At 72.0% G+C, this 50,422-nt stretch carries 43 protein-coding genes and 1 tRNA gene; 26 read left to right on the forward strand and 18 right to left on the reverse strand.

Features of this window, described 5'->3' with window-relative positions; translation table 11 throughout:
• The first annotated feature begins 213 nt into the window (after nt 1-213).
• Genes murI through rdgB form a run of 3 tightly spaced genes read left to right on the forward strand, consistent with a single transcriptional unit; the run spans nt 214 to nt 2,383 of the window.
• The gene (gene murI / locus JSX79_RS13960) at nt 214-1,059 is read left to right on the forward strand and encodes a glutamate racemase (RefSeq protein WP_070419170.1); all 846 of its coding nucleotides are present in this window, start codon (nt 214-216) and stop codon (nt 1,057-1,059) included.
• A complete protein-coding gene (rph, locus tag JSX79_RS13965; RefSeq protein ID WP_070416667.1) occupies nt 1,056-1,793 on the forward strand; it encodes a ribonuclease PH in 738 nt (245 codons plus the stop codon). Before murI ends, rph begins: the two co-directional genes overlap by 4 nt.
• Nucleotides 1,790-2,383 carry an RdgB/HAM1 family non-canonical purine NTP pyrophosphatase gene (gene rdgB, locus JSX79_RS13970; protein WP_070416666.1) on the forward strand — a complete coding sequence of 198 codons (594 nt, stop codon included), beginning with the start codon at nt 1,790-1,792 and terminating at the stop codon, nt 2,381-2,383. The genes rph and rdgB overlap by 4 nt, the downstream gene beginning before the upstream one ends.
• A gap of 477 nt (nt 2,384-2,860) precedes the next feature.
• Here rdgB and JSX79_RS13975 read toward each other — a convergent pair whose 3' ends face one another.
• From JSX79_RS13975 to JSX79_RS13985, 3 genes are all read right to left on the reverse strand, one after another.
• Nucleotides 2,861-3,559: a DedA family protein gene (locus JSX79_RS13975; RefSeq protein ID WP_070416665.1), complete on the reverse strand. Its 699-nt coding sequence runs from the start codon at nt 3,557-3,559 to the stop codon at nt 2,861-2,863.
• Between the two features lie 115 nt (nt 3,560-3,674).
• A tRNA-Leu gene (locus JSX79_RS13980) sits at nt 3,675-3,758 on the reverse strand.
• An 87-nt stretch (nt 3,759-3,845) separates the two neighbouring features.
• The gene (locus tag JSX79_RS13985) at nt 3,846-5,153 is read right to left on the reverse strand and encodes an MFS transporter (protein WP_092384158.1); all 1,308 of its coding nucleotides are present in this window, start codon (nt 5,151-5,153) and stop codon (nt 3,846-3,848) included.
• A 56-nt stretch (nt 5,154-5,209) separates the two neighbouring features.
• Between JSX79_RS13985 and mnmA the strand changes: the two genes are divergently transcribed.
• The 11 genes from mnmA to gap all read left to right on the forward strand — a co-directional run bounded on the left by mnmA (nt 5,210) and on the right by gap (nt 20,150).
• Nucleotides 5,210-6,316, forward strand: a complete 1,107-nt coding sequence (gene mnmA, locus JSX79_RS13990) for a tRNA 2-thiouridine(34) synthase MnmA (RefSeq protein ID WP_229086726.1) — start codon at nt 5,210-5,212, stop codon at nt 6,314-6,316.
• A 68-nt stretch (nt 6,317-6,384) separates the two neighbouring features.
• The gene (ligA, locus tag JSX79_RS13995) at nt 6,385-8,724 is read left to right on the forward strand and encodes an NAD-dependent DNA ligase LigA (protein WP_229086727.1); all 2,340 of its coding nucleotides are present in this window, start codon (nt 6,385-6,387) and stop codon (nt 8,722-8,724) included.
• 329 nt (nt 8,725-9,053) lie between these two features.
• Entirely contained in the window at nt 9,054-10,298 is a 1,245-nt protein-coding gene (locus JSX79_RS14000) for an alpha/beta hydrolase (protein ID WP_229086728.1), read from the forward strand.
• Between the two features lie 85 nt (nt 10,299-10,383).
• Nucleotides 10,384-12,657: a transglycosylase domain-containing protein gene (locus JSX79_RS14005; RefSeq protein ID WP_229086729.1), complete on the forward strand. Its 2,274-nt coding sequence runs from the start codon at nt 10,384-10,386 to the stop codon at nt 12,655-12,657.
• Nucleotides 12,658-12,705: 48 nt separating this feature from the next.
• A complete protein-coding gene (gene gatC, locus JSX79_RS14010; protein WP_229086730.1) occupies nt 12,706-13,005 on the forward strand; it encodes an Asp-tRNA(Asn)/Glu-tRNA(Gln) amidotransferase subunit GatC in 300 nt (99 codons plus the stop codon).
• Nucleotides 13,002-14,546: an Asp-tRNA(Asn)/Glu-tRNA(Gln) amidotransferase subunit GatA gene (gene gatA / locus JSX79_RS14015; protein WP_070416659.1), complete on the forward strand. Its 1,545-nt coding sequence runs from the start codon at nt 13,002-13,004 to the stop codon at nt 14,544-14,546. The genes gatC and gatA overlap by 4 nt, the downstream gene beginning before the upstream one ends.
• Nucleotides 14,546-16,051: an Asp-tRNA(Asn)/Glu-tRNA(Gln) amidotransferase subunit GatB gene (gene gatB, locus JSX79_RS14020; protein ID WP_071295008.1), complete on the forward strand. Its 1,506-nt coding sequence runs from the start codon at nt 14,546-14,548 to the stop codon at nt 16,049-16,051. Before gatA ends, gatB begins: the two co-directional genes overlap by 1 nt.
• Nucleotides 16,052-16,148: 97 nt before the next feature.
• Nucleotides 16,149-17,339: a type III polyketide synthase gene (locus tag JSX79_RS14025; protein ID WP_229086731.1), complete on the forward strand. Its 1,191-nt coding sequence runs from the start codon at nt 16,149-16,151 to the stop codon at nt 17,337-17,339.
• A complete protein-coding gene (locus tag JSX79_RS14030; protein WP_229086732.1) occupies nt 17,336-18,058 on the forward strand; it encodes a methyltransferase domain-containing protein in 723 nt (240 codons plus the stop codon). Before JSX79_RS14025 ends, JSX79_RS14030 begins: the two co-directional genes overlap by 4 nt.
• A gap of 28 nt (nt 18,059-18,086) precedes the next feature.
• Nucleotides 18,087-19,037 carry a GlxA family transcriptional regulator gene (locus tag JSX79_RS14035; RefSeq protein WP_071302956.1) on the forward strand — a complete coding sequence of 317 codons (951 nt, stop codon included), beginning with the start codon at nt 18,087-18,089 and terminating at the stop codon, nt 19,035-19,037.
• A 108-nt stretch (nt 19,038-19,145) separates the two neighbouring features.
• Nucleotides 19,146-20,150, forward strand: a complete 1,005-nt coding sequence (gap, locus tag JSX79_RS14040; RefSeq protein WP_229086733.1) for a type I glyceraldehyde-3-phosphate dehydrogenase — start codon at nt 19,146-19,148, stop codon at nt 20,148-20,150.
• A gap of 284 nt (nt 20,151-20,434) precedes the next feature.
• Here gap and JSX79_RS14045 read toward each other — a convergent pair whose 3' ends face one another.
• From JSX79_RS14045 to JSX79_RS14075, 7 genes are all read right to left on the reverse strand, one after another.
• A complete protein-coding gene (locus JSX79_RS14045) occupies nt 20,435-21,535 on the reverse strand; it encodes a BadF/BadG/BcrA/BcrD ATPase family protein (protein WP_229086734.1) in 1,101 nt (366 codons plus the stop codon).
• Nucleotides 21,523-22,827, reverse strand: coding sequence for a 6-phospho-beta-glucosidase (locus tag JSX79_RS18730; protein ID WP_229086735.1), 1,305 nt, complete (start codon nt 22,825-22,827; stop codon nt 21,523-21,525). Before JSX79_RS18730 ends, JSX79_RS14045 begins: the two co-directional genes overlap by 13 nt.
• Before the next feature lie 7 nt (nt 22,828-22,834).
• Nucleotides 22,835-23,704, reverse strand: coding sequence for a carbohydrate ABC transporter permease (locus JSX79_RS14055; RefSeq protein WP_229086736.1), 870 nt, complete (start codon nt 23,702-23,704; stop codon nt 22,835-22,837).
• Nucleotides 23,704-24,750, reverse strand: a complete 1,047-nt coding sequence (locus JSX79_RS14060) for a carbohydrate ABC transporter permease (protein ID WP_217637349.1) — start codon at nt 24,748-24,750, stop codon at nt 23,704-23,706. The genes JSX79_RS14055 and JSX79_RS14060 overlap by 1 nt, the downstream gene beginning before the upstream one ends.
• A 2-nt stretch (nt 24,751-24,752) precedes the next feature.
• Complete coding sequence (locus JSX79_RS14065; RefSeq protein WP_229086737.1) at nt 24,753-26,111, reverse strand: extracellular solute-binding protein; 1,359 nt, start codon at nt 26,109-26,111, stop codon at nt 24,753-24,755.
• A 158-nt stretch (nt 26,112-26,269) separates the two neighbouring features.
• The gene (locus JSX79_RS14070; RefSeq protein ID WP_071295013.1) at nt 26,270-27,511 is read right to left on the reverse strand and encodes an ROK family transcriptional regulator; all 1,242 of its coding nucleotides are present in this window, start codon (nt 27,509-27,511) and stop codon (nt 26,270-26,272) included.
• Between the two features lie 139 nt (nt 27,512-27,650).
• Nucleotides 27,651-28,700, reverse strand: coding sequence for a zinc-binding dehydrogenase (locus tag JSX79_RS14075; RefSeq protein WP_229086738.1), 1,050 nt, complete (start codon nt 28,698-28,700; stop codon nt 27,651-27,653).
• An 80-nt stretch (nt 28,701-28,780) separates the two neighbouring features.
• Here JSX79_RS14075 and JSX79_RS14080 point away from each other — a divergent pair, with 80 nt between their 5' ends.
• Nucleotides 28,781-29,695 carry a DUF3097 domain-containing protein gene (locus JSX79_RS14080; RefSeq protein WP_229086739.1) on the forward strand — a complete coding sequence of 305 codons (915 nt, stop codon included), beginning with the start codon at nt 28,781-28,783 and terminating at the stop codon, nt 29,693-29,695.
• 71 nt (nt 29,696-29,766) lie between these two features.
• The gene (locus JSX79_RS14085; protein WP_229086740.1) at nt 29,767-30,438 is read left to right on the forward strand and encodes a spermidine/putrescine ABC transporter substrate-binding protein; all 672 of its coding nucleotides are present in this window, start codon (nt 29,767-29,769) and stop codon (nt 30,436-30,438) included.
• Nucleotides 30,439-30,471: 33 nt separating this feature from the next.
• Here JSX79_RS14085 and JSX79_RS14090 read toward each other — a convergent pair whose 3' ends face one another.
• Nucleotides 30,472-30,894, reverse strand: a complete 423-nt coding sequence (locus tag JSX79_RS14090) for a DUF3054 domain-containing protein (protein WP_229086741.1) — start codon at nt 30,892-30,894, stop codon at nt 30,472-30,474.
• 170 nt (nt 30,895-31,064) lie between these two features.
• Between JSX79_RS14090 and JSX79_RS14095 the strand changes: the two genes are divergently transcribed.
• The 5 genes from JSX79_RS14095 (at nt 31,065) to JSX79_RS14115 (ending at nt 36,677) form a co-directional block, all read left to right on the forward strand.
• A complete protein-coding gene (locus JSX79_RS14095) occupies nt 31,065-31,967 on the forward strand; it encodes a hypothetical protein (protein ID WP_229086742.1) in 903 nt (300 codons plus the stop codon).
• A 179-nt stretch (nt 31,968-32,146) separates the two neighbouring features.
• Nucleotides 32,147-33,739 (forward strand): inositol monophosphatase family protein, encoded by a 1,593-nt coding sequence (locus JSX79_RS14100; RefSeq protein WP_229086743.1) that lies wholly within the window; start codon nt 32,147-32,149, stop codon nt 33,737-33,739.
• Nucleotides 33,740-33,955: 216 nt separating this feature from the next.
• Nucleotides 33,956-34,768: a hypothetical protein gene (locus tag JSX79_RS14105; RefSeq protein ID WP_229086744.1), complete on the forward strand. Its 813-nt coding sequence runs from the start codon at nt 33,956-33,958 to the stop codon at nt 34,766-34,768.
• A gap of 56 nt (nt 34,769-34,824) precedes the next feature.
• Nucleotides 34,825-35,826, forward strand: a complete 1,002-nt coding sequence (locus JSX79_RS14110; RefSeq protein ID WP_229086745.1) for an ATP-binding cassette domain-containing protein — start codon at nt 34,825-34,827, stop codon at nt 35,824-35,826.
• Entirely contained in the window at nt 35,823-36,677 is an 855-nt protein-coding gene (locus tag JSX79_RS14115) for an ABC transporter permease (protein WP_070416645.1), read from the forward strand. The genes JSX79_RS14110 and JSX79_RS14115 overlap by 4 nt, the downstream gene beginning before the upstream one ends.
• Before the next feature lie 3 nt (nt 36,678-36,680).
• Here JSX79_RS14115 and JSX79_RS14120 read toward each other — a convergent pair whose 3' ends face one another.
• Together JSX79_RS14120 and JSX79_RS14125 are read right to left on the reverse strand one after the other, a co-directional pair.
• Complete coding sequence (locus JSX79_RS14120; RefSeq protein ID WP_070416644.1) at nt 36,681-37,364, reverse strand: response regulator transcription factor; 684 nt, start codon at nt 37,362-37,364, stop codon at nt 36,681-36,683.
• On the reverse strand, nt 37,361-38,590 hold the full coding sequence (locus JSX79_RS14125; protein ID WP_229086746.1) for an ATP-binding protein: 1,230 nt from the start codon (nt 38,588-38,590) through the stop codon (nt 37,361-37,363). The genes JSX79_RS14120 and JSX79_RS14125 overlap by 4 nt, the downstream gene beginning before the upstream one ends.
• A gap of 114 nt (nt 38,591-38,704) precedes the next feature.
• Here JSX79_RS14125 and JSX79_RS14130 point away from each other — a divergent pair, with 114 nt between their 5' ends.
• From JSX79_RS14130 to JSX79_RS18735, 4 genes are all read left to right on the forward strand, one after another.
• Nucleotides 38,705-40,129 (forward strand): PspC domain-containing protein, encoded by a 1,425-nt coding sequence (locus JSX79_RS14130; RefSeq protein WP_229086747.1) that lies wholly within the window; start codon nt 38,705-38,707, stop codon nt 40,127-40,129.
• Nucleotides 40,130-40,140: 11 nt separating this feature from the next.
• A complete protein-coding gene (locus JSX79_RS14135) occupies nt 40,141-40,452 on the forward strand; it encodes a hypothetical protein (protein ID WP_229086748.1) in 312 nt (103 codons plus the stop codon).
• A gap of 104 nt (nt 40,453-40,556) precedes the next feature.
• Entirely contained in the window at nt 40,557-42,458 is a 1,902-nt protein-coding gene (locus JSX79_RS14140; protein ID WP_374115171.1) for an amino acid transporter, read from the forward strand.
• Nucleotides 42,455-43,513: an EamA family transporter gene (locus tag JSX79_RS18735; protein WP_229086749.1), complete on the forward strand. Its 1,059-nt coding sequence runs from the start codon at nt 42,455-42,457 to the stop codon at nt 43,511-43,513. The genes JSX79_RS14140 and JSX79_RS18735 overlap by 4 nt, the downstream gene beginning before the upstream one ends.
• Nucleotides 43,514-43,557: 44 nt before the next feature.
• Here the strand turns inward: JSX79_RS18735 and JSX79_RS14150 are convergent, their stop codons facing one another.
• Complete coding sequence (locus JSX79_RS14150) at nt 43,558-45,243, reverse strand: long-chain-fatty-acid--CoA ligase (protein WP_229086750.1); 1,686 nt, start codon at nt 45,241-45,243, stop codon at nt 43,558-43,560.
• Between the two features lie 60 nt (nt 45,244-45,303).
• Between JSX79_RS14150 and JSX79_RS14155 the strand changes: the two genes are divergently transcribed.
• Complete coding sequence (locus JSX79_RS14155; protein ID WP_229086751.1) at nt 45,304-46,236, forward strand: oxygenase MpaB family protein; 933 nt, start codon at nt 45,304-45,306, stop codon at nt 46,234-46,236.
• 57 nt (nt 46,237-46,293) lie between these two features.
• On the opposite strand, the gene JSX79_RS14160 is transcribed toward JSX79_RS14155, so the two are convergent.
• The 4 genes from JSX79_RS14160 to JSX79_RS14175 form a co-directional block, all read right to left on the reverse strand.
• A complete protein-coding gene (locus tag JSX79_RS14160; protein ID WP_229086753.1) occupies nt 46,294-47,220 on the reverse strand; it encodes an aldo/keto reductase in 927 nt (308 codons plus the stop codon).
• Nucleotides 47,221-47,330: 110 nt separating this feature from the next.
• Entirely contained in the window at nt 47,331-47,897 is a 567-nt protein-coding gene (locus JSX79_RS14165) for a TIGR03086 family metal-binding protein (RefSeq protein WP_070416636.1), read from the reverse strand.
• A 579-nt stretch (nt 47,898-48,476) separates the two neighbouring features.
• A complete protein-coding gene (locus JSX79_RS14170) occupies nt 48,477-49,037 on the reverse strand; it encodes a YceI family protein (RefSeq protein WP_070416635.1) in 561 nt (186 codons plus the stop codon).
• 129 nt (nt 49,038-49,166) lie between these two features.
• Nucleotides 49,167-50,111 (reverse strand): hypothetical protein, encoded by a 945-nt coding sequence (locus JSX79_RS14175; protein WP_229086752.1) that lies wholly within the window; start codon nt 50,109-50,111, stop codon nt 49,167-49,169.
• Nucleotides 50,112-50,422: the final 311 nt, after the last annotated feature.

The raw sequence follows: 50,422 nt of genomic DNA on the forward strand, positions 1-50,422 counted from the left end.
GTCGCCCACCCCGCGAGCGGGCGGTGCGTGTTCCGCCCGCTCGCGGGGTGGGCGACCGCCTGGAGGCGCGGGGCGGCCTGGCGGGGGCGGGGCGCGCCTCCTGGACGGCCGGCTTCCGCGAGCGGGCGGTATGTGCCGCGTCGGCGCGGTGAGCGGTGCGTGTTCCGCCCGCTCGCGGGGCGGGCGGGCTCGCACGCTCGGTACGCTGGTGTCGTGACGGATGCACCGATCGGAGTCTTCGACAGCGGGGTCGGCGGACTCACGGTGGCCCGCGCCATCATCGACCAGCTGCCGCGCGAGAGCATCCGGTACGTGGGCGACACCGTGCACTCGCCGTACGGCCCGAAGCCCATCGCGGACGTCCGTCGCTACGCGCTCGAGGTGATGGACGACCTCGTCGAACAGGGTGTGAAGGCCCTCGTGATCGCGTGCAACACCGCTTCGTCCGCGGTGCTCCGCGACGCCCGCGAACGGTACGAGCAGGCGTACGGCATCCCCGTCGTCGAGGTCATCCAGCCCGCTGCACGCGCCGCCGTCAAGCAGACCCGCACCGGACGCATCGGCGTGATCGGCACGGTCGGCACCATCGCGTCGCGCTCCTACGAAGACGCCTTCGCGGTCGCGTCGGACATCAGTCTGAGCCTCGCGGCATGCCCGCGCTTCGTCGAGTTCGTCGAGGCGGGGGACACCTCCTCCCCAGCGCTCCGCGAGGTCGCTGCGGGCTACCTCGCACCGATCCGCGCAGCCGACGTCGACACGCTCGTCCTCGGGTGCACCCACTACCCGCTCATGTCCGCCGCGATCCAGTACGTGATGGGTCCGGACGTGACGCTCGTCTCCAGCGCCGAGGAGACCGCCAACGACGTGTACCGACGACTCGTCGAGCACGGGCTCGAACGCACTGCCACCGAGCCGCCGACCTACTCGTTCGAGGCGACCGGCGACGACAAGAACGGCTTCATCCGACTCGCCCGACGCTTCCTCGGCCCCGAGGTCTCCAGCGTCGGCCACCTCCAGACCGGGGCCATCACGCTGCCCCGCATCGAAAGGACCCCATGAGCGACACGCTCCGCATCGACGGCCGCACCGCGACCGACCACCGTCCCGTCACGATCGAGCGGGGGTGGAGCACGCAGGCCGAGGGCAGCGCGCTCATCTCGTTCGGCAACACCAGGGTGCTCTGCACCGCGTCCTTCACGAACGGCGTCCCGCGGTGGCTCGCCGGCAAGGGCACCGGCTGGGTCACCGCCGAGTACTCGATGCTGCCCCGATCGACGAACGAGCGCATGCAGCGCGAGTCGATCAAGGGCAAGGTCGGCGGGCGCACGCACGAGATCTCCCGCCTGATCGGCCGATCGCTCCGCGCGGTCGTCGACACGAAGGGTCTCGGCGAGAACACGCTCGTCATCGACTGCGACGTGCTCCAGGCCGACGGCGGCACCCGCACGGCGTCGATCACGGGCGCGTACGTCGCGATGGTGGACGCGATCGAGTGGGGGCGCGACCGCGGGTTCGTGGCGAAGAAGGCGACCCCGCTGCTCGACAGCGTGCAGGCCATCTCCGTCGGGATCGTCAAGGGCGAGCCGATGCTCGACCTCGCGTACACCGAGGACTCCGCCGCCGACACCGACATGAACATCGTCACGACCGGGTCGGGCAAGTTCATCGAGGTGCAGGGGACCGCCGAGCACGCACCCTTCGACCGCGACGAGCTCAACGTGCTGCTGGATCTCGGGCTCGCGGGCAACCAGTCCCTCGCGGCGATCCAGAAGTCCGTGCTGGGGCTCGCGTGACCTCCCGCACGGTGGTCCTGGCGACGCACAACCAGGGCAAGGTCGTCGAGCTGCGCGAGATCCTCGGGTCGGCGCTGGGCGACGGCGTCGAGCTCGTCGGGTACGACGGCCCGGAGCCCGTCGAGGACGGGGACACCTACGCCGCGAACGCCCTCATCAAGGCCCGGGCGGCGGTCGCGCACACGGGGCTCCCGGCGCTCGCCGACGACTCGGGCATCGCCGTGGACGCGTTGGACGGTGCTCCCGGCATCCACTCGGCGCGGTACGCCGGCACGCGGGTCGACGCGGACAACATCGCGCTGCTGCTGCGGAACCTCGACGGGGTCGTCGAGCGCACGGCGGCGTTCGTGTGCGCCGCGGCGTTCGTCACGCCGGACGGCACCGAGCACGTGGTCGAGGCGGTCTGGAACGGCGAGGTCACGACCGAGCCCATCGGCGACGGTGGGCACGGGTACGACCCGGTCTTCCGGCCGGACGACGCCGACCGGACGTCGGCGGAGTTGACGCGCGAGGAGAAGAACGCGTTGTCGCACCGGAGCAAGGCGTTCCGCGGGATCGCGCCGGTGGTGCGGGAGTACTTCGGCGTCTGACGCGCGGGCAGGCGGCTGCGCGTCCGCACAACCAAAGACAACCCGAGCCACGTCGCGACGTGGCTCGGGTCGTCTTCGGTTGTGCGAGGGCCCGGCGCAGCCGCGGGCCCGCGGCGAGCGGGCGGAATGTGCCGCCGGGAGCCGCCGACGGGGACGTCTTTCGCCCGCTCGGCGGAGCGGGCGGCGGCTCGGCGCAGCGGGCGTGCGGCGAGCGGGCGGAATGTGCCGCCAGGAGGCGCCGAGCGGGACGTATTTCGCCCGCTCGGCGGAGCGGGCGGCGGCTCGGCGCGGCGGGTGTGCGGCGAGCGGGCGGAATGTGCCGCGCGGGGGCGCCGAGGGGGACGTATTTCGCCCGCTCGGCGACGCGAGCGGACCGAGCGGAGCGGGCGGCGGCCCGGCCCGGGCCGGCACGGCCCGCGACGGACGGGAGGCGCGGTGCCAGCCGGCACCGCGCCTCCTGTCCGGCAGGACGGACCGTCAGCGCTGCGGCTCGGTCCCCGCCTCGGCCGCGGCCTCGTCGCGCTTCGCCTTGCGCGCGTTCCGGAAGTACGTCAGCGCCATCGGCACGACCGTCACGACGACGGCCGCGAGCAGGATGATGTCGATGTACTCGCGGACGATGTGCGCGACGAACGGGATGTGCCCGATGAAGTACCCGAGGAACGTCACCCCGACGCCCCACACGACGGCGCCGATCGCGTTGTACAGCGAGTACTTCTTGTAGTTCATCCGGCCCACACCGGCGGCGATCGGCAGGAACGTCCGCACGACGGGGACGAACCGGGCGAGGATCACCGCGAGGGGTCCGAACCGGTGGAAGAACGCGTTGGTGCGGTCGACGTTCGCCTTGGAGAACAGCCCGCTCTCCTTGCGCTCGAAGATGGGCGGGCCGGCCTTCTTGCCGATGTAGTAGCCGAGCTCGCCCCCGAGGAACGCGGACGCGGCGATCATGAGCGCGGCGATCCAGACGGGGATGCCGCCGATCTCGCCACCGCGGTCGAACGCGAAGAGGCCGGTGATCACGAGCAGGCTGTCGCCCGGGAAGATGAAGCCGACGAGCAGCCCGGTCTCGGCGAAGATGATGGCGCACACCACGAACACGGCGATGGCCCCGAAGTTGTCGAGGATGTACTGCGGATCCAGCCAGGGGATCAGGGCGAGTGCGACGGAGTGCATGGTTCTTCCGGTCGTGGAGGCGGGGACACGGGGAGGCGTCCCGCAGGACGAGGGTACCGTCCGCCGATGACGGCAACGTCCCTCGGTGGTATGAGATGCGTGAGGACGCAACTTCTGGTGCGGAAGGAGGGACTCGAACCCTCACGCCAGGGGCACAGGAACCTAAATCCTGCGTGTCTACCGATTCCACCACTCCCGCGAGCAGCGGCAGTCTACCGAGCGCCGCCCGCGCGCCGGACGTGATCCGCGCCTCCTGGGCCGCCCCGACCGGCCGTTCGGCGGACGGTCAGCGCAGCTTCCGCGGGAGGTACCGCGGCACGTACCGCAACAGGATGCCCGCGCCGACCAGGCCGAGCACCCCCATCACGCCGCTCGCGACGGCGATCGACGCGACGGCGGTCACACCGGAGATGAGGAGCGGTGCAGCGGCTTGCCCGAAGTCGCCGGTGAACCTCCAGGCACCCAGGAACGGCGCCGGGTGGTCCCGCGGCGCGAGGTCCGCGCCGAGCGTCATGAGGATGCCCGACCCGACCCCGTTCGCGAGCGACATCCCCATCGCGATCGCGACGAACCAGCCCACCCGGGCGTCGAGGTGTCCGGACCACGCGAGCAGGAAGTAGCTGATGCTGAGCCCGACCATGCAGGGGAGTGCGCTCGCCAGGCGGCCCCACCGGTCCATGATCTGCCCGCTCGTGTAGAAGAGCGCGAAGTCGACCGCACCGGCGATGCCGATGACGAGCGCTGCGGTCGAGTCGTCGAGCCCGACGCTGACCGCCCAGAGCGGCAGGATGACCTGGCGGCCGGCGCGGAGCGCGCCGATCAGGCCGGCACCGCTGCCGAGCCGGAGGAGCACGGCCCGGTTCGCGCGGATGGTGCGGAAGAGGCCGTGCGCTTCCTCTTGGACGAACTGCGCACCGGTGTCGGTGGGCGGCTCCGTGGTGGTCGCGTCGGTCTTGTCCCTCGCGTCGTCCGTCGTGGGCCGGGAGGCGCGGCTCGGCCTGCGGAAGCCGCGTGCGCCCGTCGCGGGGTCGCGCAGGACGAGGAGCGTCACGGCCGCCAGGAGGCAGCAGACGATGTGGATCCAGAACGCGCTCTGCGTGGTGCCCGTCAGGTGCACGACACCGGCGGCGATGAACGGTCCGACGAAGTAGCCGAAGCGGAACACGCCACCGAGGCTCGACAGCGCCCGTGCCCGGATGTGGAGGGGGATCGCGGTCGTCATGTACGCGTGCCGGGCGAGCGCGAAGACGGCGGTGGAGACACCGACGAGGAACACCCCGAGCGCGAGGACCCAGGCGTTCGGGGCGGCCGTGCACACCAGGAGCCCGACGACGGAGACGACCGCCGCGCCGATCATCGCGTTGCGCTCCCCGATGCGGGCGACCACCACCCCGGACGGCACGTCCCCGATGAGCTCGCCCACGAGGATGAGCGCCGCGACGAAGCCCGCGAACGCCAGGCTCGCGCCGAGGGAGCTCGCCGCGATCGGGATGATCGGGATGATCGCGCCCTCGCCGATCGCGAAGAGCGCTGCGGGCAGGAACCCGGACAGCAGGACCGACCGGAAGTCGAAGGCAGGGGTCTCGGAGGTCATCGCTCGGACAACGGTACGCCCGCGGTACCGCTTCGTCGGCGGGTTACCCTGGAGCCATGCGAGTTCTGGCGGCGATGAGCGGTGGGGTCGACTCGGCGGTGGCCGCAGCCCGGGCGGTCGACGCCGGGCACGACGTGGTCGGTGTGCACCTGGCGCTGAGCCGCATGCCCGGGACCCTGCGCACCGGCAGCCGAGGCTGCTGCACGATCGAGGACTCGATGGACGCCCAGCGCGCCGCGTCCGCGCTCGGCATCCCGTACTACGTGTGGGACTTCTCGGCCCGGTTCAAGGAGGACGTCGTCGACGACTTCGTGGCCGAGTACCAGGCCGGCCGCACGCCGAACCCCTGCATGCGCTGCAACGAGCGGATCAAGTTCGCGGCGCTGCTCGAGAAGGCGCTCGCCCTCGGGTTCGACGCCGTCTGCACCGGGCACTACGCCTCGATCGTCACCGGTCCGGACGGGGCGCGCGAGCTGCACCGCTCGGCGGCGTGGGCGAAGGACCAGTCGTACGTCCTCGGCGTCCTGACCGCCGAGCAGCTCCAGCACGCGATGTTCCCGCTCGGAGCGACGCCCTCGAAGGACGAGGTCCGGGCCGAGGCGGCAGCGCGGGGCCTCACCGTGGCGCAGAAGCCCGACTCCTACGACATCTGCTTCATCCCGGACGGCGACACCCGGGGCTGGCTGGCGGACCGCGTCGGCACGGCCCCCGGCGACGTCGTCGAGCGGGACGGCACGGTCGTCGGTGCGCACGACGGGGCGACCGGGTACACGGTCGGACAGCGGCGCGGGCTGCACCTCGGTCGACCGGCACCGGACGGCAAGCCGCGGTTCGTGCTCGAGATCCGCCCGAAGGAGAACACCGTCGTGGTCGGCCCGAAGGAGGCGCTCGACGTGACCTCGATGTCCGGGTCGCGCTTCACCTGGGCCGGCACCGCGCCGGCCGACCCGTCCACGCCGTTCGCCTGCGACGTGCAGATCCGGGCGCACGCCGACCCGGTGCCCGCGACCGCACGGGTGACCGACGGCCAGCTGGTCATCGACGTCGACGAGCCGCTCTCGGGCGTCGCGCCGGGGCAGACCGCGGTCGTGTACGTCGGCACCCGGGTGCTCGGGCAGTGCACGATCGACGCGACGGTGTCGGCGGTGCCCGCCTCCGTCTGACCGCGCGGCGCTCCCGGGTTGCCCGTCGGCTGCGCGTCCGGTCGGTGGTTGCCGGTAGAACTGAGGGCATGAGCGACACGACGCCCGCGGACTCGACGTTCGAGACGATCGACCCCGCCGCACTCGACGCGGCGCAGGCGCAGCGTGAGGTCGACCGGCTCCGGTCCAGCATCAACGAGCTCCGGCACGCGTACTACGACGAGAACGGGTCGACGGTCGCGGACGGCGAGTACGACGGTCTCGTCCACCGCCTCGACGCGATCGAGCAGCGCTTCCCGGAACTCCTCACCGAGGACAGCCCGACCCAGACCGTGGGCGGCCAGGCGCAGACCGTGCAGTTCGCGCCGGTCGAGCACGCCGAGCGGATGCTCAGCCTCGACAACGTCTTCAGCCCGGACGAACTCGTCGACTGGGCGGTCAAGGTGCAGCGGGACGCCGGTGCCGAGCGCGTCCGGTTCCTCACCGAGCTGAAGATCGACGGGCTCGCGATCAACCTCCGGTACGAGAACGGTCGGCTCGTGTCGGCCGCGACGCGCGGTGACGGCGTCGTCGGCGAGGACGTCACCGGCAACGTCCGCACGATGGGCACGATCCCGGACCGCCTGTCCGGTTCCGGGCACCCGCCCCTCGTCGAGGTCCGTGGCGAGATCTTCTTCCCGGTCGAGCAGTTCGACGAACTGAACGCCAAGCAGCGCGACGCGGGGGAGCGGGTCTTCGCGAACCCGCGCAACGCGGCAGCCGGATCCCTCCGCCAGAAGGAGGAGGGCAAGTCCGAGGCGAAGCGCGAGCTCATGGTGGACCGGCTCCGTCGGCTGCGCATGCTCGTGCACGGCATCGGCGCGTGGCCCGTCCGCGAACTCGAACGCGACACCGACGTCCGCGCGCAGTCCGAGGTGTACGAGCTCCTGCAGACGTGGGGCCTGCCGACGAGTTCGCACTACCGGGTCTTCGACTCCATCGACGAGGTGCTGACCTTCGTCAAGGACTACGGCGAGCGACGGGCGTCGGTCGAGCACCAGATCGACGGCATCGTGATCAAGGTCGACGACCTCGCCCTGCACGAGGAACTCGGGTCGACGTCGCGCGCCCCGCGGTGGGCGATCGCGTACAAGTACCCGCCGGAAGAGGTCCACACGACGCTCCTCGACGTGGTCGTCAGCGTCGGTCGGACCGGTCGCGCCACGCCCTTCGCGGTGATGGCCCCGGCCGAGGTCGCCGGGTCGGTCGTGCGGCAGGCGACCCTGCACAACCAGCAGGTCGTCAAGGCGAAGGGCGTCCTCATCGGGGACACCGTGGTGCTCCGGAAGGCGGGCGACGTCATCCCCGAAGTGCTCGGTCCGGTCGTCGAACTCCGCGACGGCAGCGAGCGCGAGTTCGTCATGCCGACGAACTGCCCCGAGTGCGGCACGCCCCTCGCCCCCGCGAAGGAAGGCGACATCGACCTCCGCTGCCCGAACGCGAAGAGCTGCCCGGCGCAGGTGCGCGGCCGGGTCGAGCACATCGCCTCCCGTGGCTCGCTCGACATCGAGGGGCTGGGCGAGGTCGCTGCGGCGGCCCTGACGCAGCCGCTCCACCCCGAGCAGCCCCCGCTCGAGACCGAGGCCGGCCTGTTCGACCTGACGATGGAGGACATCGTCCCGATCGAGGTCATCGTCCGTGACGCCGAGACCGGCATGGAGAAGACCACCGACGACGGTGCGCCGAAGCGGGTGACGCCGTTCAGCCGGGCGCGCAAGAAGACCGACCCGCCGTTCGACCCCGACGCACGGGGAGCGGACTACACGGGCGAACCGAGCCGGTACCCGTCGAAGAACGCGTTCGAGATGCTGGCGAACATCGACGCCGCCAAGACGAAGCCGCTCTGGCGGATCATGGTCGGCCTGAGCATCCGGCACGTCGGGCCGGTGGCAGCCCGCGCGCTCGCGAACCACTTCGGGTCTCTCGACGCCATCCGGGCCGCCTCGCGCGAGGAACTCGCCGCGGTGGACGGTGTCGGCGGGATCATCGCCGACGCCCTGCTCGACTGGTTCGAGGTCGACTGGCACCGCGACATCATCGACCGCTGGACGGCGGCGGGCGTGCAGTTCACCACGCCCGGGCACCCCGGACCGGGCGCCGCGGACGTAGAAGGCGGCGTGCTCAGCGGGCTGACCGTCGTGGCGACCGGCTCCCTCGAGGGGTACAGCCGCGAGGGTGCGCAGGAGGCGATCATCGCCGCGGGCGGCAAGGCGGCCTCGAGCGTGAGCAAGAAGACGGACTTCGTCGCGGCCGGTCCCGGTGCCGGTTCGAAGCTCACCAAGGCCGAACAGCTCGGGGTCCGGATCATCGACGCCGAGCAGTTCCGCCTGCTGGTGACCGAGGGACCGGCGGCGCTCGGCGACGCGGCCGGGGACGAAATCGAGGACTGAGTCTGACTCAGGAGCACGTCCGGCGTCGGTCGGTGCGGTACGGCGCGCCTGTGTGTCCACCCAGTTCGGGGGACAAGTTGCAACGCGCACGTCCTCGGGAAGGCTATTCTCCTTACACTCGATAGAGCATCACCCGTCGTCTGCAGGGAGTCGACGGGACGGCCTTCCCGGGGGAGACCCGATTGCTGCTCATCGCCGCGGCTCTGCTCACCGCCTCGATGCACTCGCTCGGAGTGGTCGAGGCCCCAGTCGCGCCCGCCACCCCCTCCGTGGCCGTCGTGCACGCGATCGCGCGGGTCCCTGAGGGTGCCTCAGTACCCCGACCGGTCATGACCGGGGTACACCTGACCGCGTCGGTGTCCGTGTCCGGGCCGTCGGCGGCGGGTGGGGTCACCGTCGAGCACGGGCGGGCGTTCCTCACCGACCTGTCGTCGCTCAGCGGCGCGGACCTCCTCCGTGCCGGGCAGGACCGTCACGTGCTCGCGACCGCCGAGGACGACCCGCCGACCGCCGCCGAGGTCACCGCCTGGTGGTCCGGACTCACGGACGACGAGCGCGACACCCTGACGACCCTCGCGCCGTCCGTCGTCGGGAACCTCGAGGGCGTGCCCTACGCGGTCCGCGACCGTGCGAACCGGGCGGTCCTCGCCACGGGTCTCGCCGACCACTCGGCCGCGGCCGCCGTGACCGCGATGCTCGGCCAGGTCCGCGACGCGCTCGTGCACGAGGTCGGTGCACCGGACCGGTACCTCATCACGCTCGACACGCGAGGGGCCGGGCGCGCGGCCATCGCCGTCGGGGACCTGGACACCGCCGCCGACGTCACGGTCGTCGTCCCCGGCATGTTCTTCACCGTGACCGGCCAGATGGCGGACTTCACGAACACCGCGAACGACCTCTACACCGAGCAGGCGACCGTGGCCGGTCTGGCCGCGCCCGGCTCGGGCAACGGCGTCGCCGTCGTGGCGTGGATGGGCTACCGCACGCCGGACCTGTCGAACATCATGTCGCTCGGCATGGCCAAGACGGGCGGGGAGCGCCTCGCCCGGACGGTCGGCGGGCTCCGGGAGATCCGCGACGGCGAAGAACCGCGGGTGAACATCGTCGCCCACTCGTACGGGTCGACCGCGGCGCTCATGGCACTGGCCTCGGGGGAGATGAGCGCGGACACCCTGACGGTCCTGGGCTCGCCGGGGAGCGACGTGCGCACCTCGGCCGACCTGGCCGTCAGTGCCGGGCAGGTGTTCGTCGGGGACGCGCACAGCGACCCGATCGCCGGCTCCGGGTACTTCGGCACCGATCCCGGTTCGGCGGGGTTCGGCTCGACCGTGCTCGACCTGACCGGCGGCGTCGACGTGCAGGAGGCCGGCGAGGTGTTCCGCCGACCGGTCGGGCACAACGACTACCTCAAGCCGGGGACGGCGTCGCTGCACGACGTGGCGCTCATCGCCGTCGGCCGCGGGGATCTCGTCCGCGAGCAGGTCCGGCGCGGTGAGCGCGGTGGCGACGGGCTGCCGCAGGCGTCGCCGGACATGTACCTCGTCCGACCGCAGGACCTCCAGCCCCGCGACTGATCCTGGGTGGGAACCTGAGCGGCGGTGCAGCGTGGACTCGTTCCACGGCAGAACCAGTCCAGATCGTGACCGTACGGTGCCCTGCATGCGTGTGGTGCGATGGCCTGGTGCTCTCCTGACGTTCGTCGCGATGTCGGCGCTGGCCGGCATGCTCGTCGCCGTGGCGGTCACGCCGGGGGTCGCCGTCGCGGGCGAGAGCACGTCCGGGGCGGTGTCCTTCTTCGAGGACCTGCCGAGCTACCTCGACATCCAGACGCCGCAGCAGGTCTCCTCCGTCTACGCGGAGAAGGGCGGACAGCAGGTCAAGATCGCCTCGTTCTACGCCGAGAACCGCACGACCGTGGCGTCCGGGGCGATGGCGAAGACGCTCAAGCAGGCGGCGATCGACACCGAGGACCCCCGCTTCTACGACGAGGGCGGCATCGACGTCGTCGGCACGCTCCGCGGTGCGGCGGCGACGGTCGTCGGCGGTGACGTGCAGGGCGGGTCGAGCATCACCCAGCAGTACGTGAAGAACGTCCTCGTGCAGCAGTGCGAGGAGCTCACGGGCAAGGACGCCGCGGACACCGCGAAGAAGGTCGCCGCGTGCTACGAGGACGCCGCCGGGGTGACCCCGCAGCGCAAGCTCCAAGAGATGCGGTACGCGATCGCCGTGAACAAGAAGTACTCGAAGGACCAGATCCTCACCGGGTACCTGAACCTCGTCGGGCTCGGCGGCCGCGTGTACGGCGCCGAGGCCGGTGCCGAGTACTACTTCGGCGTGCACGCGAAGGACCTCTCGCTCGTCCAGTCGGCCACCCTCGTCGCGATCCTCAACAACCCGTCGAACCTGCGCATCGACCAGCCGTCGAACGCCGACAACGGCGCGAAGAACGGCTACGCCGCCACCAAGGAACGCCGCGACTACGTGCTGCAGCGCATGTACGTCCACCACGACATCACGAAGGCGCAGCTCGAGCAGGCGAAGGCGACACCGGTCACGCCGAAGATCACCGCCACGGCGAACGGCTGCTCCTCGGCCGCGACCGGGTACGACGCCGGCTACTTCTGCGACTACGTGCGCGACCAGGTGCTGCAGGACCCGGCGTTCGGCAAGACGGCCGCCGAGCGCATCGCGACGCTCGACACCAAGGGCCTCGAGATCCACACCTCGCTCGACCTCGACCTGCAGTCCCGGGCGCAGACCGCGCTGTCGACCTACGTCCCGTCGACGATGGCCGGCGTCGACGTCGGCGGCTCGAACGTCACCGTGGAGCCGGGAACCGGCCGGATCCTCTCGATGGTGCAGAACACGCAGTACACGCAGGGCGACACCTCGACGGCCGGGTCGACCGCGGTGAACTACAGCGCCGACAGCGGGTACGGCAACTCGGGCGGGTTCCAGACGGGCTCGACGTACAAGGTGTTCACGCTCGCCGAGTGGCTCGCCGCCGGGCACACGCTCTCGCAGTCGGTGTCGACGACCGAGCACACGTTCCAGAACTCGGAGTTCACGAACACCTGCCAGAACGTCAGCGGCGGGACCTGGCCGGTGTCGAACGCCGAGAACGTGCCGTCGTCGATGACCGTGCAGGCCGCGACCTCGGAGTCGATCAACACCGCCTACGCCGCGATGGGCAAGCAGCTCGACCTGTGCAAGATCGCGCAGCTCGCCCAGTCGATGGGCATCCACCCGGCGGCCGGCGGCGCGCTCGGACAGACCCCGTCGTCGATCCTCGGCGTGAACAACCTGTCCCCGATCGACCTCGCCGAGGCCTACGCGGGCTTCGCGAACGGCGGCGTCGTCTGCACGCCGACCGCCATCGACTCCGTCACCGAGTCGGACGGCACGAAGATCACCCCGACGCCGTCGTCCTGCACGCAGGGTGTCGCTGCCGACGTGGCCGGGACGGTCGACTACGCGTTGCAGGGCGTCCTCACCGGGTCCGGCACCGCCGCGAGCGCCAACCCCGGCGACAGCACCCCGAAGTTCGCGAAGACCGGCACCACCGACGGTGACGTGCAGAACTGGCTCGTCGCGTCGAGCACGAAGTACACGAACGCGACCTGGATCGGCAACGTCCAGGGCAACGTGAGCCTGGCGAACTGGCCGTTCCTGCAGGGGACCACCGGGTACAGCGCGAAGTTCGGCGTCGGCAAGTCGATGATGTCGTACCTCGACCAGACCGTCGGCGGTGGCACGCTGCCGGCTGCGGACCCGGCGATGATCGGTCAGGCCAGTCACACGTCGTCGAACGGATCGTCGGGCGCGTCCCAGGGCGACGCGGCGGCGACGCAGCAGCAGGGTCAGCAGACGGGACAGCAGCAGCCGGCGCAGCAGTCTCCACAGAAGCCGCAGGGGAAGCAGAAGGGCCACTGAGGCACCAATAGACTGGTGCGCAATCCACGAACCGATCGACGGAGCACCATGCCTGACATCACGAGCGAGCAGGTCGCCCACCTGGCGAACCTCGCACGTATCGCACTCACGCCCGAAGAGATCGAGAAGCTCACGGGGGAGCTGTCGCACATCGTCGACAGCGTCGCCAAGGTCACCGAGGTCGCCACCCCGGACGTCCCGGCGACCAGCCACCCCGTGCCGCTCGGCAACGTCACCCGAGCCGACGTGGTCGGTCCGACCCTCACGCAGGAGCAAGCGCTCTCGGGCGCACCCGACTCCGACGGCGAACGGTTCCGCGTGACGGCCATCCTGGGAGAAGAGCAGTGACCGACATCACGAAGCTGAGCGCCGCGGCGCTCGCCGACGCCCTCGTGGCGCGCGACGTCTCGAGCGTCGAGGCCACCCAGGCGCACCTCGACCGCATCCAGGCGGTGGACGGCGACGTCCACGCCTTCCTCCACGTCAACCAGAACGCGATCGCCGCGGCGAAGTCGATCGACTCCCGCCGTGCCGCCGGTGACGACCTCGGTCCGCTCGCCGGCGTGCCGATCGCGATCAAGGACGTCCTGTGCACGCAGGACATGCCCACGACGTCCGGCTCGAAGATCCTCGAAGGCTGGGTGCCGCCGTACGACGCCACCCCGGTCGCGAAGCTCCGTGCCGCCGGCCTCGTGCCGCTCGGCAAGACGAACATGGACGAGTTCGCGATGGGCTCGACGACCGAGTTCTCGGCGTACGGCCCGACGCACAACCCGTGGGACCTCGACCGGATCCCCGGTGGCTCCGGTGGTGGTTCGGCCGCCGCGGTCGCCGCGCACGAGGCACCGCTCGCCCTCGGCTCGGACACCGGCGGCTCGATCCGTCAGCCGGGCGCCGTCACCGGAACCGTCGGCGTGAAGCCGACCTACGGCGGGGTGAGCCGCTACGGCGCGATCGCCCTGGCCTCCAGCCTCGACCAGGTCGGCCCGGTGTCGCGCACCGTCCTCGACGCCGCGCTGCTGCACGACGTCATCGGCGGGCACGACCCGCGTGACTCCACGAGCATCCCCGACGCCTGGCCGTCGATGGCGGCCGCTGCGCGCGAGGGTCTGCAGGCGGACACGCTGCGCGGCCTGCGCGTCGGCGTGGTGAAGGAGCTCGCCGGTGGCGAGGGCTTCCAGGCGGGCGTCACCCAGCGCTTCCACGAGACGGTCGCCCTGCTCGAGTCGGCCGGTGCGGTCGTCGTCGAGATCGACGCCCCGTCGTTCGCCTACGCGATCAGCGCGTACTACCTGATCCTCCCGGCCGAGGCGTCGTCGAACCTCGCGAAGTTCGACTCCGTGCGCTTCGGGCTCCGCGTGACGCCCGAGAACGGTGCCACCGTCGAGGACGTCATGGCCGCCACGCGCGAGGCCGGTTTCGGTCCCGAGGTGAAGCGCCGCATCATCCTCGGCACCTACGCGCTGAGCGCCGGCTACTACGACGCCTACTACGGGTCGGCGCAGAAGGTCCGCACCCTCGTGCAGCGCGACTTCCAGGCCGCGTTCGAGCAGGTCGACCTGCTGGTCAGCCCGTCGGCCCCGACGACCGCGTTCCCGATCGGTGAGCGCATCGACGACCCGCTGGCGATGTACCTCAACGACCTGACGACGATCCCGGCGAACCTCGCCGGCGTCCCGGGCATGAGCATCCCGAACGGCCTCGCTCCCGAGGACTCGCTCCCCACGGGCGTGCAGCTCATGGCACCGCAGCGCGAGGACGCCCGGCTCTACCGGTACGGCGCCGCCCTCGAACGCCTGCTCGAGCAGCAGTGGGGCCGCCCGCTCATCGACAGCATCCCGGACCTCGACCAGAGTCAGCAGTCCGCTGCGCAGGAAGGTGTGATCTGATGGCGCAGAAGGACGCGCTGATGGACTTCGACGAGGCACTCCGGCTGTACGAGCCGGTCCTCGGGTTCGAGGTCCACGTCGAGCTCGCGACGAAGACCAAGATGTTCTCGGACGCGCCGAACTTCTTCGGTGGCGAGCCGAACACGAACGTGACGCCGGTCGACCTCGGGCTCCCCGGGTCGCTGCCGGTCGTCAACGCGCAGGCCGTGCGGTACTCGATCCAGCTCGGGCTCGCGCTCGGCTGCTCGATCGCCGAGTCCTCGCGGTTCGCCCGGAAGAACTACTACTACCCGGACAACCCGAAGAACTACCAGATCTCGCAGTACGACGAGCCGATCGCGTACGAGGGTGAGGTCGAGGTCGAGCTCGCCGACGGCACCATCTTCACCGTGCCGATCGAGCGCGCCCACATGGAAGAGGACGCCGGCAAGCTGACGCACGTCGGCGGTGCCACGGGCCGCATCCAGGGTGCCGAGTACTCGCTCGTCGACTACAACCGCGCCGGGGTCCCGCTCGTCGAGATCGTCACGAAGCCGATCTTCGGTGCCGAGGAGCGCGCACCCGAACTCGGTGCGGCGTACGTGCAGGTCATCCGTGACCTCGTCCGGGCGCTCGGCGTCTCCGAGGCCCGCATGGAACGCGGCAACCTCCGTTGCGACGCGAACATCTCGCTGCGTCCCCGCGGGCAGGAGAAGCTCGGCACACGTACGGAGACGAAGAACGTCAACTCGTTCCGGGCCGTCGAGCGGGCCATCCGCTACGAGATCCAGCGCCAGGCCGCGATCCTCGCCGCCGGTGGCTCGATCACGCAGGAGACCCGGCACTGGCACGAGGACACCGGTCGCACCTCGGCCGGCCGTCCGAAGTCCGACGCCGACGACTACCGCTACTTCCCGGAGCCCGACCTGCTCCCGGTCGTGCCGGACCCGGCCGTGATCGAGGAGCTCCGCGCCTCCCTGCCCGAGGCCCCGGTGGCACGACGCCGTCGGCTCAAGGGCGACTGGGGGTTCACCGACCTCGAGTTCCAGGACGTCGTGAACGGCGGGCTGCTCGACGAACTCGAGGGGACCGTCGCCGCCGGTGCCGCACCGCAGGCCGCCCGCAAGTGGTGGACGGGTGAGATCAGCCGTGTCGCGAACACGCGGGACGCCGCCCCCGGTGACCTCGTCTCGCCGCAGCACGTCGCCGAGCTCATCGCCCTCGTCGAGTCCGGTGACCTGACCGACCGCCTGGCACGCCAGGTCCTCGAAGGCGTCATCGCCGGCGAAGGGTCGCCGTCGCAGGTCGTCGAGTCGCGTGGGCTCAAGGTCGTGTCGGACGACTCGGCGCTCACCGCCGCGGTCGACCAGGCGCTCGCCGCACAGCCCGACGTCCTCGCCAAGATCAAGGACGGCAAGGTCCAGGCCGCCGGCGCCATCATCGGTGCCGTCATGAAGGCCATGCAGGGCCAGGCGGACGCCGCCCGCGTCCGCGAGCTGGTGCTGGAGCGCGCGCAGCAGTCGTAGTCCGGACCGAACGATCGACGGGAGGCGCGGTGCCAGCTGGCACCGCGCCTCCCGTCGATCCTGGGGACGCGTCAGCGACCCGGTGACAGGATGAGTCGTGTCCGCAACGATCCGCGCCATCGGTACCGCCGTCCCCGAGACGACACTCGAGCAGGCTGCGGTGCGCGACCTCTTCGCGTCGCAGCCCGACCTGGGCCGGCTCGGCAGGCGGCTCGTCCCCGCCGCGTTCGACGCCTCCGCCGTGGAGCACCGGCACACGGTGCTCGAGGAACTCGACAGCACGCGGCCGTCCGGTGCCTTCCGCGACGACCACGGCGTGCTGCGGTCCCCGTCGACCGGCACCCGGAACGACCGGTACCGCGAGCTCGCCCCGGCCCTGTTCGTGGCGGCCGCCCGCGACGCCGTGGACCGCGCGGGTGTGACACCCGAGTCGATCACGCACGTGGTGACCGTCTCGTGCACAGGGTTCACCCAGCCCGGCCCCGACCTCGACGTCGTCACCGAACTCGGCATCCCACGCACGGTCTTCCGCCAGCACATCGGGTTCATGGGGTGCTGCGCGGCGTTCCCGGCGCTCCGCATCGCTGCGGCGTTCGCCGAGTCCGTGCCGTCCGCCGTGGTGCTCGTCGTCTGCGCCGAGCTCTGCACGCTGCACGTCCGGGCGAGCGACGACCCGGACCAGATCGTCGCCAACAGCGTCTTCGGGGACGGTGCGGCGGCCGCTGTGGTCACCGCCGACGGCCCTGGCCTCCGCCTGGACGACTTCGCGACGACGGTCGTGCCCGAGGGTGCGTCCGAGATGGCGTGGAACATCGGCGACGAGGGTTTCGAGATGGTGCTCAGCACGGCCGTCCCGAAGCTCGTCGGCGCCACGGTCGCCGAGGCCGTCGCACCGCTGCTGTCCGCCGTGGGCTCCGCCGCCGTCGACGTCCCGACCTGGGCCGTGCACCCCGGAGGTCGCGCGATCCTCGACCGGACGCAGGTCGCCCTCGGGCTGCCGGACGCCGCCCTCGCGGCGAGCCGTGCCGTCCTCCGCGACCACGGGAACGTCTCGAGTGCCACGGTGCTCTTCGTGCTCCGCCAGGTGCTCGACGACGGCATCGACGACGGTGCCCCCGTCATCGCGCTCGCGTTCGGGCCAGGCCTGACGGTCGAGGCCGCCCGACTCACCGCCGTCGGCAGCACGCGACCGTCGATCCCGACCCGCGAGCAGGACGAACCGGCCAAGGCGGCGACCGCAGCGACCCGCGACCACGCGGTCGAGACGGCGACCACGGGCGTCTCGTGAGCCGCACCGAGGGGATCGACCCGCGCCTCCCGGCCGTCGACCTGACCACGCGCGCACTGGACCTCCACGAACTCATGGACGACCCGGACTGCGACCCGCGCGCGCTCGCGCGGACGTTCCGGCGCTTCGCCGTGGTGAACGCACTCGTGAGCGGCTGGCGCTCCGCGTGGCGGACGCACGTCGCGCCGGCGCTCCCCGCGAACGGGCGGGGACGCGTGCTCGACCTCGGGTGCGGCGGCGGCGACCTCGCGCGGGCGCTCGTCCGGTGGGCTGCCGCCGACGGGTTCGACGTCGAGGTCGTCGGGGCCGACCCGGACGCGCGGGCGATCGACGCGGCGACCCGCTCCACCCCGCGCGGCGTCACCTTCCGGCAGCAGTCGAGCGCCGAGCTCATCGCCGCGGGGGAGCGGTTCGACGTCGTCGTGTCGAACCACGTGCTGCACCACCTCGGCGACGAGGGGCGGCGTGGGTTCCTCGCGGACTCCGAACAGCTGGCGACGAGCCGCAGCCTGCACTCGGACATCCGGCGGTCGCGCTCGGCCTACCGGGCGTACGCGGTCGGTTCGACGTTGGTCGCGGCCGGCACCTTCGTGCGGGTCGACGGGTTGCGCTCGATCCGGCGGAGCTTCACGCTGCCGGAACTCCAGGACGTCCTGCCCACCGGGTGGCGGGCGGAGCGGGCGGCACCGCACCGGGTCCTCGCGATCCGCGACGCCTGACGTCCCCGGAGGGCGCTAGCGTCGCTGCATGGCCACGCCCCACCTGCACCGCGTCGCGGTCCTCGTGCTCGACGGGGCGAAGCCGCTCGACGTCGGGATCCCGGCGCAGGTCTTCTCGAACCGCCCGAGCATGCCGTACGAGGTCCGGGTGTGCGGCCCCCGCGTGGGACGCATCGCCGGGGGAGACGGCCTCGCGTACGCGGTCGACCACGGGCTGGACGCCCTCGAGTGGGCCGAGACGGTCTTCGTGCCCGGGTACCGGTTCCCCGCGGACACGCCACCCCCGGCAGACGTGGTGGCGGCGCTCGGGCAGGCGCACGAGCGGGGCGTCCGGATCGCGGCGATCTCCACCGGGGCGTTCGCCCTGGCCGCCGCCGGACTGCTCGACGGCCGCCGTGCGACCACGCACTGGCACTACACGCGGGTGCTCCGCGACCGGTACCCCGAGGTCGACGTGGACGAGGACGTGCTGTTCGTCGACGCCGGGTCGGTCCTGACGAGTGCGGGAGCGGCGAGCGGGATCGACCTGTGCCTGCACATCGTCCGGCAGGACCACGGGGTCGGGCTGTCGAACCACGTCGCACGGCGGCTCGTGAGTGCCCCGTACCGGAGCGGCGGGCAGGCGCAGTACGTCCCGCGGAGCATGCCCGAGCCCCTCGGAGACGTCTTCGCCGAGACGCGGGAGTGGGCGCTCCGGCACCTCGCCGACCCGCTGACGCTCGAGGTCCTCGCCCGGAACGCGACGGTCTCGCCGCGGACGTTCTCGCGGCGCTTCGTCGAGGACACCGGGTACACGCCGATGCAGTGGGTGCTCCGGGCTCGGGTCGACCTCGCACGGGAGCTGCTCGAGCGCTCGGACCTCGCCGTCGACCAGGTCGCCGAGCGGGCGGGGCTCGGGTCGGACGCCAACCTGCGGACGCACTTCCGTCGGATCCTCGGGACCTCGCCGACCGAGTACCGGCGGACCTTCCAGGACTGACCGCGTCGCCGCGGTGGTGGCGAGATCCTTTCGAACGCTGGCTTCCCAGCCACTGGAGCCGCGCCTCCCGGGCCGTGAGCATGGACCGCGGAACGAAAGGAAGTCCACATGACCCGCATCGCGATCAACGGCTTCGGCCGCATCGGACGCAACACCCTCCGCGCGCTCCTCGCCCGGGGAGGCGACGACCTCGAGGTCGTCGCCGTCAACGACCTCACCGCACCCGAGACGCTCGCCCACCTGTTCCGGTACGACTCCGCGCTCGGCCCGTTCGCCGGGACCGTCGAGGTCGACGGAGACACCCTCGTCATCGACGGACGGCGCATCCGCGTCCTCGCGTCGCGTGAGCCGGCCGAGCTCCCGTGGGGCGACCTCGGCATCGAGGTCGTGCTCGAGTCGACCGGCCGGTTCACCGCGCGCGACGCAGCGGCGGGACACCTGACCGCCGGAGCCCGCCGCGTCCTCATCAGCGCGCCAGCCACCGGCGCGGACGCCACCATCGCGTACGGCGTGAACTCCGACGTGTACGACCCGGCGGTGCACACCGTCGTCTCGAACGCCTCGTGCACGACGAACGCGCTCGCGCCGCTGGCGTCGGTGCTCGACGACCTCGCGGGCATCGAGCACGGGTTCATGACGACCGTGCACGCCTACACGCAGGAGCAGAACCTGCAGGACGGTCCGCACCGCGACCTGCGTCGGGCGCGTGCCGCGGGGGTGAACATCGTGCCGACGTCGACCGGGGCTGCCAAGGCCATCGGGCTCGTGCTGCCGCGGCTCGACGGCAAGCTGTCGGGTGACGCGATCCGGGTGCCGGTGCCGGTGGGGTCGATCGTCGAGCTGAACACCGTGGTGTCGCGCGACGTCACCGTCGAGGAGGTCAACGAGGCCTACCGTGCTGCCGCCGCGGGGCCGCTCGCGGGCGTGCTGGCGTTCACGGCGGACCCCCTCGTGTCGACGGACATCACGGGGCGGCCGGAGTCGAGCGTGTTCGACTCGCTGCTCACCCGTGTCGACGAGGGGCGGCACGTGAAGGTGGTCGCCTGGTACGACAACGAGTGGGGGTTCTCGAACCGGGTGGTCGACATGCTGGGGCTGCTGGCGCGCGCGTAGCGCGGCGCGCGCGGCGCGGCGGCGGTCTCGCCGAGTCTCGGCTCGGCGGACAGTTTCGCGGCCCAGCGGCCCGCATCTCGTCCGCCCGGCCGAGTCTCGGGACGCGCGACCACGGGATGGGCGCGAGCACGGTCGGACGGGAGGCGCGGTGCGGGCTGGCACCGCGCCTCCCGTCCGTGTGTGGTGACGTTTCGGGCTGGGCGACAGTTCACGGGTCCGCGCGGCCGTGAACTGTCGCTGGGCGCGAAATCTCGCGCGGGCGCGGCGCGGCGGCGCGCGCCGCGTCAGCGGATCAGCGCCGTGGTGCTCGCGAAGGCGCGGGAGCGCACGGCCTGCCGGTAGCGGTCGAGCGCGGCATCGTCGGCCCCGACGGACTCCAGCGCCGCCAATCCCGCCCCGAGCACGGGAGGATCGGTCACCCACGTCGGCACCGCTCCGGGCACCCGGACAGCGAGGCCGTCGACGACGCCCTCGACGAGCAGGGGATCCCGCGCTGCGAGCACACCGCCGCCGAGGACCACGGGCACCGGGCTCGCGGCCGAGCCACCCAGACCGAGACGCTCGAGCGCGACCGCGGCGAGCAGGACGATCTCCTCGGCCTGCCGCGCGACGACGCCGGCGGCCACGGCGTCACCCGCGCCGGCGACCTCGAACAGCACCGGGCACAGCCGGTTGAACACCCGCTGGTCGAGGCGGCCGAAGTGGACCGCCTCGGTCACCTCGCGGACGCTGCGGAGGCCCAGTGCCGCCGGGACGGCCGTGACCAGGGCCGTCGCCGGTCCGCGACCGTCGTCGGCGCGGGCTGCGTGCCACAGTGCACGGTTGCCGAGGTACGCGCCGCCGCCCCAGTCGCCGGAGACGTCCCCGATGGCGGGGAACCGGGCGGTGGTTCCGTCGGCCCGGACCGCGAGCGCGTTGATGCCCGTGCCGCAGACGACCGCGGCGGCGTCCGGCGACAGGGTCCCCGCCCGCAGCAGTGCGAACAGGTCGTTGTCGAGGACGTGCGGCGCGCCGCCGTCGGCCTCCCAGTGCGCGAGCGCCTCGGTCGCCGCGACGAGTTCGTCGTGCAGGTCGAGCCCGGCCAGGTACACGTGCGTCGTCCGGATCCGACGGTCGCCGAGGTCGCCGACGACCCGCGCCCGGACGTCGTCGAGGATCGGCCCGGCGACGTCCCACCCGCGGGTCTGCGGGTTCGAGCCGGGGCCCCGTGCGTGCCCGACGATCGAACCGTCGAGTGCGATCGCGACGACGTCCGTCTTGCTGCCGCCACCGTCGACGGCCAGGACGACGTCGCTCGGCGCCGGCGGGACGGGAGCGGGCGGACGGGTCGCTCGGGCGGTGCCGACGCCGCCCCCAGACGCTCCGGCTCCGTTCAGCCCGCCCACGTCAGCTGCTCCGATCGCGTCCACGGCAGGTGCTCCGCGTTCGCGGCCAGGAGCAGGTCGGTGAGCCGTTCGGCCTTGTCGACCTGCCCGACGAGCGGGTGCGCCCACATCGCGCGGAGCACGCGGTCGCGGCCTCCGTGCACGGCGGCGTCGAGGGCGAGGCGTTCGTACCCGGCGACGTGCGACACGAGTCCGACCATGTCGGCATCGAGCGGCGCGACGGGCAACGGTGTGATCGCCGCGCGGGTGACCCGGGCCGGGACCTCGATCACGTGGTCGTCGGGGAGGAACGGGAACGTGCCGTCGTTGCGCACGTTGAGGACCTGCACGTCACCGCGGTCGCCGAGGATCGAGGAGAGCACGTCGATCGCTGCCTCGGAGTAGTAGGCGCCGCCCCGCTGCTCGAGCTCGGCGGGCTTCGCCACGACGGACTCGTCCGCGTACTTCGCGAGCAGGGCCCGCTCGGTCTCCATCACGGCCTCGGCACGGGTGGGCGCGTGCAGCTGTTCCTCGAGCACGACGTCGTGGCTGTAGAAGTAGCGCAGGTAGTACGAGGGCACGGCGTGCTGCAGCCGGATGAGGTCGGCCGGCATGTGCACGCTCTCCGCCATCCGGTCGAGGGCACCGGTGTCGGCACGGAGCAGGTCGGACAGGACGTCGCGCTCGCCGGAGCCGTCCGTCACGTGGACGCCGCGCTCCCACGTCAGGTGGTTCAGACCGACGTGGTCGAGCCGGACGGCCGACGGAGCGACGTCGAACTCCTTCGCGAAGCGCCGCTGGAACCCGATCGCCACGTTGCAGAGCCCGACGGCCCGGTGCCCCGCTTCGAGCAGTGCACGGGTGACGATGCCCACCGGGTTCGTGAAGTCGACGATCCACGCGTCCGGCTTGGCGTACCGCTTGACGAGCGACGCGTACTCGAGCACGACCGGCACCGTGCGGAGTGCCTTCGCGAACCCGCCGGGCCCGGTGGTCTCCTGCCCGATGCAGCAGGCGTCGTGCGGCCAGGTCTCGTCCTGGTGCCGGGCGGCCTGCCCGCCGATCCGGAGCTGGAACATGACGGCGTCGGCGTCCGAGACCCCGGCGACGACGTCGTCCGTGACGTGGATCGTGCCCGGGTGGCCGGCGTGGGCGAACATCCGCTTCGCGACACCGCCGACGAGTTCGCGCCGGACGGGGTCGGGGTCGACGAGCCACAGCTCGTCGATGGGCAGCTGGTCGCGGAGCCGGGCGAAGCCGTCCACGAGTTCGGGGGTGTACGTGGATCCGCCACCGATGACTGCGAGTTTCACTGTGGTGCTATCCCTTCACGCCGGTGAGCGCGATGCCCTCGACGAATGCCTTCTGTGCGAAGAAGAAGATGATGACGACGGGCACCATGACGACGACGGTCATCGCCATCGTCATCGACCAGTCGGTGCCGTGTTGGCCGCGGAACGTGGCCAGCCCGTACGCCACCGGCCAGGCGGCCTGGTTCTCGGAGGCGTACAGGAGCGGGCCGTAGTAGTCGTTCCACGAGTGGAAGAACATGAAGATCGCCGCCGACGCGATGCCCGGGCGGGCCATGGGGACGACCACGCGCCACAGCACGCCCCACTCGCTGCATCCGTCCATGCGAGCGGCGTCCCCGTACTCCTTCGGGATCGTCATGAAGAACTGACGGAGCAGGAAGATGCTGAACGCGTCGCCGAGCAGGTTCGGCAGGATGAGCGGCCAGAGCGTGCCGGTGAGGTGCAGCTCGGACCACATCACGTAGACCGGCACCGCGGTGACCTGCGGGGGCAGGAGCATCGCGACGATGATCACGGTGAAGACCAGGTTCGCGCCACGGAACTTGATCTGGGCGAGCGCGTACGCCGCCGGGACCGAGCTGACGAGCATGAACGCGGTGGCGAGCACGGCGTACATCGACGAGTTGCCGAACCACTGCACGAGCGGCAGTTCGGTGAACACCCGGCCGTAGTTCGAGAAGTCGAACGGGCGCGGCACGATCGACGCGGTGAGTGCCTGGTTGCTCGACATCAGCGACGTCAGGATGACGAACACGATCGGCGCGATGGTCAGGACGCCGAGCGCGACGAGTGCGGCGTGCTCGGCGATCCAGACCAGCAGGCTGCGGCGCGGACCGCGGGGAGCCCGGGCGAGCGGGGACTGGGACACGGCGGTCATCAGGACTCCTCGGGTCTGAAGACGGAGATGCGGCGCATCGTGAGGACGAGCACCACGGCGGTGACCACGAACAGCACCACGGCCATCGCGGACGCGTAGCCGAACTGGAAGTTGGCGAACCCGTGCTGGTAGAGCAGCTCGGTGTAGGTGAGCAGCGAGGTGCCCGGGTAGCCGAGCTGCGCCGCGGTGCCTCCGCCGATCGTGGCCTTGCCGCTGGCGACGCCCGACGCGACGGCGGCCTCGGTGAAGTACTGCAGGGCGGCGATCACCCCCGTGACGGCGGCGAACCCGATGACCGGCGCGATCGTCGGCAGCGTGATGTGCCGTACCTGCTGGACGCCGTTCGCCCCGTCGAGCGACGCGGCCTCGTACAGGTCGCGCGGCACGTCGAGGAGCGACGCCAGGAAGATGATCATGATGTCGCCCATCACCCAGACGCCCATGATCACGAGCGAGGGCTTCGACCACGCGGGGTCGTTGAACCACAGCGGGCCGTCGATGCCGAACACCCGCAGGATCTGGTTCACGGGGCCGGTGCCGGGGTTGAACAGGAACACGAACGCGACGACGCTCGCGACGGGCGGCACCAGGGCGGGCAGGTAGAACAGCGTCCGCCAGAACCCGGTCGCCGTCTTCGCGCGGCTGAGCAGTCCCGCCACGAGCAGCCCGCAGACGATCCGGACCGGCACGAGGATGACCACGAACCACAGCGTGTTCACGACCGCGGGGCCGATCTGCGGGTCCTGGGTGAAGAGGAACCGGTAGTTCAGCAACCCGACGAACTCGGGTTCCTGCAGCTGGTTGTAGCGCGTGAACGAGTAGAAGATCGACGCGACGAGCGGGTACGCGAAGAAGATCACGAGGCCCGCCAGGGCCGGGGCGAGCATCGTCAGCGCGACCAGGCGACGGCGGGACTCGGCGGAGCGGCGCCGACGTGGCCGGCTCCCGGGGGCCGTCGAACGCGACCCGGCGCTGGCCGGCGGCCGGGAGGCGCGGGTGGGCCGCGCCTCCAGGCTGCCGGTCTCAGGGGTGGTGACGTCGGTCATGGTCACGGACCAGCCAGCTGGTTGGCGTTGTCGATGTCCGAGTCGAGCTTCTTGAGCTTGGCGTCGAGGTCGCCGCCGTTCTGCTGGTACGCCTGCCAGAACTTCGTGAAGGTGCCGATGTAGGCGGCACCGTCCGCGGTGCCCGGCGAGGTCATCGTGTCCTTGTCGCCCGCGACGTCGACGAAGGTCTTGTAGTTCTCGTCGACCTCGAGCTTCGGTGACTCGAGGGCCGAGGTGAGCGTCGGGATGTTCTTGAGCCCGTTGCCCATCGTGACCTGCGCGTCGGTGTTCGTGGAGAGGTACTTCAGCAGCGCCCAGGCCAGCTCGGGGTGCTTCGACCCCTTCGCGATGCCCGCCACGTTGCCCGCGATGTAGGTCGAACCGTAGTTGCCGAGGCCGTCCATCACCGGGGTCGGTGCGGTGCCGTAGTCGAGGTCCGGCTTCTGGTCCTTGATGAAGGCGGTCCGGTACTCGCCGTCGATCTGCATCGCGACCTGACCGGTCTGGAACGCGTTGTCGGCGGCGAACTCCTGGCCGAGCCCCGAGGTGAAGGCCTTCAGCTTGTCGTAGCCGATCTCGTCGACGAAGCCCTTCTGCCAGGTGATGAGCTTCTTCCAGGCGTCGGACGTGCCGATCACGCTGTTGCCCTTCGCGTCGAGCCACGATCCGTCGACCATCGGGGCCCAGTGCTCGGGGGAGTTCTCGTAGAAGTCGATGAGCGGGTTGAAGCCGAGCTGCTTGATCGACCCGTCGGCGTTGTACGTGGTGAGCTTCAGGGCGTCGGCCTTGAGCTCGTCGAGCGTCTTCGGCGGGGTCGTGATGCCCGCCTTCGCGAGCAGCGGCTTGTTGTACATGAGCGCACTGACGTCGGCGAGGGCCGGCAGGGTGCAGCGCGTGCCCTTGTACTGCGTGTACGACTGCACGGCCTTCGGGATGTCCGACAGGTCGACCTCGTCACGCTTGATGTACGGCGACAGGTCGCGGAAGGCGCCCGAGGAGCAGAAGCTGCCCACGATGGCGGTCGAGTACGACAGGCCCACGTCGATGTTCTGGCCGGACGAGATCGCCTTCTGCAGCTTCTCGTCGTCCTGGCCGGCGTGGATGTCGACCGTGACGCCGGGGTTCTCCTTCTCGAAGCCGGCGACGGCGCTCTTCACGACGCCGGCTTCGCGCCCGGTGAAGAAGTGCCACAGGGACACGGTGCCCTTGAGCTCCTTCGGTGCGCTCTTCTCGATCGAGTCGGCGCTGCTGCCGGAGCTGCAGCCGGCGACGACGAGGGCGCCCACGGCGGCGACGGCCGTGGCGGTGACGATGCGGCGGAACGTCCGGCGGTGCGGGACGTTCGGTTGGGGGAGGGACACTGCGGTACTCGCTCTCTGGTCTCGCTCCGACGCGGTGCGGTCGGGGTGCCGCACGCCGGACGGATCCGGGCGTGCGACGTCGTCCCCGGGCGCGCCGAAGAGCCCTGGGACAGGGCCGGGTGATGGTGCCTCGAGTGGTGCGGGTGGGGTGGTGCTGGTCAGGGGCGCTCGGCCGGGTCCGGTGCGGGCACATCGTCGCTGATGCGCTCGAGCCGGTCCGCGAGCGCGGTGCGGACGACGTCGATGAGGACGTGCCGCGCACCGTGCAGGACGGGGGTGTCGGGGACGCCGGGGGCCACGACGGCGGTGGACCAGCGCGTGCGGGTCCGGAGCCAGGCGGTCACGGCGGCGGCCAGGGCGGGTCCGCCCGCGATCCCGGTCGGGCCGTGCAGCACGACCGTCTCGGGATCGGCGACGGCGAGGGCGGGGAGCACGTTGTGCCCGACGCGCTCGCCGAGGGCGGTGGTGAACGGGTGCTGCTCGGGGAGCCCGGGCAGCTGCGGGAGCACCTGGCGCCAGTCGGCAGCGGTGCCGTCCGGTGCCGTGATCCCGTGTTCGGCGGCGAGTGCGATGATCGCGGACTCGGAGATGAGGTCCGCGACGATCGTGGCCGTCGGGTCGATGGAGCGTGCGTCTGCGGGCACGCCGAGGTAGCCGATCTCGCCGGCGGCACCGGACGCGCCGGTGTGCAGGTGGCCGCCGAGGTCGAGCGCCATGCCGAGGCCCTCGGCCATCCAGAACAGGGCGAACGACCCGGGGGTCCGTCCGGCGCCCATGTTCCGTTCGGCGATCGCCGCGAGGTTGGCGTCGTTCTCGATGACGACGCGGACCCCGAGTGCGGCGGAGAGCGTCGCGGCGACCCTGTCACGGGGCCAGCCGGGCAGGCCGTCGGTGAAGATGAGGGTGTCGGTCGCGTGGTCGACGCTCGCCTGGACCCCGATGCCCACCGCGGTGACGAGGTCCGGGTCGACGCCCGCGGCCGCTGCGGCCCGGGAGATCGCGGCGGCGACGATGTCGGCACCGGGCGCGCGCATCTCGGCCGGGGACATCGTGTGGGTCGCGACCGGGAAGGTCCGGCCCGCGGCGTCCACCACGGTGCTGCGGACGTCGACGAGCTGGACGTCGACCGCCACGCCGAGGTCGCGGTCGGTGATCGCTTCGTACACCACCGCGCTCGGGCCCCGGCGACCGGCCTGCGATGCGGTCCCGGCTTCGCGGATGAGGGCCGCCGCCTCGAGCCGCCGGATGATCTCGGCCGCGGTCGGCTTGCTGAGCCCGGTGCGCTGGGCGATCTCGTTGCGGGTGAGCGGCCCGTCGTCGAGCAGGAGCTCGAGCGCGGCCCGGTCGTTGAGGACACGCAGGAGGCCGGGCTGGCCGGGGGTGCGTCCTCGTGTGGTCATGTCGAGGACTGTAACGGACAACCTTCTTTACTGAAAGGTTTGTTTACCGATTCGAAACACGCGTTCCGCTCCGCGAAACGTGCGGAGCGGAACGCGCGGCGAGGAACGAGCGGAGCGGAACGTCCGACGTCGCTGAGCCCTACGGACGCAGGAGCACCTTGATCGCGCGACGCTCGTCCATCGCGCGGTACGCCTCCGCCGCCTCGTCGAGCGGGAGCTCGAGGTCGAAGACGCGGCCCGGCTCGATCGCACCCGAGAGCACGTCCGGCAGCAGCTCGGGGATGTACTTGCGCGCCGGGGCCATGCCGCCCGCGACGGTGATGTTCGTGTCGAAGAGGTACCGCGTGCCGATCGTCGGCACCCCGTGCGGGACCCCGACGAAGCCGAGGTTGCCACCCGGGCGGACCGAGTGCAGTGCCTGGTCCATGCTCTCCTCGGTGCCGACGGCCTCGACCGCGCAGTCGGCCAGGTCGCCGTCGAGCAGCTCGCGGATCGCCGCGACGCCCTCCTCGCCACGCGCCTCGACGACGTCCGTCGCGCCGAACTCGCGCGCGAGCGCCTGTCGGTCGGCGTGCCGGCTCATCGCGATGATCCGCTCGGCACCGAGCCGCTTCGAGGCGAGGACGGCGGACAGCCCGACCGCGCCGTCGCCCACCACGACGACCGTCTTGCCGGGGCCCACGGCTGCGGACACCGCGGCGTGGTGCCCGGTGGAGAAGACGTCCGACAGGGTGAGGAGCGAGGGGACGAGCGCCGGGTCGACCGGGCCCGGCACCGCGACGAGGGTCGCGGAGGCGTCCGGGATGCGGACGTACTCGGCCTGGGCGCCGCCGACCGGGTCGCCGTACGCGTCCTTCCCGCCGAAGCCGGACAGGTGGTCGCAGCCGGTCGTCATGCCGTGGCGGCAGGCCTGGCACGTGCCGTCGTTCATGGTGAAGGGGGAGATGACGAAGTCGCCGACGTGCAGGTCCGTGACGGCGTCGCCCACCGCGACGACCTCGCCGACGAGCTCGTGGCCGATCGGACGCGGCTGCTTCGTCGGCGTGACGCCCCGGTACGGCCAGAGGTCCGACCCGCACACGCACGCCACGACGACCTTGACCACGACGTCCTTCGGCGTGATGAGGTCGGGCTGGTCGCGGTCCTCGACACGGATGTCGTTCGGGGCGTGGATGATCGCAGCGCGCAAGGGTGTGCCTTCCGTCGAGATGGTGGGGTGTGCGGCCGGTCGACGTCGTCCGGACCCGGGACGACAGTACCCTCGTGCGGGTGGACGACGACCGGTACGGCAGTGACGTGCTCTCGGGCGACTGGCGCTCGCGCGGGGTGCAGAAGGTGCGGCAGGTGCCGCTCGAGCGGGACATGGTCCTCGAGGACCCGACGACCGGCTGGGCCGGCGCCGTGGTGCGGCTCGAGGCCGGCAACGTGGAGCTCGAGGACTGGAAGGGACGCACCCGGTCGTTCCCCTTCAGCGGGCAGTTCCTGCTCGAGGGCGAGCTCGTCACGCTGGGCCGCCCGCAGGCACCGGTGGGGCGGTCTGCCGCCGCTGCACCGCCGGTCGGGAGGCGCGGCTCGGCCCCGGCGGTCCGGCACGCGTCCGACGGCGGTCGCCTCCGCACCGCGTCCGGATCGTTCGCCGTGGAGTCGCAGCGTGCCCGGGTGGCACTGCCCTCCCGGATCATGGTGGAGGGCAAGCACGACGCCGAACTCGTCGAGAAGGTCTGGGGAGCCGACCTCCGGGTCGAGGGCGTCGTCGTCGAGGAGCTCTCCGGCGTCGACAACCTGGCCGACGTGCTCGACGACTTCCGGCCGTCGCGCGACCGTCGTGTCGGCGTGCTCGTGGACCACCTCGTGCCGGGCTCGAAGGAGTCCCGCTTCGCCGACGCCGTGATGCGGGGGAAGTGGGGCGCGCACGTGCTCGTCGTCGGGCACCCGTTCGTCGACGTCTGGCAGTCGGTGAAGCCCGCCCGTGTCGGACTCCAGGCGTGGCCGACGATCCCGCGCTCGATCGAGTGGAAGAAGGGCATCTGCCAGGCGCTCGGGTGGCCCGCCGCCGAGCAGGCCGACATCGCCCGGGCCTGGCAGCGGATCCTCGGGCAGGTGCGCACCTTCGCCGACCTCGAGCCGCAGTTGCTCGGTCGTGTCGAGGAGCTCATCGACTTCGTGACCGAGCCGAAGGACTGACGACCCGGCCGTTTCGTCGACTTCCGCGGGATGCCGGGGGTGATCCGCGCCTCCAGGCCTACGCTTGGAGCATGGACGGCATCGACGGACGCGTGCGCAGCGCTGTCGAGGTCTGGCTGCGCTGGCTGCCCCGCTGGCAGATCGGCACCGCGCGGCCCCGGACTCGCATCTGCCGCAAGTGCACCGGTTCGCCGATCGCCACCGCCGCGGGCTTCGGACCGGACGTGCCGCACGCCGTCCAGCACGCGTTGATCGGCCGCATCTCGACGATCATCGAGGACGCCGTCGACGACTACACCGCCAAGAACCTGCCCCTGCTGCAGCGCGAACTCGAGCGGGCCGCGGCACGCAAGCGTCACGCCGGGTACCAGCCGACCGAGGGCCTGCAGCCGGAGTTCCAGGGCCTCGACGTCGACCCCGAGCCGTCGCCGGGGGAGCCGTTCCTCTTCACGCTCGGCGAGCTGACCGGCACGGGCGCGCACGAGCAGGCGCCACGCGAACCGTTGTCGGACGAGGCGAAGTCGGCGCTCCGTCACGAGATCGCCCTCTCCGACGAGTGCGCTCGTTCCACCGGCACGGCGGTCTGCCTGGCGCTCATCGACCACCGGCCGCGGATCGCCGAGGCGGTCGAACGACTCGTCGAGCCGCAGATCGAGGCCCTGGTGTCGGACATGTTCCGCGGGTTCGACGGGCCGGAGGCACCGCGCGCCGGGCCGGAGGCACCGCGCGCCGGGCTGTTCTGACCGGTGTGCGGTCGGGGCGGGCGCACCTGACGGTCAGCGCTCGGCCGACACCGCCCCGCGCTGCCGACGTCGGCCGACGGCACCGATGACGAGTCGAGCGACCCCGCGCCACCCGAGCAGGAACACCCCGAGCACGATCGTCGCGACGATCACGAACGAGATCGGCAAGGGGTTGCCGTCCACGTCGCCCTGGCCCGTCGCCACCCGGATCGCCAACCCGACGAACACCGTGAGGACCCACACGACGACGCCCGTGGGCCAGAAGCGCAGCGGGCGAGCCCACGCTCCGCTCGTCACGTAGGCGATCGCCCACCCGGCGAGGAACGGGTAGGCGGTGGTCCACAGCGCGAAGGCGGAGTTCGCCTCACCGTGCGAGGAGCGCCCGATCAGGGCGAACAGGACGATGAGCACGACGTCGATCACGGCTGCGAGCCAGCCCCAGGTGCGTTCGGTCACACCCCATTCTCGCAGTCGGCGATGGTCGCCGGTGGCCGTCACCGGACCTGTGGACAGGACACGTCGTCCACAGGTCTCCGCCATCCCACCGCACCGTGCGAGCGCACCGACACGATCGACCGATGACCGGGTCACCTTCGTTCCCTGCCGTCCCAGACTGTCCCTGGACCGTGGTCAAGGACGGCCACCCCGACACGGCCAGGGCCATCCGTGCGCGAGCCCGCGCCGGTGAGCTCCGACGGATCGCGCACGGTCGGTACGTCCCCGCCGACACGTGGGATCTGCTCCGACCGGAGCAGCGGCACCACGTCCTGGTCCGATCGCTGGTCGACCGCATCCGACCGCGCTTCGTGGTGTCGCACCTGTCCGCCGCCGCCGTGCTCGGCGTACCGTTCCTCGGACCCTGGCCCGGACGCGTCCATCTCATCCGGCCAGGGACGGATGCACGCACGACCAGTGCCACCTTCGTCGTGCACGCCGACTTCGACCCCGAGATGCTCGGCACTTGGCAGTTCCGGAGGGACGACCTCCGAGTGACGGACCACGATCGGACCGCCGTCGACCTCGCCGTGTCCTTGCCGTTCCTCGACGGTGTGGTGGCGCTCGACCGGCTCCTGCGACTCGGCGCCGATGCGCGGGCGGTGCAGGACGGCATCGAGCGCCGTTCGGTCCGAGGACGTCGGCGTGCACTGCGCTCGCTGGAGTTCGCGGACACGGGAGCGGACACACCGGGGGAGTCCGTCGCGCGGGTCCGGCTCGACGAGTACGGAGCGCCCACTCCGGTCACGCAGCACCGTTTCCGGGAGCGCGGGCACCCCGACATCGTCGTCGACCTCTGGTTGCCGGACATCGGGGTCGTGATCGAGTTCGACGGGGAGGTCAAGTACCGGGACCGCGGCATGCGCGCCGGGGCCTCCGCCGAGGACGTCGTGATCGCGGAGAAGTACCGCGAGGACCGCCTGCGTGCGTTCGACGAGGTCCGCCAGGTCATCCGGCTGGACTGGCGTGACCTCTGGAACGAGGCGTCGTTCCGTGGCAAGCTCCGTCGGGCGCACGTCCCGATGCGCCACTGACACGCACCGTGCGAGGGTGTCGGACGGACGGCGCGAGGTTCCGCGCAGTGTGCGAGGGCGCGCGCATCCCACAGTGCGCGGAACCTCGCACACTGCGGCCAGCGCGCGCGCCGCCCACCCGCACGCCGCGTTCACGCGCTCGTCACCTCCGGTTCGCCGGCGTCCGGCACGATCGGCGGATGACGTCGACCGCGCAGGCACCGACGGGCCGGATGGTCGCCACCGACGCTGCCCCGGACGCCGGGCGCGTCGTACGCCGGCCCCGCCTCGTCGCCCACCGGGGTGCGCCGCGCGTCCGGCGCGAGAACACCCTGCCGGCCATCGCCGTCGCCGAGGCCCTCGGCGCGGACACCATCGAGGTCGACGTCCGCCGCACCGCCGACGGCGTCGCCGTGCTGCTCCACGACGAGACCCTCGGCCGGATGTGGGGCGACGCCCGACCCGTGTCCGAGGTGGACTGGTGCGACGTCGCCCGGCTCGGGAACGGCCTCGACCGGATCCCACGGCTCGACGCCGCACTCGAACGGCTCGACGGCTGCCGGACCTCGCTGCTCGTCGACCTGACCGACCCGGAGGACGCCCTCGTCGCCGCGCGGACCGTCGCGGCGCACCGGGGGAGCACCGGCGTCGCGTGGTGCGGCGCGCCCGACGCGATGGCGGCGGTCCGCGAGGTCCTCCCGGACGCCGACGTCTGGCTCGCGTGGGAGTCGCTCGAGGCGCCGACCGCGGAGGACCTGGCGCCGCTCGCGCCCTCGACGCTGAACCTCGACGTCGCGTTCGTCACGCCGCGCACCGTCCGGGCCGCGCACGACCTCGGCCTCGTCGTGTCGGTGTGGACCGTGGACGACCCCGAGCCGGCCGTGTGGGCCGCGATGTCGGGCGTCGACTCGATCACCACGAACGACGTCGCCGCGGTCCGGGCGGCACTCGCAGCGGCGGAACGGGACGGTTGGCCCGCGCGCGACCGCGAGCCGACCGAGACCGAGGTGGCCTCCCGCGCCGAGGCACTGGCGCACCGGATCGCCCACGAGGTGATCGCCTTCACCCGCGAGCACCCCGTCGGCGAGGTCACCACGAAGGCGCACCCCGCCGACCTCGTCACCGACGTCGACCGGCTCGTCGAACAGCACGTCCGTTCCCGCGTCCGGACGGTGTTCCCGACCCACGGGTTCACCGGCGAGGAGTACGGCGACGCACCCGGCGACCGGCACCGCTGGTACCTCGACCCGGTCGACGGGACGACGAACCTCGCGAACGGGGTGCCGTGGACCTCGATGTCGCTCTGTCTCACCCGCGGCGGGCGTCCGCTCGTCGGCGTCGTCGCCGATCCGTGGCGCGGTGAGGTGCTCGAGGCCCGGAGCGGTCGCGGCGCCACCCTCCGCGACCGGACGCTGCGGCTCGACGACGCGCCGCGGCCCCTCGCCGGCGCCGTGGTCGGCACCGAGCTCGACGGGCACCGGCCGTGGCCCGGGTTCGGCGCGTTCCTCGACGCCCTCGCGGCCCGCTCGTGCACGCTGCGGGTGCAGGGGTCCGGCACGCTGACGATCGCGCAGGTCGCGGCCGGGCGGGGGATCGGCGGGTGCGTGTCGGCGTTCGACCCGATCGACCACGGTGCTGCGGTGTTGCTCGTGCACGAGGCCGGCGGCCTCGTGCTCACCCGGGAGGGCCCCGTCGACGGGTTCCCGCCGGCGGGGGAGCCGTTCCTGGTGGCGCACCCGGGTGCGGCTGACGAACTGCACGCCGTGTGGACGGCAGCGCTCGCCGCCGTCTGAGCGTCCCCCCTGTGGGCCTGGAGGCGCGGTGCGGGCCCGACCCGCGCCTCCCGGCCCACAGGTGGGCGCGTGACGAACCGCCGGCTCTCGGGTGACTCTGTGCGGGCGTTCAGTCAGTGGTCGCCGGCGCTCCCTAGGGTGGCAGTCCACGGCACCGCTCCACGGCGGGCCGCACTGCTCCGCCGACGGCGGGGCGCACCCGAAGGAGCATCGACCATGGGATTCCTCGACCGCCTGCTCGGACGTCCGGAGCGCGACCAGAACGGCGCCGCGCAGCAGAACCAGTGGGGACAGCCGCAGCAGCCGCAGCAGCAGGGGTACCGCTACGGGCAGCAGTCCTACCACCAGCCCGCGCCCACGGGAGCGCCGGCGGCCGGCGGCCAGTACGGTGCGCCGCAGTGGGGCGGCGGCGACCCGACCGGTGGTCAGCAGGCGTCGACCGACGACGAGCGTGCGGTCGAGCGCTACCGCTACCTGCTCCGCACGGCACCGCCGGAGCGCATCGAGGAGGTCCACGCCGAGGCCTTCGCGAAGCTGACGGACGAGCAGCGACGGATGGTCTACGACGAGTTCACCCGGTCCGCGCCAGCTGGTGAGGCCCCGCGCGGCGACGACCCGCGCTCCCTGGCCCAGGCCGCGACGCGCTCGGAGATCCGGCAGCCCGGGTTCATGGAGCGCTCGCTCGGCGGTGTCGGGAACGGTCGCGGCGGGATGTTCGGCGGTGCCGGGCAGCGCTCCGGTCCTTCGTTCGGCAGCATGATCGGCGCCTCGATCCTCGGGACGGTCGCCGGCTACGTGATCGGTTCGGCCATCATGAGCGCCTTCCTGCCGGACCCCGGATCGTTCGACGGCGGTACCGATGCTGCGGGTGACGGTGGTTCGGAGGACACTGGTGCCGACTCCGGTGACGGAGGCGCGTCCGACAGCGGCGCGTCCGACGGCGGCGGGTTCGAGAGTGCGGGCTGGGGCGACAGCGGATCCGACTTCGGCGGTGGCTTCAGCGACTTCGGTGGTGACTTCGACGTGTAGCGCGTCGCGGTCGGCGCCGACCATCTGATATGTTCCATGCTCGACAAGGGAGCGACATGGCCATCATCGAAGCCTCCGGGCTGACCAAGACGTACCGATCGAAGTCCGGTCCCGTGCACGCACTGGCCGGGCTCGACCTGGTGGTGCCGCAGGGCACCGTCAAGGCGCTGCTCGGGCCGAACGGTGCCGGCAAGACCACCACGGTGAAGGTGCTGACCACGCTCATCACGCCGGACAGCGGCACGGCGACGATCGACGGCATCGACGTCATCGCCGACCCGCAGGCCACCCGGCGTTCCATCGGGGTCTCCGGCCAGTACGCCGCGGTCGACGAGAACCTGACCGGGTTCGAGAACCTCGAGATGATCGGGCGGCTCTACCACCTCGGTCGTCGGACGGCGCGGGAACGGGCGCGCGAGCTCATCGACGTCTTCGACCTGGCCGAAGCCGGGGACCGCCCCGTGAAGGGCTTCTCCGGCGGCATGCGGCGGCGGATCGACCTCGCCGGCGCCCTCGTGATGAACCCCCGCGTGCTGTTCCTCGACGAGCCGACCACCGGGCTCGACCCGCGCAGTCGGCTCGCGCTCTGGGGCATCATCGAGGGGCTCGTGGCCGAGGGCACGACGGTGTTGCTCACCACGCAGTACCTCGAAGAAGCCGACCAGTTGGCGGACGACATCGCGGTGATCGACGGTGGGACCGTCATCGCCGAGGGCACCTCCGACCACCTCAAGGCCCAGGTCGGTGGCCACCGGGTCGTCGTCACGCTGGTCGACCAGACCGATGCGGACGCCGCCACGACCGTCCTCCGTCGCTACGGCGTCGGCGAGGTCGAGGCCTCCGGCGACGGCCGGACCCACGCCATCGCGGTCGAGGCCGGACCCTCGGCACTGCAGCGGGTGCTCGCCGACCTCGGTGACGCCGGCATCGAGCTGCACGACGCCGGCATGCGACGCCCCACCCTCGACGACGTGTTCCTCCGGCTCACCGGCCACGCGGCGACGGACGACGATGCGGTCGACCCGGCTGCCACGAAGCAGAAGGAGGCGGCACGATGACCGCCACCACACCCGCCACGGCACTCGGCCGCCAGCTGCCCGTCGTCGTCACCTCGCCCGCGGCGGTCTGGTTCGAGGACGGCTGGACGGTCACGAAGCGGAACCTCATCAAGATCAAGCGGTCGCCGGACATGCTCGTGTTCGCGGTGCTGCAGCCGATCATGTTCGTCCTGCTCTTCAGCCAGGTCTACGGCGGCGCGATCCAGGTGCAGGGGACCGACTACACGCAGTTCCTGATGGCGGGGATCTTCGCCCAGACGGTCGTGTTCGGCGCGACGTTCTCCGGATCGGCGATGGCGCAGGACCTCAAGGAAGGGCTGATCGACCGGTTCCGCACGCTCCCGATGTCGGCGTCCGCGGTGCTCGTCGGCCGGACGAACTCCGACCTGGTGCTGAACGGCATCTCGATGGCGATCATGATGCTCACCGGGCTCGCGGTCGGGTGGCGGGTGAACTCGTCGCCGCTGGAGTTCCTCGCCGGCATCGCCCTGCTGCTGCTGTTCAGCTACGCGTTCAGCTGGGTGATGGCGCTGCTGGGCATGAGCGTCAAGACGCCCGAGGTCATCAACAACGCCTCGTTCATGATCCTGTTCCCGTTGACGTTCATCTCGAACGCCTTCGTCCCGAGCGACACGCTGCCGCTCGTGCTGCGGGTCTTCGCGGAGTGGAACCCGGTGTCGTCGCTCGTGCAGGCCGCCCGCGAGCTGTTCGGCAACGTCGGCTCGGCACCGGTTCCGGACATCTGGACGATGCAGCACCCGATCGTGACGGTGCTGATCGGGATCGCGGTGATGCTGGTGGTGTTCGTGCCGTGGTCGGTGAACAAGTACACCCGGATCAGCTCGAAGTAGGGCTCAGAGGAGCTTCCGCTGGAGCGCCCACGCCGTGAGTTCGTGCCGGTTCGACAGCTGCAGCTTCCGCAGGACCTTCGACACGTGCGTCTCCACGGTCTTCACCGAGATGAACAGGTCCGCGGCGACCTCCTTGTAGGCGTACCCGCGGGCGATGAGCCGCATCACCTCCTGCTCGCGCGCGGACAGGCGGTCGAGTTCCGTGTCGACCTGCGCGGTCTCGCCGCTCACCGCGCCGAACGCGTCCAGCACGAAACCGGCCAGCCGCGGCGAGAACACCGCGTCCCCCTCGGCCACGCGGTCGATCGCCTCGGCGACGTCGGCCTCCGACGAGCTCTTGGTGATGTACCCGCGCGCTCCCGCCCGGATCACCCGCACCACGTCGTCCGCCGCGTCCGAGACGCTCAGCGCGAGGAACCGGGTGTCCGGGTGGCCCGGGGCGGCGCGTGCGATCACCTCGGCGCCACCACCGCCCGCACCGCCGGGCAGGTGGACGTCGAGCAGGACGACGCGCGGTCGGGTCGCGGCGACGAGGTCGACGGCCTCGTCGACGGTCGCGGCCTCACCGACGACCAGGAGGCGCGGCGGCAGCCCGGCGCGCACGCCGGCCCGGAAGATGGAGTGGTCGTCCACGATGGCGACGGTGAGCGGTGCGGCCTGCGGCTGCGCGGTGGGGTCGTCGGTCACGGGTGCTCCTCGGTCGGCCGGTCGGGGGCGGTCAGGGGGAGGACCAGACGGACCTCGGTGCCGGTGCGTCCCGGCCCCGGCGCGATCGTCGCGGTGCCACCGATGCGCTGCATCCGGCCGACGATCGATTCGCGGACGCCGTAGCGGCCCTCCGGGACGGCCGCGGGGTCGAAGCCCGGCCCGCGGTCGCCGATGGTGACCTCCACGCGGTCGTGGGCGGTCTCGGCGTACACCCGGACGGTCCCGCCGGCGTGCCGAGCGGCGTTGAGCATCGCCTCGCGGGCGGCCGCGACGATGCCCTCGGGCAGGTCGGCGCGCGCCGGACCGATCGCGATCACCTCGACCTGCGCCGGGTACTCGGTCTCGATCTCGACCGCGGTCGCCCGGAGCTGGGCCCCGAGGTCGGCGGTCGGCTCGGCCTGCTCGGCGAACAGCCACGACCGGAGTTCGCGCTCCTGGGCCCGCGCGAGCCGTGCGGCGTCGGAGCCCGGCTCGGCCCGCTGCTGGATGAGCGCCAGGGTCTGCAGGACGGAGTCGTGCAGGTGCGCCGCGATCTCGGCCCGCTCGACGTCCCGAACGCGGGCGGCGCGCTCCTCGGCGAGGTCGCGGACGAGCCGGACCACCCAGGGCGCGACCACGACGGCGACGCCGAGCAGCACCGCGGTGGCGGCGGTGAGGACCGTCCAGACGTTCGGGTGTGTGCTCGAGGTGAAGAACAGCAGGATGCCGAGCACGACGAGCACGAGCGCGCCGAGGGCCCGGACGACGAGGGCGGAGGACCCCGCGGTGCGGACGTTCCGGAGGGCGTCGAGTTGCCGCCACGCGAGTGCCGCTCCGGTGGCGACGACGATCGCCGGCACGATGAACGCGAGCGGGACGTCGGCGCCGAGCCGTGAGGCGACCATCGCGCCGCCCGCCGTCAGCAGGGCGATGCCGAGCAGGATCTCCACGACCGGCGCCCGGCGCGCGTGCTCGTCCGGCGCGGCCTCGGCCTCCGCTGCGGGACGGGTCAGCACCGCCCGCAGGGACGTCGGCGTCGCCGGACCCTGGCTCGGCGTCGTCGCCCAGAGCCAGGCGTAGAGCAGGACACCGGCCCCGCCGCACACCGCCAGCACCGCGGTCGCGAGCCGCACCGCGCCGACGGGCAGCCCGGTGTGGGCAGCGAACCCACCGCACACGCCTCCGACGACCCGGAGGGCCGGGCGGGACATCGTGGCGGTCGGCATGGGCCAATCCTGGCACCCCGGGTCCGCCGATCGCGGGCTCGGGGGCGGGGATCAGGGGACGATCAGGGTGAACCCCGATGGTGCCGACCGTCGGCGGCCACGATGCTGGTGGCCATGACGCAACAGGACACCGGCGGCCCCGCGTCGGCGACACGGTTCTTCGACTGGATCCGGGGCATCCACGTCACCCGGTCCGACGACCGCTGGCTCGCCGGCGTGTGCGGCGCCGTCGCCGAGCGCACCGGGCTCGACCCGCTCGTGGTGCGGGGCGTCGCGATCGTCGTGGCGCTCCTCGGCGGCCCGGTGTTCCTCGCCTACGCGGCGGGGTGGGCGCTGCTGCCGGACTCGTCCGGACGCATCCACGTCGAGCGGATGGTCCGCGGGGTGCTCGACCCGGCGCTCATCGCCATCGGCGTCCTCGTGGTGCTGACCTTCGTCCCCGCCGTCCAGGGCATCTGGTGGCAGGGCGTTCCGGTGGCGTGGGGGATGCCCGGATGGCTCTCGGCCACGCTCGGGACGGCGTGGACGATCGCCCTCGTGGGGTGCGCGGTGTGGCTCGTGGTGGTGCTGGCGCGCCGGGGCTCGCAGCCGGCGGCCGGCGAGCAGGCGGCGGCCGGTGAGCAGGCGGCGCACGGCGAGCCGGCGGAGCCGGGCACGCGCCGCGACTTCTGGACGAGTGCCGACGACCCCGCGCCGACGCCGTGGGCGGCGACGGGCGCGACGACGGCGGGTGGACCCGACCACGTCGCTCCCGGTGGGTCCGCGGCGGGGGTGAGCAGCGCCTCCTGGCAGTGGGACACGACCTCCGCGGCGGACCGACACCGTCAGCACGCCGAGCGGATGCGCGCGGAACGGCAGCGGCAGGCGGAACGGCGTGCGGAGCGAGCCGAACGGCTCCCCGGTGCCGGGTACGTCGCCGTGAGCCTGGGCCTCGCCCTCGTCGTCGGAGCCGGCGTCGCGGTGTGGGCGCAGCAGACCGACCTGCCCGTGCCGGTGCTCGGGATCGCCGCCGCGGTCGCCGTGCTCGCCGTCGCGACCGTCGTGGCCGGCGTGCGCGGACGGGAGAGCGGTGGCCTCGGGCTGTTCTCGACCATCGGGGTCGTCGCGCTCGTCGTGACGGGGGTGCTGCCGACCGGCACGCAGGTCACGGTCGTCGGCGGGACCACCTGGCGGGTGGACGACGTGCGGCCGGGCACCGAGCGGAACTACGCGATGGTGGTCGGTGGGCCGACGCTGGACCTCCGCGGGCTCGACGAGGCCGACGGTGGCGGAACGGTAAACCTCTGGCTGGGAGCCGGGGGAGCCGAGGTCCAGCTGCCGACCGACGCTCCCGTCCGGGTCCGGGTGAGCGGCATCGGGTACGGCGTCGAGCTCCGTCCGGACGACGACGCGGACGACAGCCTCGGTGGCGCGCTCGGCACGACGACCGTCGAGAACCGGGCAGCGCGATCGGCGGACGCCGCCGAGACCACGACCGTGCACGTGTGGGTCATCGGCGGTGTCGTCGACGTGCCGCGCGCCGTGACCGTCGACCAGTGAGGAACGAGACGATGACGAACGACGAGACCACCCCCGACGACCGGACCACCCCCGACGACCGGACCACACCGGTCGACCCGACCACCCCGACCACCCCGTTCGACGGGGTCCCGGCACCCGCTCGCCGCCCGCGCCGTGCACCCCGCTTCGGCACGGTCTTCTGGGGGGTCGTCCTCCTCGTGTTCGCCGCCGCGATGGCCGTGAGCGCCCTGCCGTGGTTCACCGTCGACCCGATGACGCTCCTGCTCGGGGCCTGCCTGACCGCCGGGGCCCTGCTCGTGGTGGCCGGTGTCGCGGCGGTGATCGCGAGACCACGGCGCTAGGACGGCCTACGATCGTGTCCGTGACCGCGACAGACGCCGAGCGGGCCGCGGAACGCGACGCGACCGAGCCTCCCCTCGACCGAAGCACCCGTGTGCGTCGCTGGATGCTGCACGGGGCCGACCAGGGTGCCTCGCACCAGGGCCCGCACCAGGTCGAGGTGGAGAAGACCCACTCGTGGTGGCGCGTCATGTGCCTCACGGGCGTCGACTACTTCTCGACGCTCGGGTACCAGCCCGCGATCGCCGCGCTCGCCGCCGGGCTCCTGTCGCCGATCGCGACGATCGTGCTCGTGCTCGTCACGCTGTTCGGCGCGCTGCCGGTGTACCGTCGGGTCGCCCAGGACAGCTTCCGGGGCGCCGGCTCGATCATGATGCTCGAGAAGCTCCTGCCCTGGTGGGCCGGCAAGCTCTTCGTGCTCGTGCTGCTCGGGTTCGCGGTGACGGACTTCATGATCACGATGACGCTGTCCGCGGCGGACGCGACGGCGCACATCGCCGAGAACCCCTTCACGCCGCACTGGTTCACCGAGATCCCGGTGCCGCTCACGCTCGCACTGCTGCTCCTGCTCGGGGTGGTGTTCCTCCGCGGCTTCAAGGAGGCGATCGGCATCGCGGTCGCGCTCGTCGCGGTGTACCTGCTGCTCAACGCGGTCGTCGTCGGGGTGTCCCTGTGGCACGTGTTCGAGAACCCGATGGTGGCGAGCGATTGGTGGAGCGGCCTCACCGCGCAGCACAGCAACCCGCTCGTGATGATCGGCATCGCCCTCATCGTCTTCCCGAAGCTCGCGCTGGGCCTCTCCGGCTTCGAGACCGGCGTCGCGGTGATGCCGCAGGTGCGCGGCGACGCGTCCGACGACACGAGCGCCCGACCCGAGGGGCGGATCCGCGGGACGAAGCGCCTGCTCACCGTCGCCGCGGTCATCATGAGCTCGTTCCTCATCACCTCGTCGATCGTCACCACCTTCCTCATCCCGCAGCAGGAGTTCCAGCCGGGCGGCGGCGCGAACGGCCGGGCGCTGGCGTACCTGGCGCACGAGTACCTCGGCGGCGTGTTCGGCTCCGTGTACGACTTCTCGACGGTCGCGATCCTGTGGTTCGCCGGTGCGAGTGCGATGGCGGGTCTGCTCAACCTCGTGCCCCGGTTCCTGCCCCGCTACGGCATGGCGCCGCAGTGGGCGCGGGCGACCCGGCCGCTCGTCATCATCTTCACGCTCATCGCCTTCGTGATCACGATCATCTTCCAGGCGAACGTCGACGCGCAGGGCGGCGCCTACGCCACCGGCGTGCTCGTCCTCATCACGAGCGCCGCGGTCGCGGTGACCCTGTCGGCCCGACGCAAGCAGCAGAAGAAGCGCACGATCGGGTTCGGCATCATCGCCGTGGTCTTCGTGTACACGACCGTCGCGAACGTCATCGAGCGGCCGGACGGCGTCCGCATCGCCGCGATCTTCATCATCGCGATCGTGGTGGTCTCGCTGGTCTCCCGGGTCCGTCGGTCGTTCGAGCTCCGTGCGTCGTCGATCGAGCTCGACGCCACCGCCCGGCAGTTCATCGAGGCCGACGCCGACCAGTTCAGCTCGGTCTGCATCATCGCGAACGAACCGGGTGCCGGCACGGCCGAGGCGTACCGATCGAAGGGGCGCGAGGAACGCCGCGACTCCGGCATCCCCGCCCGCGTGCCGACGATGTTCCTCGAGGTCCTGCCCGCCGACTCCTCCGACTTCGAGGAGGACCTCGTCGTCGAGGGCCACGTCATCCACGGGCACCGCGTGCTCAAGGTCCGGTCGGGCAACGTGCCGAACACGATCGCGTCGACGCTCCTCGCGATCCGGGACATCGCCGGCGTCGTCCCGAGCATCTACTTCGAGTGGAACGAGGGCAGCCCGATCCGCAACGCCATCCGCTTCGTGTTCACCGGCGTCGGTGACGTCGCCCCCGTGACGCGCGAGGTGCTGCGCGAGGCGGAGCCGGACGTGAACCGCCGACCGAGCGTCCACGTGTCGTGACGGGCGGGGCGGACGTGAGCCGCGCCTCCAGGCCCGTCGGTGGACTCGCCGCGGTCCTCGTCGCCGCGGGCGTGTGGGGGACCACCGGCACCGCGACGCACTTCGCGCCCGGAGTCCCCGCGTTCGTGTTCGGGGCCGTGACGTTCGGCCTCGGCGGGATCGTCCTCGCCCTCGGCGCCGGTCGCGGCACGCTCCGCGCGGTCGCCGACCCGGCGAGCCGTCGCTGGGCGCTGCTCGGCGCGGCGTCGCTCGTCGTCTACGCGGTCGCGTTCTACGCGGCCCTCGCCGACGCGGGCGTCGCGCTGGGCACGACGGTGGCCATCGGGTCGTCGCCCGTGTTCGCGGGGCTCGTCGAGTGGGTGGCGGACGGGAGGCGCGTCACGCGCAGGTGGGTCGTCGCCACCCTGGTGAGCGTGGTCGGGATGGTCGTCGTGACGCTCGCGCGGTCCTCCGAGCATGCGGGCGCGTCGGATGGTTCCGATCGGGGCGGGTCGCTCGTGCTCGGGCTCGGGAGTGCGCTGCTCGCCGGTCTGACGTACGCGCTGTACTCGTGGGCGGTCGCGCGGGGCATGCGTGCGGTGTCCGTTCCCGTCGCGCTGCCCGGCGGTGTGTCCGTGGCGGATCGTGCCTCGCTGCTGGCTCGCGCGTCCCTGCCGGCTCGCGCGTCGCTGCCGGGTCGCGCTTCCCCGCCGGCTCGCGCGTCCCTGCCGGGTGAGCGTGGACTCGTCGGTGCGGTGTTCGGGCTCGCGGCGGTCCCGCTCGTGGTGCTCGCCGTCGTGGGCGGGCAGGCGTCGCTCGGGGTCGCGGCGAACTGGCCGGTGTTCCTGTACCTGGCGCTCGTGCCGACGGTGCTCGGGCACTCGCTGTACGCCGTCGGGCTGCGGTCCGTGAGCGCCTCGGTCGCGACGCTGCTGTCGTTGTTCGAGCCCGTCGTGGCCGCGGTGCTCGCCGTGCTCGTGGTGGGGGAGCAGCTCGGTGCCGGCGGCTGGGTCGGCATCGGGCTGGTGGTCGTCGGGCTGGCGGTCCTGGCCGTGCCGGAGCGGACGCGCGCCTAGCGGTGCGGGTGCGCCGCCAGGGGTGCGCAGCCAGGGGTTCGCCGCTACTCGCCGAGGATCTGGTCGCGCACCTTCCGCCGCAGCACCTTGCCGATCATCGAGCGCGGCAGGTCCTCGACCACGACCACCCGGCGGGGCACCTTGTACGCGGCGAGGTGCTCGCGCGACCACGCCCGCAGGGCATCGGCGTCGAACGTCGCGGGGTCCTTCGGCACGACGGCCGCGACGACCTGCTCGTTGCCGGCCTGGGTGATCCCGACGACCGCGACCTCGCGCACGCTCGGGTGCTTGAGCAGGGCGTCCTCGACCTCGGTCGGGGAGACGTTGAACCCGCCGGTGATGATGAGCTCCTTGAGGCGGTCGACGATCCGGACGTACCCGTCGGCGTCGATCGCCACGATGTCACCGGTCCGGTACCAGCCGTCCGGCGTGAAGACCTCGTCGGTGGCCTCGGCCTTGCCCCAGTACCCGCGGAACACCTGGGGCCCGCGGACCTGGAGCTCGCCCGGCTCGTCGGTCCCGAGGACCTTCGTCGGGTCGTCCGGGTCTGCCACCCGCGCCTCGGTCGAGGACAGCGGCAGGCCGATCGACCCGAGACGCCGGGCCGGGGACACCGGGTTCGCGAGCAGGACGGGGGAGCACTCGGACAGGCCGTAGCCCTCGACGAGGTAGCCGCCGGTGCGGGCCTCCCACGGCTCGACGACCTCCTTCGAGAGCGCCATCGCCCCGGAGATGCCGATCTCGATCCCCTCGAGCGAGACCTTCGCGGAGTCCGCCGCGTGCTGCAGCCGCGCGTAGATCGGGGGCACGGCCGGCAGGAAGGTCGGCGGGTGCTTCTTCATCGCGGCGAGCACGAGTGCCGGGTCGAACGTCGGGAACAGCACGAGCCGCGAGGCCATGCTCATCGCGAAGGTCAGGCAGAGCGTCAGGCCGTAGGCGTGGAACATCGGCAGGACCGCGTAGACCACGCTGCCGTCACCGGGCTGGATCTGCGGGACCCACGCCCGGGCCTGTGCGGCGTTCGCGATGAGGTTGCCGTGCGACAGCACCGCACCCTTTGGTACACCCGTCGTGCCGGACGTGTACTGGATCAGGGCGACGTCGTCGGTGGCGGGTCGGGGGTGGCGCTTCGACAGCTTCCGGTTCGACACGAGGTCGTCCCACGGCGTCGTGCCGCGCACCGTGGTGGTCAGCTTCGCCCGGGACTCGCGGGCCTTCGCGACCGGCAGCGACAGCGCGATCCGGGTCCCGCGCGGCATCGCGCGGGTGAGGTCGACCGAGACGATCGCGTCGAGCTTCACGTCCGAGGGGAAGTCCTGCAGCGTCGCCACCGACTTGTCCCAAGCGATCGCGACCTTCGCGCCGTGGTCCTCGAACTGGTGGCGGAGCTCGCGCGGCGTGTACAGCGGGTTGTGCTCGACGACCACGGCGCCGAGGCGGAGCACGGCGTAGAAGGCCACGATGTGCTGCGGGCAGTTCGGCAGCACGATCGCCACCCGGTCGCCGGCGGTCACCCCGAGCTTGCGGAGGCCGTTCGCCGCCCGGAGGATCTGCTCCTCGAGCTCGGCGTACGTCGTCGTCCGCTTGAAGAACTCGAGTGCGACCTTCTTCGGGAAGCGCCTGGCGGACCCCTCCACGATGTCGTACAGGGAGCCGGTCGGCTCGTCGATGTCGTGCGGGACCCCCGGGGCGTACGAGGCAAGCCAGGGACGAGGCGTGTCGATGCTCACGCCGACCAACCTAGCGGGCCACCCGAGCGCGTTGTCAGGGGCACGACGGACGATGGCGTCATGCCCTCTGTCGCCGATGCCTTCCGATCCCGTCTCAACGACACGTTCACCGGTGGTGCGACGGAGCGCCCGGCCTGGATCGACGAGCTCGAACAGGGCACCGACGCCGGGTTCTTCGGGCCCGGCTCCGCCACCTGGTCGGTGCACGGTGGGAAGCAGACGATCCTCGCGGGTGTCCGCGCCCTGCTCGTCCAGGCGCTCCACCCCGGGGCGCTCGCCGGCGTCGCCGACCACTCCCGCTACCGCGAGGACCCGTTCGGCCGCCTCGCCGGCACCATCCGCTGGATCTACACGGTCTCGCACGGCGACACCACGGCGGCCCGGTCCGCGAGCGCCTGGGTCCGGAAGCTCCACGAGCGCGTCCGTGGCGAGTACGTCGACGGCCACGGGGTCACGAGGCCGTACGCCGCGAACGACCCGGACCTCGCCCGGTGGGTGCACCTCGCGTTCACCGACGCCTTCCTCCGCAGTGCGCAGCTGTGGGGCGAACCCATCCCCGGCGGCGCCGACGCCTACGTCCGTGAGTGGGCGATCGCCGGCCGGTTGATGGGCGTCGAGGACGCCCCCGAGTCCGACGCCGAGCTCCGCGCCCAGATGAACGGGTACCTCGACCGCGGGGAACTCGTCGCGACCGCGCGGACGCTCGACGTCGTCCGGTTCATCAAGGACCCGCCGCTCGCACGCCTGCTGCGCCCCGGGTACCGGGCGCTCTTCGACGGCGCGGTCGTCTCCCTCGACCCGCGGCACCGCTCGATGCTCGGGCTGCGGACGCCTGCGGTCGGGCCGGTGGAGTTCCCGGTCCGGCGGACCGCGGGCGTGGTGCTCGACGGCATCGGTGCCGTGCTCGGGCACCAGCCGGGGACGGAGCGCGCGGCGCTCGTGCGGATCGCGCGGCTGGGCGGCGAGCGGCGGATTCCGGACGCGACCGTCTGACGGCCAGGAGGCGCGGTGCCAGCTGGCACCGCGCCTCCCGTCCGTCCGGTGGGTGCGTCAGAAACCGGACGGCACCCGGGGTGTGTACGCGGATTCGAGACGAGTGACCTCGTCGTCCGTGAGCTCGATCGTCGTCGCAGCGACCGCGTCGTCGATGTGGTGCTCCTTCGTCGCGCCGACGATCGGGGCGGAGACCGCGGGCTGCCGCATGACCCACGCGAGGGCGATCTGCGCCATGCTCGCGTCGTGCGCCTCGGCCACCTGCTGCACCGCGTCGACGATCGCGCGGTTGGCGTCCTCGTCCTGTCGGTACAGGGTCTTGCCGAACTCGTCGGTGTCGGCCCTGCTGCCGGAACCCTGCGCGTCCCAGGGGCGGGTGAGCTTGCCGCGGGCGAGCGGGCTCCACGGGATCACGCCGACGCCGGTGTGGGCGCAGAAGGGGTGCATCTCGCGCTCCTCCTCGCGTTCGAGGAGGTTGTACTGGTCCTGCATGCTGACGAACCGCGTCCAGCCGTTCCGTTCCGCGATGCGCTGCATCTCGGCGAACTGCCACGCCCACATGCTGCTCGCGCCGATGTAGCGCGCCTTGCCCGACTTCACGACGTCGTGGAGGGCCTCCATCGTCTCCTCGACCGGGGTGTGCGGGTCGAAGCGGTGGATCTGGTACAGGTCGACGTAGTCCGTGCCGAGGCGGGTCAGCGAGGCGTCGATCTCGTGCATGATCGCCGCCCGCGAGAGCCCTGCGCCGTTGGGGCCCGGGCGCATGCGGTTGAAGACCTTGGTGAAGACCTGGACCTCCTCGCGCGGGGCGAGTTCCTTGAGGAGGGTGCCGGTGATCTCCTCGGAGCTGCCCGCGGAGTAGACGTTCGCGGTGTCGAACGTGGTGATGCCCTGGTCGTAGGCGCGGCGGACGAAGGGGCGGGCCTCGTCGATGCCGACGCTCCACTCGTGGGCGCCCTTGTCGGGGTCGCCGTAGGACATCATGCCGAGGATGACGGAGCTGATCTGGAGGCCGGAGGCGCCGAGGCGGGTGGTCGGGGTTGCCGGGCTTGTCGAGCGGGCGGTTTCGGGGGCTGCCGAGCGGGCTGTTTCGGTCATGCCGCCACCCTGGCATCGCGCCCTGTGACCGCGAGGAGGCGGACCTGCAGCGGTGCGTCCTCGTCGACGTCGACCGGTGCGGCGTAGAGCCCGGTCGCGGCGAGGTCCTCGATCTGTGGCTCGAAGTGCTCCCACACGGCCTGCACGAGTTCGTCCGGCAGGGTCTCGTCGCTGCCGGTCGCCCGCGCGAGGTCCCACGTGTGGATCGTGATGTCGCTGGTCTGCTCGGTGAGGTACTGCCCCGCCGGGACGACGTCCGTGGCGAGGTGCACCGGCGTGTCAGCGGGCGTTCTCTGCCACGCCTCGATGGCTTCGGCCGCGAACTTGGCCCACTCGGCCGCGAGGTCGGAGCCGACCGCTTCGAGATCCGCTTCGGCCTGGGCGTAGTCGCACCCCGTCAGGAGCTTCGGGATCCACCGCTGCTCCTCGACGACGTGTCGGACGAGGTCTCGGGTGGTCCATTCGGAGTCGGGGGTCGACGCGTCCCAGTCCGTGACGGCGGCGACGCGGCGGCCGAACTCGGCTGCCGCGAGTGCCTGCAGCGCGATCCAGTCGGTGGCCATGGTGGTGCTCCTGTTCGTGGGTCCTGCGGGTGCGGAGTGCGGGGTGCTGCGTGTTGGTGGGTGTTCGACGACCGGCCCGAAAGCGGGTTCCCGTGTGTTCCCCTGCAACCTTCCGGCTCGGGTTCCGATTCCCCGCGGCGGTCGCCCGGTGCCGGTCGGCGGACGCTGCGGTCTCACGCTACTGCGCGCGGTCGCCGGGCGAGCGGGCGAAATGCGCGGGGGTGCCACGTCCGTCGGTGCCGAATCCGCCCGATCGGCGCGTGTGGCGCGCGCGACCACGGACGCTGGCGCGCGCGACGGAGTCGATCGCGTGGCGGTCGCGGCGAGCGGGCGGAAGCTGGCGGGTACGTGCCGCGAACCGCGCGTACTCCGCCCGCTCGACGGTGGGACGCGCGAGCGACCGGCCCAGCGAGAAGACCACGCGCGCCCCGCACCCCCCAGCCCCCCAGCAACGACGAACGGCCCGACTCCGTGGGGGAGGAGCCAGGCCGTTCGCTTCGGGTACTGCAGTGTGGTGCGGTTCGATGTCCCTCAGGTCACGCGCAACGCGATGACCTTCGGGTCAGGAGAGACGAGGTGTCAGGCCGCCTGGAGGACGAACTGCACGTCGAGGTTGATCGTCACGTCGTTGCCGAGCGTGAAGCCACCGGCCTCGAGCGCAGCGTTCCAGTTCACGCCGAACTCGGTGCGGTCGATCTTGGTCGTGGCCTCGGCGCCGAACTTGACCTGGCCGTAGCCGTCGGTCGTGAAGCCGCCGAGCTCGGCCTTGAGGACGACCGGCTTGGTGACGCCACGCAGGGTCAGGTCGCCGGCGATGTGCAGGTCGTCGCCCTTGGCCTCGATGCTCGTCGAGCGGAAGGTGAGCTGCGGGTGCTCCTCGGTGAGGAAGAAGTCGCTCGTCTTGAGGTGCTGGTCGCGCTGCTCCTGGCCGGTGTTGATCGACGCGACGTCGATGTTCGCCTCGACGGTCGACTCGAGCGGGTTCTCGGCGGTGACGACGGTGGCGTCGAAGGTCTCGAACTTGCCCTTGACCTTGCTGATCGCGAGGTGGCGGACCGAGAACGTGACCTCGGAGTGGGTGGGGTCGATCTTCCAGGTACCGGTCTGGTAGCCGGGGATGGTCGAGGCGGTGAGCGTCATGGTGACTCCTTCGAAGCGTGTGGACTGCGTTCCCGAGCAGGCGTCGGGCGGAACCACGATTCCATGCGCCTGCATCGAAGTTGATGCTAGCCCATTCTGCACGTGTTTGGTTGAAGCGTCAACCAATGTTCACCTCGATGACGCTGGACGGCGTGTCGGACGTGGGTCGTGCCTCCCGGTCGACACGCCGTCGAGGAGGCGACGGACGCGCGCCACGAGCGCCTCGATCGCCGGTCCCACGTCGTCCGCGGTGGCGCGCAGCAGCCACCAGCCGGCGTCCTTCAGGTGTTCACCCCGCGTGATGTCCTTGCGGAACGTGCGATCGTCGGTGCGGTGGAGGTCGCTCTCGTACTCGATCGCGACACGGGCGTCCGGGTAGGCGAGATCGACGCACGCGACCCACCGGCCGTCCACCACGACGTCGTGGTTCAGGGCCGGTTGTGGCAGACCGCGCCGCGTGAGGGCGAGTCGGAGCCGGGTCTCGCCGGGCGAACGTGACCCTGGGCGCATCTCGGCGAGGGCTGCTCGGACGCGACGGATGCCCCTCGCTCCGCGGTAGCGGCGAGCCGCAGCGACCAGTTCGGCGTGGTCGCACCAGCCGAGCCAGCCGATGATCGCGTCGCCGACCACGATGAGTTCGTCACGGCTCAGGAGGGTCGCGAGCGCGACGAACGTGTCCGCTGGGTGGGTCAGCGCCGCGGTGCCCGAGTGGACCACCTGGAGTCTGCCGCGGCGGGCGCGGTGCCCGATCGTCCCGCGGACACGGAGCGCCTGGTCCGTCCCGATCGTCGTCACGTGGACGCGGGGATCGCGCTCGAGCCGGCGCGGGAGCGGGAAGCCGAGGATCGCTGCGGCGGTCGTGTGGCTGAACGCCTGGTCCGGGCGCAGGCGCGGCTGCACCGCTCGTGCGCGCTCGTCGTGCGTCTGCGGACGGGTCCAGGCGCGGATGCCGTGGAACGGGCGGAGGAACGCTCGTGATCGGAGTCGGCCGACGCTGACGCCGCGGTGCAGGGCTTCGCGCACGCGGAACGGTCGGCCGCGGAGGGCCATCGGGAAGGTCGCGTCGACGTGCATGCGGCCAGCGTGGCCGCCGGTGGCACCGTGCGAGTGGCGCCCGCCCTGATCTGTGGACGGCTGGTGCGAGCGGCCATCTGTGGACGGATGGCCGGCTCGAGGGCGGCTCGGGAGGCGCGGCGCGAGCGGGCGAAATGGCCCCGGTCCCAGCGCGGTCCCGTGGGTATACCGCCCGCTCGCGCATCCCCGCCCGCTCGCGCATCCGAAGGGCTCGGGAGGCGCGGCGCGAGCGGGCGAAATGGCCCCGGTCCCGGCGTGGTCCCGTGGGTATACCGCCCGCTCGCGCACCCCGCCCCCGCGCCGCCCCGCAC

It is taken from the genome of Curtobacterium sp. GD1 (genome assembly GCF_020882855.1).
Lineage (GTDB): Bacteria > Actinomycetota > Actinomycetes > Actinomycetales > Microbacteriaceae > Curtobacterium.

What these genes read in the sequence shown, in the direction of transcription:
- rph (WP_070416667.1), top strand. Translation starts at nt 1,056, where the DNA reads ATGAGCGACACGCTCCGCATCGACGGCCGCACCGCGACCGACCACCGT.
- JSX79_RS13975 (WP_070416665.1), bottom strand. Translation starts at nt 3,559, where the DNA reads ATGCACTCCGTCGCACTCGCCCTGATCCCCTGGCTGGATCCGCAGTAC.
- JSX79_RS13985 (WP_092384158.1), bottom strand. Translation starts at nt 5,153, where the DNA reads ATGACCTCCGAGACCCCTGCCTTCGACTTCCGGTCGGTCCTGCTGTCC.
- mnmA (WP_229086726.1), top strand. Translation starts at nt 5,210, where the DNA reads ATGCGAGTTCTGGCGGCGATGAGCGGTGGGGTCGACTCGGCGGTGGCC.
- ligA (WP_229086727.1), top strand. Translation starts at nt 6,385, where the DNA reads ATGAGCGACACGACGCCCGCGGACTCGACGTTCGAGACGATCGACCCC.
- JSX79_RS14000 (WP_229086728.1), top strand. Translation starts at nt 9,054, where the DNA reads ATGACCGGGGTACACCTGACCGCGTCGGTGTCCGTGTCCGGGCCGTCG.
- JSX79_RS14005 (WP_229086729.1), top strand. Translation starts at nt 10,384, where the DNA reads ATGCGTGTGGTGCGATGGCCTGGTGCTCTCCTGACGTTCGTCGCGATG.
- gatC (WP_229086730.1), top strand. Translation starts at nt 12,706, where the DNA reads ATGCCTGACATCACGAGCGAGCAGGTCGCCCACCTGGCGAACCTCGCA.
- gatB (WP_071295008.1), top strand. Translation starts at nt 14,546, where the DNA reads ATGGCGCAGAAGGACGCGCTGATGGACTTCGACGAGGCACTCCGGCTG.
- JSX79_RS14035 (WP_071302956.1), top strand. Translation starts at nt 18,087, where the DNA reads ATGGCCACGCCCCACCTGCACCGCGTCGCGGTCCTCGTGCTCGACGGG.
- gap (WP_229086733.1), top strand. Translation starts at nt 19,146, where the DNA reads ATGACCCGCATCGCGATCAACGGCTTCGGCCGCATCGGACGCAACACC.
- JSX79_RS14055 (WP_229086736.1), bottom strand. Translation starts at nt 23,704, where the DNA reads ATGACCGCCGTGTCCCAGTCCCCGCTCGCCCGGGCTCCCCGCGGTCCG.
- JSX79_RS14060 (WP_217637349.1), bottom strand. Translation starts at nt 24,750, where the DNA reads ATGACCGACGTCACCACCCCTGAGACCGGCAGCCTGGAGGCGCGGCCC.
- JSX79_RS14070 (WP_071295013.1), bottom strand. Translation starts at nt 27,511, where the DNA reads ATGACCACACGAGGACGCACCCCCGGCCAGCCCGGCCTCCTGCGTGTC.
- JSX79_RS14085 (WP_229086740.1), top strand. Translation starts at nt 29,767, where the DNA reads ATGGACGGCATCGACGGACGCGTGCGCAGCGCTGTCGAGGTCTGGCTG.
- JSX79_RS14100 (WP_229086743.1), top strand. Translation starts at nt 32,147, where the DNA reads ATGACGTCGACCGCGCAGGCACCGACGGGCCGGATGGTCGCCACCGAC.
- JSX79_RS14105 (WP_229086744.1), top strand. Translation starts at nt 33,956, where the DNA reads ATGGGATTCCTCGACCGCCTGCTCGGACGTCCGGAGCGCGACCAGAAC.
- JSX79_RS14110 (WP_229086745.1), top strand. Translation starts at nt 34,825, where the DNA reads ATGGCCATCATCGAAGCCTCCGGGCTGACCAAGACGTACCGATCGAAG.
- JSX79_RS14115 (WP_070416645.1), top strand. Translation starts at nt 35,823, where the DNA reads ATGACCGCCACCACACCCGCCACGGCACTCGGCCGCCAGCTGCCCGTC.
- JSX79_RS14125 (WP_229086746.1), bottom strand. Translation starts at nt 38,590, where the DNA reads ATGCCGACCGCCACGATGTCCCGCCCGGCCCTCCGGGTCGTCGGAGGC.
- JSX79_RS14130 (WP_229086747.1), top strand. Translation starts at nt 38,705, where the DNA reads ATGACGCAACAGGACACCGGCGGCCCCGCGTCGGCGACACGGTTCTTC.
- JSX79_RS14135 (WP_229086748.1), top strand. Translation starts at nt 40,141, where the DNA reads ATGACGAACGACGAGACCACCCCCGACGACCGGACCACCCCCGACGAC.
- JSX79_RS14140 (WP_374115171.1), top strand. Translation starts at nt 40,557, where the DNA reads ATGCTGCACGGGGCCGACCAGGGTGCCTCGCACCAGGGCCCGCACCAG.
- JSX79_RS14155 (WP_229086751.1), top strand. Translation starts at nt 45,304, where the DNA reads ATGCCCTCTGTCGCCGATGCCTTCCGATCCCGTCTCAACGACACGTTC.
- JSX79_RS14160 (WP_229086753.1), bottom strand. Translation starts at nt 47,220, where the DNA reads ATGATGTCCTACGGCGACCCCGACAAGGGCGCCCACGAGTGGAGCGTC.
- JSX79_RS14165 (WP_070416636.1), bottom strand. Translation starts at nt 47,897, where the DNA reads ATGGCCACCGACTGGATCGCGCTGCAGGCACTCGCGGCAGCCGAGTTC.
- JSX79_RS14170 (WP_070416635.1), bottom strand. Translation starts at nt 49,037, where the DNA reads ATGACGCTCACCGCCTCGACCATCCCCGGCTACCAGACCGGTACCTGG.
- JSX79_RS14175 (WP_229086752.1), bottom strand. Translation starts at nt 50,111, where the DNA reads ATGCACGTCGACGCGACCTTCCCGATGGCCCTCCGCGGCCGACCGTTC.